Source organism: Saccharopolyspora sp. NPDC050389 (genome assembly GCF_040655595.1).
GTDB lineage: Bacteria > Actinomycetota > Actinomycetes > Mycobacteriales > Pseudonocardiaceae > Saccharopolyspora.
Genome location: NZ_JBFAKG010000048.1, coordinates 1 through 57,671, shown reverse-complemented (window position 1 = coordinate 57,671; position 57,671 = coordinate 1). Strand labels below are relative to the sequence as shown.

The following is a 57,671-nucleotide window of genomic DNA, read 5'->3' as shown; positions in this document are numbered from 1 at the left end:
GCAACTGAGCTTGGGACCGACGGGCGCGGGCGAACCGATGTTGGATGCCGATGACGGGTTGGTAGCGGCACTGACCGGCCGGAGTGCCGAAGCCTTTGACGCCTTTCTCGCCGCGCGGCATGCGTACTTCTCTGTGCTCCGTGGCGTTCACGATCAGCCAACGGATGAGAACTTTCTGGTCACCGAGGCAGTCGACTTCTCGGCGGTCCGAACCGAACTCGCTGCGTATGCGGAGGCGTACACCGAACTCATCGCAGCGCAGCTGCATCACCTGGAACGGTCCACGGACACGGAGCGAGGCCAGGTTCTCATCCGCCTCGCCCAGCTGCTGCAGATCGATTGCGTGGCAGTGACACTCAAGGATGGTCTCGGGCAGCGCCGCCACGTTCTGCTTGTCTCTCCGACGCACCCACTGCGCGCTCTGTGGCTCGCGACGTGGTCGGCTTTGGGAACCGACTGGATTACCCGGCTGGCAGGGGCTGAGCAGCGCCAAATCATCGCAGCTCGCAGCTCACTGCTAGATGAGCTGTCCTCGCTGGGTTTTCCCTTCGCGGTGCCGCGGCGGGACGGGCGCCTTCTGATGGCTGCCGAGAACCTCACTCCCTACTGGGGCGCTTATCTCCCCAGCGAGGTGGAAGACCCGCGCGGTCTGCTTGGCCAGCTGGCCACGGCACTGCGGTTGCCGGCCACGACCTCTAACACCGGAGCCGGGGCGACGGGCCTATCCGGTGGACACCTCGCGGACCGCGTGGAGCGCTATGTGCGCTTGCACCCATACGTGCACACCCTCGTCATGAACGTGGTGAACGCAGGTCGCGCCGAACTGCTCGCCGACATGCTGCTAGAACTCCAGCGACGGGATGCGACGCGGTCTCTCCGCTTCGACCTGCGGCTGTGCGTTGACGATCCGGAGTCCCCGGAAGCCGGAGAGGCGCTCGCTGAGCTGCTGCGCGCTGAGGCACAGGTTTCGGCTGCCGAGGCAGAAGCGTTCCTCAATCCCTCAGGAGGTACGCTTAATGCCAAGTTGGCATTTTCTGTCCGAGCGGTGGACGAATTCATCGCCAAGCCAAGTGAATTCGAAGCACACCTCACCGTCCTCATCGACGCCTTCGGTGGCGAGCAGCTCAGCTCCACTCAACACCAGAACATCGCGTACGCGCCGGTCCACGGCCTAGTACAGGCGATGGCGTCGCAATATGTCGAGAACGAGCAGCAGGTTGCGTGGCGCAAGTTCCCCAGGCATGGCGAAGCACCGACTCTGGATGACGCCGAAGACCTCACCATGCTGCTCGGCCAACTCCCCGCGCTCATAGCCTCGGCTGCTGCGGCTGTAGCCACCGCCGGCCAAGCCCTCCGGCATGTCCCTTGCAGCGTGCTTGCACTGGAGACCGCGGACCGCGCCTTGCTGTACCACGCCCACCAGGTCAGCGACTGGGTCGTCACCGTCGACCGTACCTTGGGGCTTGAGTACTTCGATCACTCTGCCAGTGACGGACGCCCCGAGTACGTCATCGACTACGCGCCACAGACGGGCGGCACTCTAGGGCACCAGATTATGGTCAGCTCCAAGTCCGTGGACGAGCTGCGTGCCCTGCTCGGCCCGGTTGCCCAGGACCACGACCTGGACGTCGACCAACATCATCTCCACACGTTCTTCGACCAGTTGCGGCTGCTATCGGGGAACCTGGCCTTCAAACTGGCGTCTGCCAGTCCAACCCAGCGTATGGAGGTCCTCGGCCTCTCACTCGCCCGGCTTTACCTTGACTACCAAGGAGTACTCACCAACCAGATCGTCGTCCCCTTGGACGCACACCCCGAGCTATATCGAGAAGTTCGCCACCAGGCACGAGAACTGGGGGAATCCCTCTCCTTCCACCGCAGTGACCTCGCTCTGTTCCACCTCGACGAACGACACAAGACGATCACTTGCCGGTTGGTTGAGGTCAAGTGCTATACAGCCTTGAACGGCATTGGCGCCTACCAACAGCTAAAGACGAAGATCGCTCAACAGTTGGAGCGCAGCCAGGATGTCCTCACAGCTGCCTTTGACCCGCATCTCAGCACTCCGGATCGTGTCGACCGCAGCGTGAAAAACCTCGCGCTCAACTCCATGCTCCGCTTCTACCTGACACGGGCCTTCCGCCACGGCACGATGAGTGAGGTCCCCTACGCGGCGGCGCATCGCCTTCTGGACAGCCTAGATGACGGCTACACACTGCAGTTCACCCGCAGCGGACTGATCTTCGATCTCGCCCGGTCAGGTACCGACCGCGAGCTTGACCACGCCGTCGAGTTTCACCGCATCGGCCGAGACCTGATCAAGGAACTCATCGACGCGATCCCGACCGTCCAAAACAGGGTCCAGCCACAGAGTCAGGACCTTGAACCGTCCGGTGACGTGCCCGACAGCAGCGGCGGTGATCCCGCTGCCACCCTGTCGCAGCTCGATCTGACCGTGCCCAGGATCGCCGATGCCGCGTTCCGCGCGCCAGAGACCGAAGACACACCTACCCCGCCAGTATCGGACCAAGAGGTACCTGCCGCATCAGAAACTGCGGAGTCAGTACCTGAAGCGGTCACTGCGTGTGCCGATCCTGGTTCCCAGCCGCCGATCCCGTCAGCCGAGCCGAGCGAGTCTCTACAGCAAGAGGCAAGGCCGGATCCCGAGTCATCGTCTGCGGAGTTTCGCGACACTCCGATGGCCGATCCGCCCCGAGCAGTTACCGAGGTCACTCCCGACGCGTTCCTCGGTGTCATGCGTCCGTCCCCGCAGTATGGCGTGCTTGGCGACATCGCTGGCCGCACCATCGCCCTTGACCTCAACGAGACTCACACCATCAGCCTGTTCGGCGTCCAAGGCGGCGGCAAGAGCTACACCCTGGGCAGTATCATGGAAATGGCCTCACTCGCAGCACCCCCGGTGAACGAGCTACCGCATCCACTCGCGACCGTGGTATTCCATTACAGCCAGACACAGGACTACGCGCCAGAATTCACGTCTATGGCGCACCCGAACGACGATGAGACGCAGCTCCGAATGCTCAAGGAGCGCTACGGCGCGCAGCCCAAAGCTCTTCGGGACGTCCTGCTCCTCGTACCGGCAGCACAGCTTTCGGAGCGGCGCGCCCAGTACCCAGGCATCGAGGTGCAACCCCTCACCTTTGCGTCGAACGAACTGCAGGCCGCACACTGGCGTTTCCTTATGGGGGCTGTCGGCAACCAATCCGTCTACATCCGCCAGCTCACTCGCATCATGCGAGCTCACCGTGACAACTTGAACTTGGCAGCTATTCGCCAGGGTGTAGAGGATTCCGAACTATCCGACCATCTGAAGCGGCTGGCGCAAGAACGGCTCAACCTCGCCTCTGAGTACATCGACGACACCACACGGCTGAGCAGCTTGGTCCGGCCCGGCAGACTGATCATCGTCGATCTGCGCGACGAGTTCATCGAGAAGGACGAAGCGCTTGGTCTGTTCGTCGTCCTGATGCAGCTGTTCGCAGAAGCCAACGATGGCGGCGAGCACTTCAACAAACTTGCCGTCTTCGACGAGGCCCACAAGTACATCGACAGCCCAGATCTGGTTGCCGGACTAGTGGAAACGGTCCGAGAGATGCGCCATAAGGGCATGAGCATCCTGGTCGCCAGCCAGGACCCACCCTCCGTTCCGATCTCTCTCATCGAACTTTCCGACCATGTCATCCTTCACAAGTTCACTTCTCCCGCGTGGCTCAAGCACCTGCAGAAGGCCAACGCCGCGCTCTCTTCCCTTAGATCCGACCAGATGGCGCGGCTGAAGCCAGGCGAGGCATTCGTGTGGGCAAGCAAGGCCACCGACCCAGCGTTCACTCACGAGGCCGTACGCATTCGTTGCCGCCCGCGGGTCACGAAGCACGGCGGAGCCACAAAGACAGCGGACGGCGCGTAGTCGGCTTATCTGTCCTAGCTGGCTACGCGGATTGGTCAGGCTGATCGAGAAGACCAAACGCAGCCCCGTCCTCGCCGACTTCGAGGATGAGCTGGGCGACTTTGTGGGGTCGCCGACAACGACGCCGCAACCTGGGCGATCGATCTCAACAGCGGAGGCGCAGCGCTGCTGCTGGCGCTGCTGGTCAACCACGAGCAGCGGTTGCTCTACATTCCCGGCCGCACCGTCTATCACGCCGCGGCCAGCTACCGCGGCGACGGCAAGACCGACTGCGGGCATGATGGGCGCGGCGTTCTTCCGGTGGCTGGACCCGAAGACCGATCGGCTGCGTGCCTTCATTGGACAGTGTGTGGCGGACGAACACGACACGGGCGTCGATGCGGACATCTGTCCAGTGCAGGGTGGGGGCTTCTCCTTTTGGCATGCCGGTGCTGACGAGGACCTCGAACAACTCGGTGAGCGGGTCGTTGATGTCCGCGCGGTAGGCCGTCGGAGCTGCCGGGGGGCAACAGGTCCATGCGGGGTGGAATGGCATCGAGAACTTCTCCGACAATCCTCCCGGAGTTCGGAGAACTCTGCTGCCGCGGTCTCTTGGAGCGGGAGTAAGCGTAGGAAACCGGCACGAATCCGGCTCGTTCGCATGTGGAGTGGAGTGTTGCGAACTGGTCGGGACCGAATGAGGCGAGCACGACGCGCGGCGATTTCGGCATAACCAAGATTATCCCGCTGATCACTGAGCGCCGAAGGGCAGTGCGGATGACCTTTTCGGTTGATCCTGGGCGTTTCGCCGACTTTGGGCAGGGTGTACTGACGCCGCTTAATGATCTTGGCCAGAGTTGCTCGCTGAAATTCCCCACTCGGGGGTGGTGGTTAGCGTAGCGGTTGCCGGGTGCCGGTGGTGGCTTGGCGGAGGGTGTCGGTGCGGGCTTGGTGGTCGCGTAGCCGGTAGGAGTCTCCTTCGAGGGTGAGCACGACGGAGCGGTGCAGGAGTCGGTCGAGTAGGGCGGCGGCGACGGTGGTGTCGCCGAGGATCTCGCCCCAGGAGGCGACGCCGCGGTTGCTGGTCAGCACGATGGAGGTCTTCAAATATCGTTGGGAGACAACCTGAAACAGTGCGGAGGCGGCCTCAGCGGGCAGCGGCAGGTAGCCCAGTTCATCGATCACCAACAGGGATGGGCCGTTGAAGAAGCGCATGGTGGTGGCCCAGCGGCCCTCGATCGCGGCGCGGTGGCAGCGGGCGGCGAGGTCGGCGGCGGTGGTGAAGTAGGTGCGGTAGCCGGCCTCGGCGGCTTTGCGTGCCAACCCGACGGCGAGGTGGGTTTTGCCGACGCCGGGTTGACCGATGAGCAGGACATTGGTGGCGGATTCGATGTAGCGGCAGGTCGCCAGCTCGTTGATGAGCTTGGGGTCGACGGCGGGGGCGGTGTCGTAGTCGAAGTCCTCCAGGGTGGCCGGGGTGGGTAGCGAGGCGAAGCGGAGCCGGCCCGCCAGGCGGCGGGCCTCGGTCGCGGACACCTCGATGCCGAAGAGGCGTTCGAGTGTGGCGGTGGGGGTGAGGTCTTCGGCGGTGGCTTGCTCGAGGACCCCGGGCAGCGCCTCGGCGGCGGCGTGCAGCTTCAACGTGGCCAGATGGCCGCGTAGCTGCTGGTAGAGGCTGGCCTGGCTGGCGGTTGTCGGGGTCGTCTCGTCGGTGGCGGTGGTGATTTTTGTTGCTGTCACTGGGTTTTCCTGTCTCTCTGTGTTACTTGTCGCCGGCCGGGGCGGCCGGGGGCAGGGTGGTGCGGGCGGCGGCTGCCGCGGCGTAGCGGGCGAGATCGATGACAACCTCCGCGCCGACGGCGCCGGGCGTGGTCGGGCTGCCGCTGGTGCGGGTGCGCAAGGTGTCGGCGGCGGCGCGGGCGGCCGGTCCGGGTGGGATGCGCTGCTTGCTGCGGTGCGGCCGAGCGGAGGTGGCGGCGGTGATGGCGGCGTGTTCGAGGGCGAGCACGTGTCCGTGGTCGCGGACCATGGCGCCTGCTCCCTCGGGTGCCAGGGTGTGGCGGGCGATGACCGTCCCGGTCTCGGTGGCGATGTCGAGGTGGCTGGCGCCGAGCCGGAGGATGACGGCGACGGCGGCTCCGGCCAGTTCCGGGGCGACGCTGTAGCGGTTGCCGCGGAAGGACACCAGTGCCTGGGCCGACACCACTCGGGTCACCGACAGGGTGGCCGGGAACGGCGCGGCCGGCGCTGGACGCAGCGGCTCGGCCGCCGCGACGGTGACCACCGAAGCCTTCCCGTCGGAGGTGGGACGCAGCCGGGTGTCGCCGCGCTTGGCGCACCAGGTATCGAGCATCTGCTGGGCCTGCTCGGGCGTGACGTCGTCGGGCAGGGTGCGCCAGAAACGTTGCGCAGCAACGTGATTGGCCTTCTCCACCACACCTTTGCGGTTGCCTCGTCGCGGTGGACACGCCCGCACCTGCACACCGTAGTGCTTGGCGACGGCGGCAAAGGAGGCCTGCACCCGCCCGGTGTCGGGGTTGATCACGGTGGCCATCCGGTCGAACCGCCACGCATCCGTGCACCCGCCCAGCGCGCGGGTGACCCGGTCCAGGGCGTCGATCAGGTGCGGCTGATCCATCGACGGACACAGCCTGCCGCGCCACCGGCTCGAGTGCGACAGCGCCCCCCACCAGCAGGTGGGCGCATCTGCCCCACCCCCAGTGCGCGGGCGGGTCGGGCAGATCGACCCAGTCCCACTGGGTCTCCTCACCGGGCGGGTGCTCGATCACCGCGACCGCCCGCCCCGTCGCCGGTCGGCACGGCTCACACGCCGGGCGCAGGCTACGGATGCGCAGCTGGCGGGTCAGCGTCGGATACGAGAACCCGTAGCCCAGCTCGAGCAGCTCGTCGTAGAGCGTGGTGGCCCACAAGTGCGGGTCCTCGGCCAGCCGCGCCGCGCAGTAGATCGCGAACGGCTCGAACGGATCCGGCGTCGTGCAGGCACGAACCCCGGGTTGACGGTCGCCGTTGAGGTAGGCGCGGATGGTCTTGCGGTCCCGGCCCAGATGGCGGGCGATCGCGGAGATCGTCCAGCCCCGGGCGGACAGGGCGTGCGCGTCGATGTCTTCCTCCCGTGTGAGCATGGAGACGTGGGGCTCCTTCGAGCTGGTGAGTGGTCAGAGACCACCAGCCTTGAGGGAGCCCCGCCCGTCTCGGCGGAGCCACGCGGGTGGGGAATTTCAGTGAGCAGGTCTGGGGAGATTCACCTGAGCGCCGTCAGTACCGCCTTCCGGACGCCTTGTTGGTTCGACGCCGCCGAGGCCGTGTAGGTGCTCTGCGGCGTGGCCCGCTCCCGTGCCGAGAACAACGTGCCGGGTTGTGCAATACGGCCAAGGGGTTGGCCGGCCGGCTCAGTGGCAAGATCACGAACGAGGGTGCATTTATGGTGCAGAATCGTCGCCGATTGGGGGCGAATGTGGGCGAATCAAGACGTGAGCAATCGCAAATATCCCAGCTAGATCGACCGAGGGCGACTGGGGGACTAACCAGTCAGTTAACCGAAGGGTTACTGGTTCGAGTCCAGTCGGAGGAGCAAAAGCCCAGGTCACAGACCTGGGCTTCTTCTTTTTGGTGCCGGTTTCAAGATCAATGGTCCTAAAATGGTCCGTTTTCAGCGCGCGCTGTCGGTGCCACGGAACGCCTGCCTAATGGTCGGTGTTCGTTGTAGTCGTCGTTGTAAACTGCGTGGCGATGGACGGCGACCGCACCTCGGTCTGTTGATGCGTTTCGAGCGGACGGTCGACTGCGAGTAACTCGTAGTGCTGGATATTCGCTCATCGCCGATCACTTGGATCGGCTCTGGCGAACGGTGCCGCGCGGAAACCTGAGTCGTCTCCCATGTGGATGAACAGGTGCCCTTCGAGCGTGTCGTCGGCGGCCAGGGTGGCCCAGCCGCGCCCGCTGACCTGATCGCCTTCGTCGTCGCCTTCCCAGCTGAACTCGACGTAGGGCTGGCCGTCGCGCTTGGTCGAGCGGCAGTCCATCCAGCCGTGGACTGCGATGAACCCGAACTGCCCGGTCCCGTCCTCGGCGAACTCGATGAAGCCAGGTTCGATGAGGTCGATGTCATCACGGTCCCACGCGTCCATCTCCACGATCCGCCATCGGCCCGCCAGACTCATCGCTGGTCCTCCACGTGTTCGCCGTCGCGACGTCAGGGTAGTCACCGTGCGAGACCTTCGGTGTGTCGGTGTTGAATGGCGACGTGGTCAGTGCAGAAGTGGAGCGGGTTCGTCGGTTGATCGACGGCCTGCGGCGCAATCGCCGGACGCACCCACAGCATGGGCGACGGGAGTACTCGCAGCGGGTTCGGGAGGTCGCCGCCGAGTGTGAGGCGTTGATCGAAACCGAGCCGGCATCCGTACCTTCCCTCGCCCGTCGTGCGGTCGACCTGGTCACAACGGCGTTGATGTACCTGCACGACTCGTCTGGCATCGTCGGCGACGATCTCCACGCGCTGATGACCGTGTACGCGCGCGCCTGCGCGGCGGCGTCGCCCGAGCCCAAGCGGCTGGCGGCTTGGCTGGCCAAGCTTCGTCTGGATGGGCCGGGCTGGCCGGACTTCGAGCTGCGCGATTACGCCGCTGCACTCGGCCAGAAGGGCCGCGCCGAACTGGCGAGGATCGTCGACGAACGTGCCAAGGTAGCGGAGCCTGAATTCGGCAGGACGCCGTTCGGAATCCGCATCTTGCGCGAGCAACTGGCCGAGCTGACCGGAGACGTCGACCATTACGTCGCTGTGCTGGCCGAAGATCTCTACGCCGCCTCCCAGTACCTCAAGATCGTTGACGTGCTCCGATATGCCGGGCGCGCCTCGGACGCCGAGCAGTGGGCGCAGCGTGGGCTCGGGATCGGTAACCCGATCGACCAGGGCAAGCTTCGCGATCTCTACGTGGACTTGCTGCTTGAGCGCGGCGCGGCCGATGAAGCACTCGCCCTGCGGTGGCAGCTTTTCGACCAGCGCCCGACCGCATCCCACTACCGAGACCTACGCCGCACCGCAGAACGCACCGGAGACTGGAGCAGCCTGCGAGACGAAGCGCTCAAGCGCCTGCACCACGCCGCGACGAAGCAGCCCGCGTTCGCCGACCACCTCGTTGGAGTGCTGCTCGACGAAGGCGAACTGGACCAGGCGTGGCTGGAGGCGATCGACCACACCGACGACCTCCCCGAATCGCGCTGGCATCAACTCATCGAACTGCGCCAACCCACGCACCCGGAGGACGTGATCGAGCCGTGGCAGCGGTTGATTCAGCGGCCAGGATCCGGGTGACCGGGGTCTTCTCGGCCAGACGGCGGCGGACCAGGTCGCGGTGGGCGTCGACCAGGCAGGCGCCATATTGTGGTGGGCGCAGCAGTTCCTCCACACGATCGGCGCGGGCGTAGCGCTTGACCGTGTTCAGTGACCAGCCCAGGCGTCGAGAACACTCCAATAACCCGACGCCCTGGGCGAGCAGGCTGTGGACGGCGGCGTGCCGCTCGCGGGTGCGCGCGGCCAGCGCCGAGCCCGCGGGGCGGGGCGTGGTGTTCCAGCAGGCCGCGTGGGCGACCACGCACTTCTCCACCGCCGCGGCCAGGCCGTGCCACAAATGCCACCGGTCGCTGGCCTGGACCGCCGTCGGAGCCCCTTGTCGGATGGCCTCAGCGTAGGCAGCAGAGCCGTCGCGGCACACGACCTGGACACCTGGATGCTCGCGCAGCCATTCCGCCAAGGTCTCCGCCTTGCGGTCGGGCAGCACGTCGACGCGGCGGTGGCTGACCGCGTCGATCAGCAAAGTCGCGTACTTCCGACCACGCTTGATCGAGAAGTCGTCGACACCGAGCACCTCCACCGTCCCGACCTCCGGATCGGGCAGCGCGCGCACCAAGCGCAACAAGGTATTCCAACCAACCGCAAACCCCAGCCGGGCCGCAAGCCGCGACCCGGCCCGTCCGGCCAAAGCAAGCCCGACCTGCTCCAACGCCTTGCGGCACAACGAGGTCCGGCGCGCGTGCTTGACGGTCAGACCGTCGACCTGCTCAGCGAATGTCCCAACTCGACAGTCCTGGCCATCGCAGAAGAACCGGCGCACCCGTAACCGCAGCACCACCTGCTCGCCCGCCACAGGGCAATCGGCCAGCGCGCGGTCATACCGGCTGTGAGTCCGGCGCGACCGGCGGCCACAGGACGGGCAGACCCCCTCCTCCGCTCTGACATGAGCCCAGACCAGCACGCCAGACCCGGTCCGCTCGACTCGCTCGACCACCACGCCGGCCAAATGCGGCAGCAGCGCATCCAACCACCCATGCTCACACCCTGGACATGATCACAGAGCCGCCCCGGGCGTCGGCGGCGACCCCACCAAGTTGATCACGCAATCAGCCACAGAGCCAAGTTTTGGGTGTAACTGGGTTTGATCATCAGGTCAATTGCGTGCGGCGGACAGGCGTCCGTCGAAGGCGAGGTCGAAGGCGTTGAGGGCGGCTTTCCAGCGCATGGTCCAGCGTCCTCGGCCTCGGCCGGTGGGGTCCAGGCCCATCAGGGCGAGGTAGAGGCATTTGAGGGCGGCGCGGGTTCAATGGGTTAGCGCAACGCCTTGTCTGCTGCGAGGTGTTCGTGATGGGGCGTCCTGCGTTGCCGTTGCAGGTCCAGCGCCAGTTTTGGTCGATGATGCGGACCGGAGTTGTGCTCGACGACGTCCAACGCCGTCGTCGCCGAAAGCCTGCTGGATCGGTTGATCAACACCAGCCACCAGGTGTTCATGAACGGCCCCAGCGACCGACCGAACAAGCGGCCCCGGGGTGTCGCTCATGACAAGAAGAAGACCACAGAGTAGAACATCATCAGGACCCACCACCTGCGGAATTACGTGAGCGCAGGCCCCGGGAATAACGTGAGCGTTCACACCGGGTGTGTCGTTCGTGCGGGCGGCCGGGGTAGCCGGTTCGATGGGGATGTCGTCGAGCTGGTGGAGGTGTGGTGGCAGAACCGGTGAAGGTCCGCAGATTGACCGATCAGGAAGGGCAGAAGCTGCAGCGGATCGTGCGTCGCGGCGCACCAGCACGGTGCGGTACCGGCGGGCGATGATCATCCTGGCCTCCGCGGGCGGCAATCGGGTCCCGGTGATCGCGCAGCTGGTGGCGGCCGATCAGGACACCGTCCGCGACGTGATCCACTCGTTTCAACGAGATCGGCCTGGCCCAGGCAGAACGGCGGCCACCCCGCCGACAAGCAACCATCCCATGACATCCCTCAGCAACCCCCAGTTTTCCGTGAACGGCGATCTCGCCAAGCCGACCACCAATGGTGGGACCACGAGGATTGCGAACCACTGCCGCAGCGATCCGATTGAGCTGACAGCCTCGTCGGCCGCCTGCTGCCGCCCTAGCTCGCAACACCCCGGCGTTCGTTGGTACAAGGGGCATCGTGCGAAATGAATTTCGTGCCGCACTGTCCCGAAACACCTCGGTATTCACCGTAGGACAACCGAAGAAACCAGGTCAGACGGTTATCCAGGCGGATTCGTATGGCACCTGGACCGGGCCGGCCGTGGCCGTCACCTCTCTTGGCTGGTGGTAGCCGTTGCGTACCACCAGTCGGTGGCCGTGCTCGTCGAGTTCCTCACGGAATCGGGCGAGGTAGGCGTCCACCTCGGCCCGCACCGCCTCGGCCAGCATCCGCTGCGCCCCTGCACGCACCAACTCGTCGATCAACGACAACGAACCAGACGAACCACCCGGATGATCATCACCCGCTGCTGGGTCGGGCACTACGCTGAGCATGGGTCGTACCCTCCCGACTGACGCGCCAACGTCGGCCTGCTTGAGAACCTCTACTCGATCAGCGGGAAGGTACGCCCCTTCCCAGCCGATCCACAGGTTCCAAGCATTGCTCCAGGTATGCGTCGGTAGATGCCTCTGGAGAGTTACTTCCGCTGCCCGCTGGTCGGAGTAACTTTGGTCCCGGGCAACTGCAGAACGTGGTCCGCGGCCGGGTATCTGCGCCGCGGATGAACCCGGTGGCATGGTTGCTGTTCGTCCGTCGGTTTCGCATTGCTCGTCAGCCCTCGTCCAGCCGGTCCAGCAGGAGGGCGATCCCGACCACCGCGGAGAACGCCAGGCATCCTCCTGCCACGACATCGGTGGTGTAGTGCAGGTGCATCCGGATCATCACCACGACCATGATGGTGGCCACGAAACCGATCCCGGCGAACGCAAGTCCACTGAGAACTGAGATGTAAATATTGGTGCGATGTAGAAGGAACACGCCTACCACGGCCAGGAGCGCGACCAGTCCGGTCGTGTGTCCGCTGGGCAGTGCCCAGTAGTCGTTGATCGTGCGGCCGATCAGCGGCTTCAGCAGTTGGCTGAGCACGATGGCCGTGGCGGGCGCGAGTGCCGCGAGCAGCACGTGCGTCCAGCGCCCGCTGAGATATCCGATGCTGGTGACAAGGGCGGTCGCGGTCATCGTGGGCTTGCGGTCGCCGAGCTCGGCGATCTCGTGCAGGACTCGGAGCTGCTGGTCTGCGATGTGGGTGCGCAGCCAGTGCTCGACCGCGAGATCGAGGCCACCCGGCCCGGCCTGCCCACCGTGGCGGGCACCAAGCACCAGGACGACGAGGGCGCACGCGATCGCAGCAAGTCCCGCCGGGCGCCGGACCCGACGTGTGATCAACGGTGCTCGTGGTCCTCCCGAGGTGACGGTGTCCACTCGCCGTTCTGCGGGAGAACCAGTTGCAAACGTGCTTTCCTGCCACCTGGCGGACCGTCTGCTCGGATCCCTCACAGCTTTTCCACTCCCGCGGCGCGCACCCGGTTCCGCGTGTCGAGCACCCGCTCGGCGTGGCGTTCCAACAGTTCCCAGTCGAAGGCGTCGTGGTCGGTCAGCACGATCACAAGGTCGGCGCGCGCTATCTGCTCCGGGGCGCACGGCACCATCTGCACGTCCACCGGCACCTGCGCCGGGTCGATCAGCGGATCCACGGCGCACAGTTCGGCGCCGAGCGCGTTGAGCCGCTTGGCCACGCTCATCGCCGGGGAGTGCCGGGCGTCGCCGGAGTTCAGCTTGTACGCCAGTCCCGCCAACAGGATCCTGCTGCCGTTGACCGCTTTGTGCCGCCGGTTGAGGTGCTCGACGGCCCGGACGACGACGTAGTCGGGCATGTGCTCGTTGACGTCGTTGGCGAGGTCGACGAACCGGAACGCCTGCCCCAGCGCGCGCCGGGACTGCCAGGACAGGTACGTCGGATCGATCGGCAGGCAGTGGCCGCCCACGCCCGGACCGGGCGTGAACCGCATGAACCCGAAGGGTTTGCTGGCCGCCGCGTCGATCACCGACCACACGTCCACGCCGAGCCCGTGGCAGTGCACCGCCAGCTCGTTGACCAACGCGATGTTGACGTGGCGGAAGGTGTTCTCCAGCAGCTTGGTCAGCTCAGCCTCGCGGGTGCCCGGAACCGGCACGGTGCACTCCACCAGCGAGTCGTAGAACTCCCGGACCACTGCGGTGGACTTGGCGTCCACACCGGACACGATCTTGGGCGTGTTGTGGAAGCGCCAGGTCCGGTTGCTCGGGTCGATGCGCTCCGGACTGTAGCCGACCGAGAATTCCACGCCCGCGCGCAGACCCGATCCGGCTTCCAGGATCGGAACGAAGATCTCCTCGGTGGTGCCCGGATACGTGGTGGACTCCAGGATCACGCAGCAGCCCGGCATGAGATGCCCGGCCAGTATCCGCGCCGCCTCCTCGATGTAGTCCAGGTCCGGGGCGCCGTCGCGCAGTGGTGTGGGCACGCAGACCACAGCGGTCTCGAACCCGGCCAGCGCGCTGCGGTCGCTGGTGGGCCGGTACCTTCCCGAGGCCAGGGCCGTGGTGAGCTCGGCGTCGTCGACGTCGTCGATGAACGTGCTCGCTCGCTTGAGCAGGTCGATGCGGTCCTTGTCGGTGTCGAAGCCGACCACGTCGTAGCCGACCTCGACGGCGCGCATCGCGAGCGGCAGGCCCACATAACCCTGCCCGATGACGACCACGCGCCCACCTGCGCTGGAGATCATGCCGCCCCCTTACCCGCGCCGGCCCCTCGCCCGGCGCGTTCTGATTTGGCGAAAGTTGTTGCCGGAACTAGTAGAAGCACCGGTTAAGCAGCGCGCCGCCGAGCACTGGGTTGGCACCGGTCTGCCACAGCGCGTCGACCGGGTGGCCGTCGCGCGGTGCAGGACCCAGTCGGGGGCGAGGAGCGCGGCGATCATCCGCGGGAACGGGATCGCCGAGATGCCGACGGTGACGACCACCCGGATGCGGTCGCCGAGGCCGGGTTGCGCGGAGACCGATTCGTAGCGGTCGAACTGGCGACCGCCGTAGCGCCACGGGCCGCCCGACCAGTGCGGGTGCTGGGTGCAGGCGTGCACTTGCGGTGCCCAGCGCAGCAGGCGCCCGGTCAGCGTTGTATTCGAACGTGTGCCCGACCACGAGCTGGACCTGCTGTTCAGCCACGATCTCGACGAGGCGGGAGGCGTCCGACACCGACGTTGTCAGCTTCTCCACCAGAGCGCGCTTCCCGCGGCACAGCGCCTCGGCGTCGACGACGGCGACGCGCACGTCCAGCAACGTGCTGAGCACGCGAACATGCTTCGAACCCCAGTTCCCGCATCCGATCACTGCCAATCGTGTTTTTCGCGCTCAACCCGATCAGACCCCCCAGTTGGCCGGCTCTCCGATGGAAATTTTCCACCATCAGCGTCCGGCACATCGGTTGATTTCCACCGCACTGTTACGGACAGCGTTGCTTGGTAGCGCTTCGTGCTTGCCCTCGAATTGGGCTGCCACGCGTTCCGCGAGATACGACTACGGGCTGTGCCGGCAGGCGGGTGGTCAACTTTTTCTCGAATACCCACTTCGGTCCGAAGATCACCACGAGAGACGACTCGGCTCCCGGATCAAGGGCGAAAAGCACTGTAGCAGAAGGGCTTTCCTGTCAGCAGCCAGCGCTCGACCAGAGTTGTCGGCGGATCGTGCGGTTGGAGTACGCCTGTCTGCCGGCAACCGCCCCGGCCGGGTGCGTGGCCTGCCCGTCCCGGGGCGGCGAGTTGCCGGCGGATCGTGCGGTTGGAGTACGCCTTCTGCCCAACGCCTCCCGATCGAGACGCTTGGGTGCCGCAGAGCGCGATTTCTCGTCCTTCGACTGCGCCCCCTGCGTGGGGCTCGCTCGCCGCGGCAGCCGAGCCTGCAAGCGCCGGCCACAGCCGGTGTTCGGGAATGCCGTCGTGCCGGCCCCGCCGCGTGCTGATGGCGCACGTGATCGTGGCGTCCGTACTGACCGTCCACTCCGGACCCTCCGGTGCATCGCAGCCGGTGCTCGCGTCCAGAATCGATGATCGGCCCAAACGGCCCCCGCCGCGTCGACCGATCCGGCAACGACGGCTCCAGCCGGGCCCACTCCGCATCAGTCAGATCATGTACCGGTGAGCGGTGCCGAATGGTGATGATCTGAAGCCGCACCCAACGACCAAGATCTATCAGCCACGCCCTATCCCCCACACCGCTGACGACACGCGCCATCCCTTGACAAGCCTCGGTGGACGTTGTGAGGCTTTGACATCGAGGTTGGTTAATAACCACCTGGATTGGCCGGTCGCCGCCAGAACTGGGGCACGTTGCTGGGGCACCGGCAGTCACCGTTCGTCATGGGGGAGGCGACGATGATGCTCGCGCATGTTCAGGACCGCGCAGTTTGCCCGGTGCCGTCGTGACCGCGCAAACCGTTCAGTCCGTCCTGCCACGCCTGGCGATCGACGGCGGTACTCCGGTGCGGACGACGCCGCTTCCGGCCTGGCCGCAGTTCGATGATGCCGACGCTCGGGCTACCGCCGACGTGTTGCGGTCCGGAAACGTCAACTACTGGACCGGCAACCACGGGCGGGCATTCGAATCTGAGTTCGCCCGGTGGGCCGGCGTTCCTTGTGCCGTGGCGGTGGCCAATGGCACCGTTGCTCTTGAGCTGGCACTCCGTGCCCTGGGGATCGGACCCGGGCATGAGGTGATCGTGCCGGCGGTGACCTTCATCGGCACGGCGAGTGCCGTCGCTGCCTGCGGAGCACGTCCGGTCGTCGTCGACGTCGACCCGGATTCGCAGGCGATGACCGTCGAAACCGTCGCTCGCGCGATCACCAACCGGACGGCCGCGTTGATCGTCGTCCACGTCGGCGGGTATCCGGCGGATGCGGGGGAGCTGGCCGAATTCGCGGTCGCCAAGGGCCTCCCGCTCGTCGAGGACTGCGCCCAAGCGCACGGGGCGTGTCGCGACCTCCGGCCGGTGGGGCGATTCGGTTGTATCGCCGCCTGGTCGTTCTGCCAGGACAAGATCATGACGACAGCCGGTGAGGGCGGCGCGATCACGACGGGCGACACCGACCTGTACCGACGCTGCTGGGAGCTCAAGGATCACGGCAAGAGCTGGGTGGGAGTCCACGAGACCCAACACCCGCCCGGTTTCCGTTGGCTCCACGACACGTTCGGCACGAACGCTCGGATGACCGAGATCCAGGCGGCCGTCGGACGGCTGCAGCTGGCCAAACTCGACGGCTGGGTTGCGCAGCGGCGCGCGCGGGCCGATGTCCTCCGCCGCGCGCTCGGGGAGGTTGCGGCGCTGCGACTACCCGCGCTCGCCCCCGGCGTCGAGCACTCTTACTACCGCTTCTACGCGCACCTGCGGGAAGACCGGATGAAGCCGGGCTGGACTCGCAACCGGGTGGTCGCGGCCATCAACGCGGAAGGCGTGTCAGCGGCGTTCGGCGGATGCACGGAGATCTACCGGGAGAAAGCGTTCGACGCGGTCGGACGTCCAGCGAGTCCGCTGCCCGTCGCGCACTGGCTCGGACGTCATTCGATGGTGCTTCCGGTCCATCCGGCATTGTCGGCAGCGGACGTGCAGGACGTGGCCGAGGCAGCACGGAAGGTACTCGAGGAGGCCTCGGCATGAGACGCGCGGTTGACATCCTCGTCGCGGTCGTCGCTGGGATCGCGCTTCTTCCGCTGTTCTTCGTACTCGCCTTGACAATCCTGACCGTCATGGGGAACCCGGTGCTGTTCCGGCAGACCAGGCCGGGGCTGCACAACGTTCCGTTCGTCATCCTCAAGTTCTCCACCATGCGGGCACCTCGGTACGTCGGTGAACCCGATCACGAGCGCACGACTCGACTCGGCGCCGTCCTGCGCGCCACCAGTCTGGACGAGCTCCCTCAGTTGTGGAACATCCTGCGGGGCCACATGAGCTTCATCGGCCCGCGGCCCCTGCCCATCCGGCCCAAGGAGTCGTACACATCCGCCGAGCGGGCGCGCCTCGTAATCCGTCCAGGCTTGACCGGGTGGGCTCAGGTCAACGGGCGCAATGCGCTCAGGCCGCAGGAACGCACCGAGCTGGATATCTGGTACATCTGCAACCGCTCTCTGTCCCTGGACCTCAAGATCCTCTTCCTGACAGTCGTGAGGGGGCTGAGGGCGCAGGGAGTCCACGGGCCACTGGAGCCTCACAAGACCGGGACCGCATCTCACAAGTCTGACGACACCGAGATTGCCGGAGTCGCTGAACGCTGCGACGGCGCAGCCGGTTCAAGGGCGCTGGAACGTGGCCAGGCCTGAGCAAGTCGCGAGTCCCACGACGACTGTCGAGCCCGGTCACACCGTGGTCGCGGTCCTCGCCCGGGAAATCTCGGGCTCGCCACCGCGCTGACGCTCGCGGACTAGACGAGATCGTTTCACGCTGCGGGCTCTGAGCCGTTCAGGGTCGGGGCCGTTCGGAATTTGGGGGGAACATGAAGGCATTGGTCACCGGCGCTGCTGGGTTCATCGGAAGTCATCTTGTCGAGCGGCTGATCGACGAAGGTGCGGACGTGGTTGTGCTGGACAACATGTCCACGGGCGTGGGCTATGACCTCGACCGCCTCGCGGCGCTGGGCAAGCTCGACTTCGTCCGCGGTTCGGTGCTCGATGAACCCCTGATGGGCTCCCTCGTCGCGACGGCGGACGTCGTCTTCCACATGGCGGCCACGGTGGGGGTGAAGGCCATTGTGGACGATCCGATCGGTGCGCTGCGAACCAACCTCCGCGGCAGCGAGGTGGTGCTGGAGGCCGCGCGCCTCAGTGGCACGAAGGTGCTTGTCATGTCGAGCAGTGAAGTCTACGGCCACAACACCGCGGACTTGCTGCACGAGGATTCGCCCCGCATCCTCGGTTCTCCGCTCGCCGCCCGATCGTCATATGCGGAGGCAAAGGCGGTCGTCGAGACCCTCGCCCATTCGTACTGGAAGTTCCACGGCGTGCCGACCGTGATCGTCCGGCCATTCAGCGTCGTGGGCCCGCGGCAGACGGGGCGATTCGGGATGGTCATCCCCCGCTTCGTCGACGCGGCGCTCGCGGGTGAGCCGATCACGGTTTTCGGCGACGGGAACCAGACCCGCTGCTTCTGCCATGTCGACGATGCGGTGACCGCCATCTTGGGGCTGAGTCGTCACCCGGGCGCCGTCGGCGAGGTGTTCAACGTCGGCCGACCGGTGGAGGTGTCGATCAAAACGCTCGCGCAGCGCTGCATCGAGCTGACGAACTCGTCGAGTGTGATCCGGCACAAACCCTACGTGGAGGCCTACCAGGACGGTTCCGTCGACATGGAACGGCGCATCCCGGACATCTCCCGGGTGCGGGACCTCATCGGATTCGAACCCCGGCTGGGACTCGACGACATCCTGCGCAGCATCATCGCCTCCCGAGGCGGCGATTCGGGCGGGCGGTCACCCGCCCGCAGCGTGCCCGTCGCTCTGTCGGCCGCCGGGACAGGACGGGACGCTTCTCGATGAAGATCGGCATCGTCAGCCAGCTGTTTCCTCCCGAGGAAGCAGCAGTTCCGAGCACGCTCGCCGATGTCCTCGCCGAGCGGGGGCACGACGTCAAGGTGCTGACCGGGTTTCCCCATCACCCGTACGGCAAGGTGTACGACGGATACCGGCAGCGCTGGGCCCATGTCGAGAACCGCGGGCCGGTCCGGGTCCGACGGGTGCCGCTGTATCCCAGCCACGACGTCAACCCCCTGCGACGCGCCGCCACCTTCCTCAGTTTTGCGATGACATCTGCGGCGGCATCCCGCTTCCTGGCGGACCGCGATGCCATCTACGTCTACTCGACCCCGATGACCGCCGCAGCGGCCGCCGAGGCCGTGCGCCTGACCCGTGGCCGACCGTACGTGCTGCACATCCAGGATCTTTGGCCGGAGTCGGTGTTCGACTCGGGAATGGCCGGCGGACCAGCTCGACTTGTGGTGGGCCCTCCGATCGGTCTCGGGCTCCGCTACCTGTATCGGAACGCCGCACACCTGTTGACGATCTCACCGACGATGCGAGAGCTGCTGCTCGACCGAGGCGTGCCGGCGAACAAGGTCTCCGTCGTGTACAACTGGTCCGCCGAGGAGAACGGCACCTGGGTTCGGCCGGACTCGGCCATGCGCCACCGCCTGGGTCGGCCGGATCGAACAATCGCCGTGTTCGCCGGCAACGTTGGTCAGCTCAACGATGTCGACACCATCGTCGACGCGGCAGCCCTGTGCCGTGCGGACACCCCGATCGACGTTGCCGTCATCGGAGCGGGAACTGCGGCCGCCTCGGCCATACGCCGCGCAGGGGACCTCGGAGCCGACAACGTTCGGTTCCTCGATCGGCTGCCCGCCTCGGAGATGCCCTCGCTGTTCGGGACAGCGGACTACCTGCTCGTCACGCTGAAGGACACTCCACTGTCCCGGGCGACGATCCCGTCCAAGCTCGGTACGGCGCTTGCTCACGCCTGCCCGATCATCACAACCGTCCCCGGTGATGTGGCCGCGCTGTGCGCCGAGGGCGGCTTCGGCCTCGCTTGCCCTCCGCAGGATCCGCAGGCGCTCGCCGAGACGTTTCGCCGAGCCTGCAGCCAAGACGAATCCGCCCGCCGGCAGATGGGCCGGGCCTCGCTCGACTTCTATCACCGGACCATGTCCCAAGCACACTCGATCGCCAAGATCGAATCGGTGCTCTCGCGTGTGGCCGCGCGAACGTAGGCGTACGGATGGGAAGCCATGTTTGACGCTGAGTCGGCACCCGCGGTCGCCCGACGAGCGACCAGGCTCCGGGCACGCTGGTCGATCGCCGACCAGGGGTTGTCGAGCCTCGGCAACTTCCTGCTCGTCATCATCGTCGTCACGACGTCGTCGATCGAGGACGTCGGTCGATTCGGCTTGATCTACGCGACATATTTCCTGCTGCTGTTCGTCGCTCGGGGGTTGGCGACGGATCCGCTGGTGATCCGTTACGCGGGCGTTGCTCCGGACCGCTGGCGACACGTGGCGGCCCCGGCAGTCGGGGCCAGCGGAGTTCTGGCCGTCGGCATGGCGTCGGTCATCTGCGTCGCGGTCGTGTTCCTCGACTGGTCGCTGGGCGAGGGCTTCTTGATGCTGGCAGTGCTGCTCCCGGGATTGCTCACCCAGGACGCCTGGCGCATGGCGTTCTACTGCCTCGGGCGTCCGCTGCAGGCGTTCTGGAACGATCTCGTCTTCCTCGGGCTCCAGGTGATCGGCTTCCTCTGCCTCGCCATCGGCTCGGAGGTGGACGTGCTCCATCTCGTCGCGGTGTGGGGCGTCACCGCGTACCTGTGCGCCGGACTCGCCAGCCTGCAGGCAAGACTGCTGCCGAGTTGGCGATCGGCTTGGACATGGCTTTCCGACAATCGCGGCTGCGGCCCCGCATACGCCGGTGACTACGTTGCGAACCGCGGCGCGGAGCACGTCGCACTCGCCATCGTCAGTGCACTGGGCGGTCTCGGTGCTGCCGGAGCAGTCACTTCCTGCCGCAGCCTGTTCTCCCCGGTAGCGGCCATGCAGACGGGGGTGACCGCCTTTGCTCTCCCCGAAGCGGCCCGCCTGCGGGTCGAGGGGTCGATGCACCGACTCCGCGTACTCGTGTGGCTGACCACCGGCGCCATCACGATGCTGGTCCTGCTCGCGGGTGTCGCGCTGTACGGCGTCCCGGACGGAATCGGGAAAGCGGTCTTCGGCGACAGCTGGCGCCCCGCTCACGAACTGATCATTCCGATGACCGCCTTCAGCATCGCGAACGCATTGAGCTTCGGGGTGTGGATCGGGCTGCGCGGGTTGCAGCTGGCGAGAGAGACCTTTGTTGCGCGGATCCTGTCCAGCGTTCTGCTGCTCGGCGCGACCTCGGTGGGTGTGTTCATGTGGGGCCCAGCCGGAGCGGTCTGGGGGATGACGGCTGGCATGGTCGTGCAAGCGGTGTGGTTCGTGTACATCTTCGAGAGGCAGCATCGACCGGCCCGCGAACGCCCCCACAAGAATCGGCTCCGAAGGGGCGAGGTTCGAACGGCGTGTTGGGCCATGGCCGTCGCAGTGGTGACGGCCTTCCTCGCCGTCCTGCTGATCTGGCAGCCGCTGTTCGCAGGGCTCGGCCTCGTCGGCGTGTTCGGATTGGTCTATTTCGCAACGGACTTGACGCGTGCCCTGGCGGTCACACTTACCGTGGCCGCACTGCCGATCTTCGTAGATCCGGAAAAGCGGAGCTTCACGGTGCTCAACATCTTCCGTCCGGGTGCCGAGGATGCGGCGGATCCGGACACCCAGGTACATGTTGCCTTCGTGCTGGTGGCGATGGCCGCGGCCCTGATCGTGCTGCGAGGACGACCGTGGCGGGTTCGCACCCCACGTCCCGGGCAACGAATCGTCGTCATCCTGTTCGCGCTGTTCACCGTTTCGATCATCGCCGGCATCCAGGCCGGCGCGGGCGCGGTCGGCTTCATCTTCTACGCACAGACCATCGTTCCCCTGACGGCCTGGTTCGCGGCCGCGCACAGCGGTTTGTCGTACCGGACCACCGCGCGGATAGTCATGGCGGCAGTCGTCGCCACCCTGCTGTTGGTCTTCTGCTACATCTTCACCCACGGTGGGATCGAGCGGGCCTACGAGCTGTCCGCCACAGTGGACTCCGCGATTCCGCAATACCGCGCGTTCTTCCCGGGGCTCATGGCTTGCGCACTCGCCTTCGCGGTCGCGCGGTGGTCGATCGACCGCCGGCTGAGCATGGCCGTGGTGGTCGCGTGTGCGATCGCGGTCCCGTTCACCTGGTCCCGGGGTGGCATCGCAATGATGATCATTGCAGCGGCGGTGGCCTTCATCGCCCGACCGGGCAGGATGTCCTCGACGTCTCGGCTGCTCGCTCTGGGCGTTGGCGTAATAGCCGGTCTGGTCGCATTGCCGGCGGCCCTCGATCGCGGTGTGATCGGGAAGCGGGAGGACCTGACGGAATCAGACGACACCCGCCTGTCGCTCGCCGTGGAGGCCGCCAAGAGGATCCTGGACCGCCCGCTCTTGGGCGACAGGTTCCTGCCTCATGAGTCCGTCCTCATCGGTGGCGTCCAAGCGAAGTTCGAACGTCTCTTCCCGGCGCACAATCAATATCTCGACTACGGACTGCGGGGCGGCGTGCTGGCCGTGATCCTGCTCATCGCGCTGTTGGTGTTGTTCGGGATGCGCGCGTGGAAGTTGGCACGGACTGCGACGGACCCCGACGAAGCTGGTTACCATGCCGCGCTTCTCGCCGTCATCGTCGCCGTGGGCTTCGGCAACTTCTTCTGGTTGTACGTCATCCAGACGTGGACCGGCTGTGTGCTCATGATTCTTCTCGGGGTCTCGGCGGGGTTCCGGGCGCATCGGCCGCGCTCGCCCGCCGCGCTGGAGCCAGGCGGCCCAGGACACCGACCGACATCAATTCGAAGGAAGGTGGGTGCGTCATGAACGTGCTTGTCTCGTCGGCTGGCCGGCGCGGTGCGCTGGTGCAGATCTTCCGGGAGGTGCTGCACTCTCTGTTCGGTGCGGGAACCGTAGTGGCGGTGGACCGATCACCGCTTTCCGCAGCGGGGATGCTCGCCGACCACTTCGAAGTCGTACCGCCATGTGACAGCGATGCGTTCGTCCCGCACATGCTCGATCTGTGCCGCAGGTACGACATCGGCCTCCTCGTACCCACGATCGACCCGGAGCTGGCTGTCTATTCGGCGCACCGAGACCGCTTCGCCGCGATCGGAACTACCGTGATGGTGTCCGCACCGCAGGCCATCGAGATCTCCGCGGACAAGCTCCGGACGTTCCGGTGGTTCACCGAGAACTCGGTGCCGACCGTCCGCACCGCCTCGCTGAACGAGGTTCTCGGATCACCTCAGCACTGGCGACCACCGTGGATCGTGAAGCCCGTGGCGGGATCGGCCTCCAGCAGGGTGCGCCGGATCGACTCGTGGAGCGAGCTCGAGACGCTCCACCACGAGCCGGACCTCATCGTCCAGGAGGTGGCGCAGGGCCACGAACACACCGTCGACGCCTGGGTGGACCGCAGTGGTCGTTGTCGGTGCGTGTTGGCGCGCCGCCGGCTCGAAGTCCGCGGCGGGGAGGTGCAGAAAGCTGTCACGATCGAGAACCCGGAGCTCCAGGACCTGGTACGCCGGGTGGTCGAGCAGCTTCCTGGCGCATATGGTGCGTTGAACGTGCAGGTGGCCGTCGACGGCCCCACCATGTCCGCGATCGAGATCAATCCGCGCTTCGGCGGTGGGTATCCGCTGAGCTGGCAGGCGGGTGCGAACTTTCCGAAGTGGACAGTGGAGGAGGTCGCGGGACTGCCACCGACCTGGGCCGACGCCCAGCTGAGCGCCGGGCTGGCCATGCTCCGTTACGACGAGGCGGTTTTCGTCAAGGCATCGGAGGTCGGGCTGTGACCGATCACGGCGATTTGTGCGTCGTATTCGACATCGACGACACCCTCTACCTCGAACGGGACTACGTGAGAAGTGGTTTCGCCGCGATCGAACGGCTTCACGGTCTGGGCGGATTCGAGGAGGCTGCGTGGCAGCTGTTCCTCGACGGAGTGCGGGGCGACACGATCGATCGTGCCCTGCGCGTTATCGGCCGGAACCGGGATCCCGCGCTGGTCCGACAACTGGTCAGCACCTATCGGGAACACCGACCCGACATCCGATTGCTCCCAGATGCCCTGGGCTGGCTGGAACACCAGCATGTCGGTGTCCGCCTCGCCTGCGTGACCGACGGACCGCTCAGCAGCCAGCGTGCCAAAGTCAGCGCCCTCGGTCTCGCCACCTGGTGCCCGACGATCGTCATGACCGCAGCGCTGGGCGCCGAGTACGGCAAGCCGCACGTCCGAGCATTCCAGGAGGTCGCTCGCGCGACAAGCCTTCCACCGCAGCGATACGTCTACGTCGCGGACAATCCGCGGAAGGACTTCGACGGCCCTCACCAGCTCGGGTGGGCAACCATTCGGATCCGCAGGCGGGGTGGACTCCACGCGGAATTGGCGACGCCTGCCTTCGTGGACCACGAGCTCACGGATCTGCACGACCTCGACTCATTCCTCGGCCAGAAACGGTGAGGCTCACGATGGCCGCCTCCGTTGACGACTCGACCAGGACGACAGGGATACCGGGATGAACTTTCGCCAATACTTTCGGGTGCTGCGGGAGGGGTGGGCCCTCGTGGTTACCGCACTCATTGTCGGACTCAGCGCGGCTGCGGGGGTAACACTCCTCAGCGACAAGCAGTACACGGCGGACGTGACGTTGTTCGTTTCGGCGCAGAGCACAGGCTCAGGCCTGGACGACGCATACCACGGGATTCTGCTGTCGCAGCAAAAGGTTCAGTCCTACGTCGAGCTGATGAACAGCGAGCGCGTCCGCCAGGACGCCGTCAGAGCGTCCAGGCTCAACCTGACGCCGGACTACCTCGAGGGCAAGATCACCACCGAGGCGAAGACGGACACCGTTGTGCTCACGGTGAAGGTGCAGGACGAGTCTCCCGAACGGGCCCGGATTCTTACCGACGCCGTGGTGAATTCGTTCATCCGGTTGGTCGGTGACCTGGAGCGCACTGAAGTCTCCCCGGCCAACCCGCGAGGAACACCGAGTGTCGTCGCCCGCGTCGTCGCCCCGGCGGAACGCCCGACCGATCCGGTCTCGCCCCGGCCGTTGCTCAACCTCGTCCTCGGAGCAAGTCTGGGTCTCGCTGTCGGATACGGGGCTGCCCTGCTGCGACACATCCTCGACACGACGATCAAGTCCGTCGATTCCCTGCAGGAGGTGACCGGTACCCCGGTCCTCGGCAGCGTCGCCTTCGACGAGGGTGTCCCCAACCGACCGCTGATCCTGCACGAGGATCCGAAGTCTTCCCGTTCGGAGGCCTTCCGCCGGATTCGGACGAACCTTCAGTTCGCGGATCTCGACCAGCCGTGCAAGACCGTTCTGCTGACCAGCTCGGTACCGGGTGAGGGGAAGAGCACCACCCTGTGCAACCTCGCGATCACGTTGGCGCAGAGCGGAAAGCGGGTTGCCGTGGTCGAAGCGGACCTGCGCCAGCCACGGATGGACGACTATTTCGGGATCGAGGGCGGTATCGGACTCACCAACGTGCTGCTGGGTGAGCTGGAGCCGGACACGGTGCTCCAGCCCTGGGGCGGTCACCTGTTCGACGTGATAGGGAGCGGGCCGCTCCCGCCCAACCCCAGCGAGCTGCTCGGGGGTCAACACATGGCGGCGGTACTGTCGGAGCTCGCGCGCCGCTACGACATCGTGTTGATCGATTCTCCGCCGCTGCTGCCCGTCACGGACGCGGCCGCTCTTGCATCGCAGACCGACGGTGTTCTCCTGATCGTCAAATACGGCAAGACGAGCCGCCGACAGGTCACCGATGCCATGGCCGCACTGACGGCGGTGCCCGCCCGCGTCCTGGGAACAGTGCTCACGATGGTTCCCGAGGTCGGCAAACGTTCGGATTACTACCCCTACTACGAGGACTCGCCCCGCTTGGAAAACGTCGTGCGCAACATCCCGCCGGCCGACGTGAAGCAGGTGGCGCCGGTTCCTTCCAGGCCTGCCGACCAGGCGGACGGGGGGCCGAATCGATGACCCCGACATCGGCCACCGACGGACGGTTTCGGATCCACTTCGTGTGCACCGGCAACCTCTGCCGTTCTCCGACCGCAGAGATCGCCTTCCGCAAGTTGCTGCCGGTAGCGCTTGGTGCGGCCGCCTACAGGTTCGACGTGTCGAGTGCTGGGACCCACGCCCGGCTCGGGGAGATGATGGATCCCGAGAGCCTGCGGGCGCTGAGCGATCACGGCCTGGTCGACGGCGATGTACACGAATTCCACTCTCGTCCGATCACTGCGGAAACGATCCGCCGCGCTGACCTGGTTCTCACCGCGACCCGGAGCCATCGCAGAGGCGTCGTCCAGGCCCGGCCCGAGGCGCTTGCCAGGACGTTCACCGTGCTCGAGTTCGCCCGGCTGTTGGGCTCGGTGGATCGCACCTCGTTGCCGATCGATCCGCTCGACCGGTTCCGTGCTGGTGTCGTGGCCGCCCGAGATCGTCGGGGCACGATCCCCGCGGTTCCCAAGGCATCCGACGACATTCACGATCGCCGCGGCCGGACGCCCGCTGCACACGATGAAGCGCTCGTGACGATCCACAATGCACTCCTTCAGATCCTCGGAGTCCTGGCACTGCGGGAACAGCCCGGGGTGCCGCCCCTCGTAGCCGCGGCCGGTGGTGGAGGGGACGGCTCTCGGCCTCAACCGGTCGCCGACACCAGTGCCTCGGAATCACGTCGGCACCGATTTCGGCTCTGCGCCCACAGGTTGAATCGACCGGTTCTCCAACGATCTGCTCAGCCGTCCCTAATCCGTTCGCAAAAGGGGGTTTAGTTATGTCTGGCGGTAAAATGGACGCCGATGTCTCGGTGATCGGCCTTGGGCGGGTGGGCCTGCCCCTAGCATTGGCATTCGCGGGGCACGGGCTCCGGGTGATCGGCATCGAGCGCGACCCGGCGCGGCTGGACGCTCTGCGCGCCGGCACCATGCCCTTCGACGAACCCGGGGCACAGGAGGCTCTGGACGCCGCGCTGGGAGCAGGGCTGTTGGAGTTCTCCTGCGCAGTGCCGGACGCCGCGCGTGCGGCGAGTGTGGTCATCACCATCGGCACGCCCACCTTCACCCACCTCGAGATCGACATTCGCGACATCCGTGCGGTGATCGACGAACTGCTGCCGGTCATCAGGGGGTGCAGCCTGATTCTCCGCTCTACCGTCGCGCCGGGTACCACCGAGTTCGTGGCCGGTTACCTGCAGCAGAAGCGGGGGCTCGTACCGGGTCGCGATGTTTTTGTTGCACACGTTCCGGAGCGGATCGCGACCGGCAGGTTCTTCGAGGAGATCGAGACGCTCCCGATCATCGTAGGTGGCCTGGAATCCGCATCGACTCAGCGCGCTGTCGACCTGTTCAGCTGCTTCGGCGGCCGCATTGTTCCGACCAGTCCGGTACAGGCGGAGCTGGCCAAGATCTGGGCGAACATTGTCCGCTACGCCGACTTCGCGCTGCCGAACCTGCTGATGATGGACTGCGAGCGCTACGGCGCGAATGTGTTCGACGTCATCGAGCTGATCAACCGGGACTACCCGCGCGGCGGGATCGCACGTCCCGGTTTCACTGCGGGCACCTGCCTGCGCAAGGACTTCGCGTTCTCCGAGGAGCGCTCCAATGCCCCCGGGATGCTGCTGGCAGTGTCCCGGGTCAACGAGTCCGTCCCGCACTTCCTCGTGGAGGGCATCAAGCGGCGGATGGGACCCCTCGCCGGACAAAAGGTCGGGGTGCTCGGGCTCGCATTCAAGCGCGACACCGACGACGAACGCGATTCTCTAGCGCACAAGCTGATCAGGTTGCTGGAGCGCGAGCTCGCCGACGTGGCTGTTCACGACCCATTCGTCGCCACACCCACCCTGGGTTTCGAGGAGGCCGTCAGAGACGCCGACGCGGTTGTGGTGGCCGCGAACCACTCGGCGTTCGACGGCCTGGAGCCACTCAAGTTGATCTTCAAGCTGGCCAAGCCGGACTGCGTGGTCGTCGACCCGTGGAACACCTTCGGAATCGCCCAGGTCTTCGCCGGCCCGGACCAGGCCGCTTCGAGAAAGGAGATGCTGTGACCAGGATCCTGGTGACCGGCGGTGCGGGCACGATCGGCACCGCGGTGGTGCGACGGCTGCTGCGGGATGGAGACCACACGGTCAGGGTGAGTGACCAGCGAACAGCCCCGCGATGGATGCGTGACACCTGCGAGGTCCACACCGGCGATCTGCGCGACCTCGCGGAAGCCCGCTCCGCGCTGGCATCCTGTTCGTCGGTGATCCACCTCGCAGCGATCGTGGGTGGCATCGCCAACTTCCACAAGCTTCCGCACACCCTGACCGAGGTGAACAACGGGCTCTACAACAGCATCATGCGGGCGGCTCTGGACGTCTCGGTGGACCGGTTCGTCTACGTGTCCTCTTCCATGGTCTTCGAACGGGCCAAAGTGTTTCCCACTCCCGAGGACTACCTGCCGGACTGCCCCGTCCCGCGGTCGGCCTACGGCTACTCAAAGCTGACCGGCGAGGTCTACTGTCGGGCCGCGCACGCCGAGCACGGTCTGCCCTACACGATCTGCCGCCCGTTCAACGCCTACGGCCCAGGCGAGATGCCGGAGAACGAACCGGGCATCGCGCACGCGGTCCCGGATCTGCTGCGCAAGGCGATGTCGGGCGACGCACCGATGGAGATCTTCGGGTCCGGTCGGCAGACTCGTACCCTGACGCACGTGGACGACATCGCCGACGGGATCGTGACGGCGCTCGAATCGCCGGCAGGACTCAACGAGGACTTCAACATCTCCGCCTCGGAAGAACTGACCGTATCCGAGATCGCCCGCATCTGCTGGATTGCGGCGGGCAATGATCCGGAGCGCTTTGCCCTCGAGCGCGTGCCGTCGTTCGAGGTGGACGTCCAGCGGCGCTGGCCCTCGGTCGAGAAGGCGCGCCGGCTCCTAGGTTGGGAAGCGCAGATCAGCGTGCACGACGGAGTGGCGCAAACTGCGGCGTGGCTCCGCACGCGGAGACCGGATGAAAAAGCAGTCGCCGCTGCACCGACCGTTCGGGCTGTACCGGACAGCCGGTCTTCCGTTGCAGAATCCGGGGTTCAGGACATCGTGAACAGTTGATGTAGACCAGCCGTCCCTGGTCGTCTCGTAGCTCGGCCACACCGGGTGCGGTGAGCAGAGAGAATCGGGTATGGGCACAGGTGGTAGGTCACTGGTGTCGCGTTTTGCATTGGTGTGGCTTCCTTTGTGCAGTCGTATGCGACGTAGTGACTGCATGGTTACATCTAATCACCTCGTTGGAATCCGAGGAGTTCTTGCAGTCGTTTGGTGGACCAGGGTGGTTCGGTGGCGAGTTGGGCAGGGGTGCCGGCCTTCACCAAATTGGGCGCACTTCCGGGTCCGATCGGCGCAAAGTGACAACGCGAACGACGCCGTTCAAGATCATCTTGCTACATTGGTCGAATAGAGTCATCCCTGGTATATGACACTTCGAGATTTGTGAACAATTGAATCAGTGGTCGGGCGGTCCCACGGCGGACAAGCGTGCCGTGGACGGATATGAGGTGCGAAATGCCCCGAAAAAGGTGGGAAGCGGACCCGTCGTCCTCGCTTGCACGGCGATGGGGGAAGTCTGCGCACGAGCTCAGTTTGACCTCTGAGGACGACAGTTGCCCCGACATCTGGGAGCTCGATAACGGCGATGTCGCAGTCATCGGACGGGATCTCACGGACTCCTACCGGTCGCGGCTCCCCGCGGGTGTGACTGTTGACGCGGATGAGCGGCTCGTGATCATCCCACGGGCCACGATCGTGGCTGCGAAGTTGGACATACCCGATGAGTGAGCTGCTTGACGGCGCGCGAGGCGATCGGATGCCGCTCGAGGAGTACCGCGCTGACTTTCAGCGGCACTTCTGGCGCATTGCGGAGCCGGGGTTCTGGAAGCTGGAGCGCCAACAACATTTCAAGGAACCGGAAAACGACAGCTGGGTGGCCTTCGCTAGCGGAGATTGGGCTGAAGCGATGCGCCTGATCGAATCGCGGCGTAGCAGCCTGGCGGACTACTATAGGCGGATTGCCGAACGGGGGTTCGGTACCTGGCGGGTCAGGGTCGTCGAAGAGCCAATCACTCCCTATCTTCAGTGGGAACTGCATCTGCTGCGAATTCGGCACGAGTACGGCGGCAAAGTCCACGTCGTGGACGTCGAACAGGTGGAGCACTTCGAAAAGGGCGGTCCGCTGCCCGAGATCTACACTCTCGGGAATGACGTCATGTACCAAGCTGAGTACGACGAAGAAGGGGTTCTTCAAGCCGGTATCAGATATCAGGGCCGGAGCCTGATCATGCGGTGTCAGCAGTTCATCCAGGACCTTTATGAGATGGGAGAAAGCCTGTCCAGCTACTTCGAACGCAGGGTGGTCCCGTTAGCGGCTCCCCGTGGGGAATGACGAATGCGCAGTGGAGACCCGGACGAACTATCGCGGCATGACAACCGCACGGAAGTGTCCGGGTCGGCAGCTGATGTCGTGCAAGCCCGGCATGTCTATGGAGGTGTCCACTTCCACGGAGCCGACCGGTCGTCCGTCCCCACGCCGCAGCAGCTTCCCGGGGATGTGCGAAGTTTCGTCAACCGGAACGCGGAGCTGGAACACCTCGATGGCGTCCTGACCGATGACCGTGATGAACCCTTGGCGGTGGCGCTGTCGGTGATCACGGGTACCGCTGGGGTCGGTAAGACCTCGTTGGCCCTGCACTGGGCGCACTTGATGCGGCAGCGCTTCCCGGATGGGCAGTTGTACGCCAACCTCCGGGGCTACGACCCGGGTCTTCCGGTAACAGCCGAAGAAGCTCTCGACCGGTTTCTGCGGGCACTCGGCGAACCCGCGGCCGCGATCCCTGCCGAACTGGAGGGAAAGGCCGCCCTGTACCGCTCGCGGCTGGCCGGCCAGCGGGTCCTGATCATCCTCGACAATGCCGCGTCGGTCGGGCAGGTGCGGCCCTTGCTGACCGGAACGGCCGGGTGCCTGGTTGTGGTGACCAGCCGAAGCCGGCTTTCGGGACTGGTCGCCAGAGATGGCGCGCGGCGGCTGAGCTTGGACATGCTCCCCGAGACGGAGGCCATCGCGCTGTTGCGCGCGGTCACTGCGGGCTACCGATCAGATGACGACGAAGCTGAATTGCGGGAGTTGGCCCGGTTGTGCGCACGGCTACCACTGGCGTTGCGGATCGCCGCGGAGCGTGCTGCCAGTCGGCCGCTGATGCGGCTTGGCGATCTGATCTCGGATCTCCGCGACGAGTCGGCGTTGTGGGATGCCCTCACAGCCGAAGACGACGAGGAGGCCGACGCGGTTCGAACCGTGTTCGCCTGGTCGTACCGGGCGCTGTCGGCGGAGGTGGCGCGGCTGTTTCGACTGCTGGGTCTGCTTCCAGGCTCGGAATTCGGCGCTGAGGTAGCCGCTGTGTTGATCAACGATGACGGCAGTCGGGTACGTCGCCAACTGGATGTCTTGGTAGGGGCGCATTTGCTTGAGCAGAGCGCGCCCAGGCGGTATCAACTCCACGATCTGCTGCGTGCTTACGCGGCCGACCAGGTGTTTCACGAGGAGGCACCGGAAAGCCGCCGAGCTGCATTGCGGCGCGTGCTCAGCTGGTATCTGCACACGGTTGATTCCGCGCTGCACGTCATCTTCCCTGGCACTCGGCGATTTTCCCTCGAACCACCCGAGGTGGATGTCGTTCCCATGACCTTCGCCGGACGCACTGAGGCGCTGGACTGGTTCGAGGTGGAGAGATCCAATCTGGTCGCTGCTGCTCATGCTGCCTCGGACGTCTCGCCGCATCGGGTCGCATGGCAGCTTTCGGCCATGCTGCGGAGCATTTACGCGAGCAGGAACATATTCGACGATTGGCTGGCAACCAGTCTCATCGGACTGGAGTCCGCTCGCCAGGCTGGCGATCTCCACGGGGAAGCCGAGATGCTCGAAAGCCTGGGGAAATCGTCCTTCCAAGCGCGTCGGCTGGCCGAGAGCGAGAGTTACCACCGCGCTGCCTTGACGATTCGCGAGGAAATCGGCGATCAACCGGGAAGGGCGATTTCCATCAATGCGCTCGGCTTGCTCGGACTCCGGCGGCGAAGGCTGGCAGATGCGAAGTCCTACTTCGAACAGAGCATGGTGCTCTCGCGAGAGATCGGGGACCGGCGCCGGGAGGGCCTCGCGCTGTGCAACCTCGGGGAGGCCTACTACGAGCTCGGGGAATTCGGGGAAGCGATCGAAAACCTGCATGCGGCACTGCGGGTCTACCGAGAGCTGTCCGATCGCGCCCGCGAAGGAAACGCCCTGTTCATCCTCAGCATGACCCTGCGGGAAACGGGCGATGTCGAAAACGCGCTTTCGTCGATTCGCGATGCTCTCGCCATTGCCGGCCAGTTCAACAACCGGATGTGGGAAGCGCATTGGTTGGTTGAACTGGCGCGGATTCAGCGGGCCGTGGGCGAACCGGGCGAGGCGCTGGTCTCCTGTCAGGAAGCTGCGACCATTCAGCAGCGGTTGGGCGATCGCAGCCGCGAGGCCATGGCTTTGCACGGCACCGGCCAGGCGTATCAGGAACTCGGCCGCCTCCAAGAGGCAGCCGACTTCCACCGGCGAGCGGCAGCGATCCACCGCGAACTCGGAGATCACTGGCAGCTGGCTCACACGCTCGACGACCTCGCCGTAACTCTCGCTGCTACCGACGCGGCTGCGGAAGCATCGCACTGTCGGCAGGAAGCCCTGCGAAGCCTCGCCGACTTCGAAGATCCGAAAGCCGCCGCGAAAGGTGAACGCCTTACCGAGGCGCTGGGCCGTCCGTAGCGGGTGGCTCGGCGGGCACGAATTCGGTCACCCAAAGTGGCCCGTCCGCGCAGTCAACCCGGATGCCTTCCGCCTGGGTGGTACTGGTGCGGAGGATCTTCACCCACCGGCCGTCGATCTGCGCGAGTGGACCGCGTCCGGATCCCATGAATCGGAACGTGCGAACCTGGTTGTGAATGTCCCGGGCAGTGTGCGACCAGTCTACGTGCGAGAATCCTGGTTCCATGAACCCTGCGTAGGATGCCTCGGAGTCGTCCTGCGGGGTTCCGGGAAACCCTGTCGCGACGCGTTCGAGCGCGATGCCGAGAAGATCGCTGATCACCGGATTGATTCGCGCCGACAGGCTTTTCTGGGTGATGTCGTCGTCCAGCGGAATGCCGCCTCGCTGAACGATGATGTTCCCCGTGTCGAATTCGCCGTCCATGCGGTGGATCGTCACACCCATGTCGGCATCGCCGTTGCGGATCGCCCACAGGACCGGCGCGGGCCCTCGGTACCGCGGCAGCAAAGAAGTGTGCACGTTGATGACGCCGTACCGGGGCAAGCGCAGTACGGTTTCGGGCAGCTTCCACGAAAACCCGTACACCACTATGAGATCGGGGTGATACCCCGACAGGGCGGTGGCCAGACCGTCGGCGCTGCCGGGGAGCAACAGGTCCATGCCGGGTGGAATGGCATCGAGAACTTCGCCGACAACCCTCCCGGAGTTCGGAGAACTCCGCTGCCGCGGTCTCTTGGAACGGGAGTAAGCGTAGGAAACCGGCACGAATCCGGCCTGTTCGCATGTGGAGTGGAGTGTTGCGAACTGGTCAGCACCGAATGAGACGAGCACGACGCGCGGCGATTTCGGCATAACCAAGATCATCCCACTGATCACCGAGCGCGGAAGGGCAGTGCGGATGGCCTTTTCGGTTGATCCTGGGCGTTTCGCCGACTTTGCCCCAAAGGCGGCTGGCGACGCTGTTGTGAGATCCGCGAAACCCTCGCCGCCTACTGCAGTCGAATTAACGACTCAGCACACTAGTCGCTGGGCCAGGGTTGCGGCGGCTGGTTGAGGTACCGGCCGCCGCAACGCTCCCATCCCATGCGCGGGCACTGCCCGTAGGGGTGCAGCCACCCCGCGAGACGCATCACGACCTGCACGACCGGCCGCCACCGGCTGGCGCGGCGTCGAACCAGCCACGCGGGTGCAGCATGGCACCAATACGCCCCCTGGCGACGTGTCTCGGGGGAGCGGTCGGCGTTCGTTTGTTCGACCCGGGTCTCCGGACTCGCTGGGCCGAACGAGGTTCCGCCCATCACAGTGCCTTCCGGGAACGGTGGGTACGGCTGCTGCTGGCTCATGCCGCGACCCTAAACCCCACGGCTGCCGCGGAATGCTCTGTTGGGCAGCCTCACCCGCGAGGAGTACCTCGTGATCCGACTCCGATGCCGCGCCTGGTCCCTGCCGGGCGGATTCCTGTCCGGGTTCGGTTGCTTGGTGAGAGCACCTGCTGCCGGGCCACCGTCGGCGGCTTTGATGTTTACGTCGGTCACGCCACCAGGCGGGGCGATCGTGGGAGTTCTGAGGCATGACGGCGTGTAGGCTCGCGAGGAAGATCACGCCGAGCACGCACACCACCACACGCCAGGCCGGCAGCTGGGGAAGGGTGAAGCTGGCGTCGACCGTGGTTTGAGTCGGTGCAGATCGTGGCCGCTCGGAGGGACTCACGCCGGGAGCTGTGGGCGCCGGAGGATGAGACTTTCCCCGGCTACTCGATTATTTGGTCGGGTTGTCCATGAACGTCATACCCGACCACCCTCTGCTGATCCATCTCGCTCAGAAGACCGTGCCGAGGCGTAGCCAGACCTCGAAGATTTCCACGTCCTCGATGTTCTGGCCGCTTTCCATAGCGATCTGTGTGCGGATCTTGTCGCCTTCTTCGCCGCTGGCCTGCGCATTCTCCGAGGTATCCCAGAAAGTGAGCGTCACCAGATTGCCGGAACTGCGGCCCACTAGGACATAAGCACCCTGAAAGCCCTTCAGCTGCTGTACCTCGGCCGCAATCCGGTGAAGGCCGTGGAGAAGCTCGTCGAACCGCTTCGTTGGGCCCCGGTAGGTGCTCATCCGCGCTTCCATGACTGTCTCCCGCGCTCGCCTGTTGGCCCCGTGCCGTCCCTGCGTCTCCGCCGAAGACCACCACGGGACGTGCATCCCATCTGCTAAGGACTACCCGCCGATCCACGGCGAGACCTGGTGGATATGCCGCCGGGGTTCCGCGCCGGGGAGACCGTCGTGGCTCTGGCCGGACACCTTCACGAACTTCCTCAGCCCTGAGGTCGGGCACGCTCCGGTACCAAGGACAGCGCGTGCAGCTGTCAATATGCCCAAGCGGGCGGCGAGTTATCTGGGTCCCAAGATCACGAACGAGGGTGCATTTATGGTGCAGAATGGCGGCCGATTGAGGGCGATTGTAGGTTGCTGAGAGCGTGAGCGATTGCAAATATCCCAGCTAGATCGACTGACGGCGACTGAGGGACTAACCAGTCAGTTAACCGAGGGATTACTGGTTCGAGTCCAGTCGGAGGAGCGCAAACCCCAGGTCAACGGCCTGGGGTTCTTCTTTTGGTGCTGACTTCGCCCGATGGTGCAGATTCGCGGCTCCAAGTCTTGCGTGAGCACAAGCCGGGCGGCGATTCGTTGGGCGAGGTGTTGCCGTGCTGATGTCCACGGGCGCGGAGGATCAGAGCTCATGGTCCACCTTCTATTTCGAACTTTGGCCTTTGTCGGTCAACACGTGCGTAGCCTCCTCGGCGCGTGCAGTTGGCGTTCACGGGTGGGCGGCGATCAGGCGACTCGAGTGGAATCCCGCGCTGATGAGGTGTCCGCGGTGCGCGTTGGTCGGAATCAGGATCAGTTCGCCGGTTACGAGGGTGCTGCCGGGGAGTTGAAGATGCGCCAGATACGTCGTCGTATTGGGAACGACGCGGACGAATACATTGCGCTCCACGGCGAGTGCTCGTGCGATGGGAATCAGGCTCCGCAGGGTTTGCCTATGAAGTTCTTCGGTATCGCTGGACGGTGCAGGCTGTGTCTCACCCTGAGCGTGCGCGGGCTTCTCGTTGGTTTCGGGGGCTGACTGGTCCGGCGATTGTGGCTGAAGACGCACTGCTGCGAGTTGATCCTCGCTAGCCGGTTGGGAAGAGCTGCTGCTCTGGGTGCAGTAGGCGATCGCTGGCGGCAGTGGGCGGTCGCGGCGTGCGAGGGTTCGCCACTGTGTGAGTTCTTGGCTGTAGCGCTCTGCGTGATCTCTGCCTTCGGGCGTGGACACGACCGGAAAGGTGCCCCCGCGTTCGTCGCGTTGGGTATGCACGATCACGAGTTCGCCGCTGGTTATGCGAGCCGCGAAGGTGTCGATGCCGAGCATCTTCGCGGTGTCCTCGTAACGGGAAGTCGTTGTGTTGATGACCTTCTCGTCGTGGAGGGTGGTGCGCCACCGCAGGTGTCCCGGGCAGGTCTCGGTTCTGTGGAGGCGGCGTCGCCAGCATTGGCGGCCGCGGCCGCAGTCTTCCCAGTACGGGTAGACGATGCCGGTGACGAACAGCTCGATCTCGGCGATGTCCTGGCGGCGATCGCCGCGGACCGGCCTTAGCAGCCGAACGCAGGGCACCACTTCTTGCCATTCTTCCGACGCGCGCGAGGTCATCCACAACGGTTCGATGCCGTCGCGGCGAGTCATGGCGGTGCGGCGGCGGGCAACCGGCACATCGATGCCGCTGACTTGGATTTCGAGCGCGAAGCAGGTGCCGTCGGGGCGCTCGAACTGCACGTCGGAGCGGTATGTGCGCCCTGGGCTGGTGACTTCTTGGCGCACGGGGTCGTTGCCTGCCTTGCGGAACGCCACGACGGTGCGGGCTTTGAGGATCTTGTGCTCTTGGCTCTCCGACGGCGAGGCCGGGGCGTGGCCGGAGCAGGTGCGTTGACCGGGGAAGTGCACCCAGTGGAAACCACGTTCCTCGGGAACTCGCCCGGCGTAGTAGGGGTTGCGCTTGAGGTAGACGCGATGGCGCTCGATGCAGTGCGCGAAGCGCCGCCGGTGGTGGAAGCCTGGATGGGCGAGGTCTCGGTCTTCGTGGAAACGCTCGCGTTCGAAGAGTCCGGGGTGCCCGAAGTCCGGTCGGCGCGCGTCGAGCTCGTGTTCATGGTCATCGTTGGAGAACGCGATCACAGTCACGGCAGCTCCCAGCATCCGAATTACCGCTTGCGGTTCATCGTCCCGGCGACCACGACATGCCGTTCCGGACTGCGAATGCGATGAGTGAGCACGGCTGCGGCACTTGGGCCACCACGGACGACCAGACGAGGCCGAGGCATGATTCCGCAGGGGTGGATCGTCGCCGGGCATGCATGGTCGAGCTCGCCGAGCCGGGCTATTCCTGCGCCGTACGGGCGAAATTTATGAAGCGGGCCCGAGGAGAAACTGTTTGAGACCGTTCGGAGCTACAGGAGAGTCCGATCGGCCTATCTTGGCGGGGTCTGGTGCGCGCCGCGATCGATCGCGGCGCCCTTGCCCGCAGAGGCGCCGAGGATGTCTGGGCGATCCTAGGAGTGGTGCGCAAACGTCTCGTACACGAGGCCGAGAAACAACCTGATGGGCGTCGACTCGCTGCATTGACTCGGCTCGCGCACACGGTCGCGGTGGGAATTGCCCTTCAGCAGCTCGGAGTTCCGGACACTGTGATGCGATCCGTCAGGGTGTGGTCGGTGGTCTGATGCACTTGTCGTCCACGGCCTGTGATCGTTTCTAGGACGTTCGCTCCGCAACCCGTTCCGGCCGGTCGTCCGGTCTGGGGCTCGTCTTCGGCTACGCGGTGCTGCGTAGCCGCGTGTCGCGATCAGGCTCGGGTTGCGTACACGATCCTGTTGTCTATTCCCTTCGGGGCTTCCTCGGGGGACTGCGCTCGCGCCTTGAAGCCTCGGCTTTGGAGGGTTTCCAGGATTCTGTCTAGTGTGGACCTTGTTTCGTGTACTTCGATCGCTAGTTGCTTGATTCGTTTCCAGTCTTGGTCCGTGATCCCTGCTAGGGCCGCTTCTTCGCTTCCCTCGATGTCCATCTTGATCAGGTCTATCTCGACATCTGGTGGTAGCAGGTCCGACAGCGGCGTCGTGGGGACTCGGACCGCTTCGTTTCGGTACAGCTGTTCCGCTATCGTCGGGTTTGCGTAGGTCGCCACCGTTTTCTTGTCCTTGAGCTTTTCCGCCAGGTGGGCCGTTGAGTTTCCCGGCATCGATGGGAAGAAGTAGAACTCCGCCGTTCCCGGCCGGTCCGACAGGCCCGTTGCGTGGACCGTGACATCGGAGGCGTTGTGATGGCGGATGTTCGCGCGCAGGGCTTCGACGTTGTGCGGGATCGGTTCCACCGCTAGTACCGATGCATCCGGGTAGTGGTGCTTGACGAACAGCGTGAACAGGCCGATGTTCGCACCCGCGTCGACTACCAGGCCCTTCGGGTTGATCGGGGCCAGGCCGCTCAGGTACGTGTTGCGGCCGAAGATCTCCTCGTAGATCAGCTTCGCTTCGGTGAGCACCGGGTTCCCCGTCGCCGGGGTGTAGCACTCGAATCCCTCGGCCACCTCGACGAGGTCCAGGTCAGACATTCACTCCACCCTTCGCCACCGAGCCGGGTTCGCCGGCCAGGAATTCCGTCAACGCGTCGGCTCCCCGCGCCGCCGCATCGGTGCCGCGCAGTTCGTCGCGCCAGCTCGTCAGGTTGTCTCGCACGGTCTGATCGGCGACGAGTTCTTCGACCGCTGCGTGCAGCTCCGCCGCGGTCACCGCCTCCGGGTCTACCGCGCGTCCCAGGCCCAGTTCGGCGGCGCGCCTGCCGTTGAAGGCCTGCTCGGGCGTCTGAGGGAGCGACACCAGCGGTACGCCGTGGAGCAGGGATTCCATTGTGGACCCCATGCCGGTGTGCGAGACGAACGCCGACGCGTGCCGCAACACCGCCAGCTGCGGCACCTGCGGGTGCACCTCGAAGTTCGTCGGGATGGGATCCGGTGGATCGGCGCGCCCGGTTGCCATGACCACGTGCCAGGGCGTGTCAGCGAACGCTTCGACGCACATCCGTAGCAAGTCCGGCCGATCGTTGAACACCGTTCCCAGGGAGATGAGCAGGATCGGCGCGTTCGCGGCCGGTGGCGACCAGTCGCCCGGGCGGGCTCGTCCGGGCAGGGCCGGGCCGAGGAAGCGGAACTCCGGGCCGAACGTCTCGCCCGCGATCTGGAACTTCCGCGGCAGGAAGACCAGGTTCAGCCCGGCGCGGGCCGCGGTGGGCAGCAGCGCCTGCAGCGGCAGGCCCCGCCGGTGCGCGAATCCGGCTAGCTTCTGGCCGCTCGCGATCAGCCTCGGATCGGTGTGTTCGAGGTCGGCCGGCCACATCTGCCGCTGCAGTGAGAAGTGCTCGTTGCCGACCATGTTCGGGGCCAGTCCCACGCCGGGCACCCCGAGCTCGGCGGCCAGGGCGCGGCCGGGCAATCCCATGACGTCGAAGCACACGCAGTCCGGGTGGTCGGCCCGGAACGGGCCCGCCAGCTCGTCGAACGTCGCCACCAGTTCTTCGATGCCCGCGTCCATCATCTTGATCAGGTTTTCCGCGGTGTAGCCGCGGCCCGCCAGCCCGGCCAGCTCCACGCGCCACGGCATCTCCACCGGCGTCGCGCCCGCCCGCCGGACCGCCGCGGCCTGATCGCTCCCGGTCGCGTAGGTGATCCGGTGGCCGCGGGCCACCAGTTCCTCCACCAGCGGCAGCGTCGGGTTCACATGACCGTGCGCGGCAAGCGAGACGAACGCGAAGTGCTTGCTCATGATCCTCCCCATCGCTTGCGCCGGTGACGCGCGTCGAACTCCCCGCAGTGGCCGCAAAGTCGGCGGACCGCACCGGATTCGAGGCGGTCGACGCCGCGGAGCCTACCCGAACTTCCGCGCGGCTGCGGCGATTCTTGGACAGCGCCGGAAGATTCTTGGTTGAATGCGGGCCGAGCCGCGACTCAGGGGAGTGGGATGAACGAGAACCAGTCTGCGCCACCGGATTCCGGAACCTGGCACGGCATCCAGATCTACTACGCGGCGGATAAGGACGGCCTCATCCTGGATTGCCTGCGGCCGCTGTTCGCCCAGCTGCCGGCGGATACCGAGCGGATGTCGTTCGTCCGCCACTGGCTTCGCGGCCCGCACCTTCGGCTGAGCTTCCGCGCGCCGGAGCCGGTGTTCCGCGAGGTGATCCGGCCCGAAGTGGAGCGCGCGGCGAACCGGTATCTCGCCGAACATCCCTCCACCGTGCGGATCGACGAACGAGAGCTGCTGGCCACCCACCGCGAAGTCGCCCGCCAGGAGCGGGAATCCGGCCCGCTGGCGCCGTTCCACCCGGACAACTCGATCCAGCACGCACCGCACGACCGGCGCATCCACGTGCTGGGCAGCGAGGCGGCCGCCGTGCTGCTCGAAGACTTCTACCACGAGACCAACGATCTGGTCTTCGAGATGCTCGACCAGGTGCGCGCCGGGCGCAGCCGGGTCGGCCTCGCCGCCGATCTAATGATGGCCACCGCGCACGCGATGTGGCCGGGCATCGACCGCGGCTTCATCTCCTACCGGTCGCACGCCGAGGGCTTCATCGTGCGCGCCCCCGATCCCGCCGCGCGGCGCGAGTTCTGCGTGCAGCAGTACCGGTCGCAGGCCGCTGTGCTGCGGGAACGGCTGGTCGGCGTGCTCGACTGCCTGGAGCGCGGCGGTACCGATGTGCCGTTCGTCGCTGAGTGGGTGCGGCTGCTGGGCCGGTTCCGTTCGGCCGCCGAACCGGTGATCGGTTCCGGTGAGCTGTCGTTCGCGGGCGCGGTGTCGCCGGACGCGGCGCAGAGCTGGGATCCGGGGATGCTGGAGCACAGCACGTTCCACCGGTTGCTGCAGGGCGATGGCGGCCGGATGGCCGATCTGCAGCGGGACCCGGGCTTCCTCGGGTTCCGGTTCGCGCTCAACTACCTCTACCTGCACCTCAACCGGATCGGCGTGCTGCCGGTGGAGCGCTTCCTGCTGTGCCACCTCATCGCCGACACCGTGGAGGACCACTACGGCATCTCGGCCAACGACTTCGTCGCCTTCTGAATAGTCCACTTTAGACAACTTTGCTCGGGTCGGGTGGCTAGGCTGGCGCCGTGGAAAACGCTAGCGTGGTGTCGGTTCAGGTTTCGCAACCCGACCTGGTCGGGGTGCTGTGCAGTCCGAAATCGCCGGGGCCGCACCCGGCCGTGCTCGTGGTCGGCGGCTCGTCCGGAGCCGTGCCCGAGCTCGCGGCCCGCCTGCTCGCCGAGCAGGGCTTCGCGGCGCTGGCCGTGGCGTACTTCGGCGTCGAGCGGCTGCCTCGCGATCTGGTCGAGATCCCGGTCGAGTACTTCACCGGTGCGCTGCGGTGGCTCGCTGGACGCCCCGAGGCCGATGCCGACCGGCTCGCCGTGCTTGGCCGCTCGCGCGGCGGCGAGCTGGCGTTGTTGCTGGCAGCGGCCCATCCGGAGCTGGTGCGGGCGGTGGTCGCCCACGTGCCTAGCAGCGTGGCGTGGCAGGCCGTGCCGTCGGATCCCCGAGCCATGATGGCCGGCCCTCGGTCGTCGTGGAGCCGTGGTGGTGAGCCGGTCCCGTTCGTGCCCATGTTGCCGCCGAGCACCGCCGAAATGGCCGAGTTCCAGGGTTTCCTGAGCGGTCGTCCGGTGTCGTTCCGGGCGTCGTTCGAGCGCGCCATGGGGCAAGACGAGGCCGTCGCGGCCGCGAGCATCGAGGTGGAGCGGATCAACGGGCCGGTGCTGGTGCTCAGTGGCGGGCGGGACGGGCTCTGGCCGTCCGAGCTGTTCTGCGAGCGGATCATCGCGCGGCTCGACGAGCGCGGACACACGTTCCCGCACCGGCACGTGTGCTACCCGGACGCCGGTCACCTGCTCGGTGCTCCCGGGACGGCGGCGCGGCCGCGGGGCGTCGGCTTCGACCGGCTGCTAATGGGTGGCGACCCGGTGGCGGATGAGGCGGCGAGTCGCGACAGCTGGCCGCACGTGCTCGAGTTCCTGTCCATCTCCTAGGTACGCCTGCGCCTCGAAAACCGTTGCCTGTTCTCAGAATTCTCTCAGGAAGACTCCGCGTCGGCGTTCGGCGCGGAAGTTTAGCCGAACGCCGGTTCTCGTTCCCTGCTCTTTTCGGCGTAACCTTCCGTTAACGTCTGCCGAGCGAAGGTTCTAGCGGTTCTCTAGTTATTCGTTTCCTACCTGGGATTGTTGGTCCAGGGCGGACTCGGATGCCCGTTGCGCTGGACTTTTTCGTGGCATGCCAACAGATCTCGTGCTAGAACTGGGCACGTCGGCGCCGGGATCCCGGGAATTGCGTTGACAAATCATCTATTCAGTCGACCCGAATGTGGGGTATGGCATGGAAGATCTGAAGTTGGAGCTGGAAAGCCTGCAGGTGGAGAGCCTCGCCTTCGGTGCTGACGCGGACCGCGACCTCCAGTCCCTGGGCATGGGCCACGGGATGACCGAGGTCGGCGCCTCCGCCGGCTGCTGCTGCTGCACCTGCAGCTGCTGCTGCTGCCCGTGTGGCTGATGTGGCGCCACCTGCGGAGAGCCGGGAGCTAGCGCCCTGCGCTGATCCCGACAGGCGAGTTCGCTCGTCTTCCGCATAGGCGGGCGCGGGGCTTCGTCGAGCGGCATGCCCGGCGGGCCCCGTGCTCGTCGTGCGTCCGCCGTGATCCCGTTTTCTGCTGCCCTGGATGGACCAAGTGAAGCCGAAGCTCAAGAACGACACGCTGTACCTCCCCTCCGCGGAGGGGATCTACTTCGTGAGCAACCACGGAACGTTGACGCTGGACGGCAAGCACATCTACCAGTGGGTGGACAAGCTCGCCCCGTTCCTCACCGGCGCGCACACGCTCGACGAGATCACCGCGAGCCTGTCCGAGGACCGCAAGCGCATGGTGGCCGAACTGATCAACGGGCTGGTCCAGAAGGGGTTCATCAAGGACGTCGGCGACGACCGTCCACACGGGCTCGACGACGGCGTGCTCGCCGCGTACGAGTCCGAGATCGCGTTCATCGACTACTACCAGGACTCGGCCGCGCACCGCTTCCAGCGGTTCCGGGAGAGCAGGGTGCTGCTGGTCGGAGCCGGGCAGACCGCGCTCGCGCTCGCGCAGGCGTGCCTGCACGCCGGCCTGCGCGAGGTGCACGTCACGATCACCGACGAGGCCGCCACCGACCGGTCGCGCCTCGACACCTACCTCGAACACGCCCGCGAGCGCGACTCGACGCAGTCGATCGTCGAACACCGCGCCGCCGTCGACGACTCGGTCGAGGAGTGCAAGGCCGCGCTGGGATCGTTCGACGCCGTCATCCACGTTTCGGACAAGCCGATGCTCGACCGCGCCCGGCGGCTGAACCAGGCCTGCGTCGAGCTCGGCACGCTGTTCGTGCAGGCCATTGTGGACGGTGATGCGGCATGGGTCGGGCCGCTGGTGGCGCCGGGCGACGGCGCGTGCTGGGAATGCGCGCGGCTGCGGGTGCTGGGCCGGCGCGAATCCGGCGACGCCGAGTTCGCCGACCGCCCCGACACGACGCCCAGCGAGTTCCTGGCCGGGCCGACCGCCGCGATCGTGGCCAACCAGCTGGCGTTCGAGGTGTTCAAGCACCGCACCGAGGCCGGGCCGGTGGAGACGGCCGACGCGCTGGTGCGGCTGGACCTGGAGACCCTGCAGAGCTCGAACCACCAGGTCACCCGGCATCCGCTGTGCACCTCGCACGAGGCTCCGGCACCGCGCGGCGAATCGGATTTCGTGGCCGCCGTGCGCGAACTCGCCGCCGGGCCGGAGATCACCGGAGAAACGTTCTCGGCCGCCGCGGCCGCCTGCTTCGAGCCGTCGACCGGCCTGCTGGCCAGCCTGGATGAAGGCGACTTCGGGCAGCTGCCGCTGAAGGTGTCGCGCGCCGAATACGCGAACGTGCTGCTGCTTCCGGACTTCGAGCGGCACCGCGCGGCGGCGGTCGAGGTGGCCACCGACTTCACCGAAGCCCGCGAGCGCGCGACGCGCCGGGCCTGCGAGCTCTACGCGGCCAGTGCGGTCGACCGGCGCCGGTTGAGCGGTTCGGACGAGCCGCGCACCTGGGGCCTGGACCTGACCACCGGCGCGGCCCGTTCGCTGCCCGCCGCCGATGTTTTTCCCGCGCTGCGCGGGATTCTGCCGAGCGAGGCGGACCTGCCCGGTCTCGCCTCCGGCTTCACCTGGGCCGAGGCGGTCGGCCGCGGCCTGCTGGCGCTGGCCAACCGGATCACCGTCGCGGAGGTCGCCGAGGCCGCGCGCCCGGCTGTCGATCCCGCTGCCGCGCCTCGCACCGACCGCGCGGAGCGCTACTGGAGGATGCTCGACATCGTCGGCGTCGAGGTCGCGATCCACGACATCACCGGCTCGCTCGGGGTGCCGACCTTCGCGGCCTGCGTTGGTTCGGAAACCGTCGGCTGCGTTTCGGGATTCGACATCGGGCAGGCGCTCGAAGAGGTGCTGGAGCAGGCGCTGCGGCACCACCAGGCGCAGGCCGGCAAGTGGCCCCGCTACGCGGCCGGGCCGACCGGTCACCTGCCCGAACTGCCGGCGGAGCTGCGCGGCCCGCAGGCGGCTGTCGCCGCGGCTGCGCGGCCGGACGGCTGGCCCGAGGTTCAGGAACTCCTGCTGAGCCGTCTGGGCGCCGCCGGGCACCGGCCCGTCGCGGTGCCGCTGGACCACGACCCGGTGCTGAACCGGGTGCTGCCCTACATCGTCAACGTCGTGCTCGGAGAAGAGAACTAGTGGCCGAAGACGTGCACAAGGCAACCGGCGCGACCATCCGGGTCGGCATCGCGGGCGAGGGCGCGCTCCACGCGGCGACGCGGCGTGAGGTGTCCCGGCGGTACGCGGTGGTGGACGCCGCGAACGAATCCGAAGTGGACATCGTGCTGCTCGTCGAGGACGGCTGGGACCGGCAGCGGCACCGGCGGTGGAGCGACTGGTCGCGATCCAACGGCATTCCGCTGCTGCCCGCGTACGTCACGCCCGGCGCGGCGCTCATCGGCCCGTTCCTGTCCACTCTGGACGAAGGCTGCCTGGAGTGCGTGGAGCAGCGCCGCCTGCGCGCCCGCAACGACGGCACCGACTACGCCAAGGTTCTGGAGGCGCAGCCCGAGCGGATGGCGTCGATCGGCGGGCAATGGCTGACCGGGTTCGCCGTGGACCTGCTCAGCGCGCTGATCGCGCGCGAGGTCGACCGCTTCGCCGCCGACCCGGCGACGCCGAGCACCCGCGGCAGGCTCATCCGCCTCTCCCTGGACGACCTGCGCACCAGCACGCACTCCTGGCTGCCCGATCCGCTGTGCGACCGGTGCGGCCAGCTGCCGCCGGACACCCGGGAAGGCGCCGAGATCGAGCTGCAGCACCGGCCGAAGGCCTCCGTCGACGGCTACCGGGTCCGCTCCCTGGCGGGAGAGCAGGACCGGCTGCGAGAGGTTTACGTCGACTCCGAAGCCGGGTTGCTGCGCGCCGTCTACAAGGAAGGGCGCAGCGTCTTCCCGAGTTCGAGCGCGCCGATGGGATTGCGGGCCACCACCCGCACCGAGGTCGGCTACGGGCACCAGCTGGACTTCTCCGCCAGCCAGCTGACCGCCATCGCCGAAGGCATCGAGCGCTACGGCGGCATCGAGCCGGGCGGCAAGCGGACGGCGGTGCGCGCGAGCTACCGCGAGCTGGGGCCGGACGCGCTGGATCCCACCACGCTGGGCCTGCACACCGACGAGCTCTACAGCCGGCCGGGCTTCCCCTATCCGCGCTACCACCACGACCTGACCTTCAACTGGGTGTGGGGCTACTCCTTCGCCCGGCAGCGGCCGATCCTGGTGCCGGAGAACTACGCCTACTACGGCACCGTCTACCGCAACACCCGGGACCACCCGTTCGTCTACGAGATCTCCAACGGGTGCGCCCTCGGCGGCTGCCTGGAGGAGGCGATCCTGCACGGCATCATGGAGGTCGCCGAGCGGGACGCGTTCCTGATGACCTGGTACGCGCAGCTGCCGGTGCCGAGGATCGATCCGCGATCCGCGCCGAACCCCGAGGTGCCGCTGATCATCGAGCACATCGAGAACTTCTCCGGCTACTCGATCGAGGTCTTCAACATCACCATGGAGCAGGGCGTGCCGTGCTTCTGGGTGCTGGCGGTGGACCGCCGGGGCATGCCCGACATGCCCAAGGTGCTGTGCGCCTCCGGGTCGAACCTGAACCCGGAGAAGGCGCTGATCAGCGCGCTGATGGAGCTGGGCCCGCTGGTGAGCAGGCCGCCGGAGTTCCACCGGCAGAACCGGCCGCGGGTGGAGGAGATGCTGGCCGATCCCTACGCGGTGATGTCGATGGAGGACCACGCCGCGCTCAACGGCGCGCCGGAGGTCTTCGACCGGTTCGACTTCCTGCTGAACGGTTCGCCGGTCCGGCAGACCTTCGCCGAGGCGTTCAAGGACTACTACCAGAAGCCGAAGAACGCCGACCTGAGCGCCGACCTGTCGGAGACGCTGCAGCAGTACGTGCGCACCGGGCTGGACGTCGTGGTGGTCGACCAGACCACGCCGGAGCACCGGGCCGGCGACTTCGCTTGCGTCAAGGTGATCATCCCCGGCTGCCTGCCGATGACCTTCGGGCACATGCGGCGCCGCGACCGGGGTTTCGAGCGCCTGCACCGGATTCCGCACGAGCTCGGCTACCGGGACCGGCCGCTGACCGACGCCGACATCAACCCGCATCCGCATCCCTTCCCGTGACGCGGGCGCTGGAGGTTCAATGGGCAACTGGGACCTGGACATCGGCGAGCACTACCTGCGCCGCACGGTGCACGAGGCCGAGGAACTCTTCGCGCAGGTGCTCGCCGAGGAGCCGATCGGCGCCGATCCGCTGCCGTTCAAGATCTACCGCGACGTGCCGCGGCATCGGCTGCCAGGCGGGCTGCCGCTGGAGATCGGCGACGCGCGCAGTGCCTTCGCCGACTTCTCCGCGCCCGAGTCGGTCCGGCGCGAGCCGGAGCAGCTGTTGTCGGCGTTGCTGTACTACGGCTACGGATTCTCCCGCTGGGACGAAGGCCCGGGAGCGGTCTGGCCGTACCACCGGATGGTGCCGTCGGCCCGGTGCTACTTCCCGACCGAGCTGTACCTGTGGATACCCCGCACCGGCGACGTTCCGGCGGGGATCTACCACTACGACAACCTGCACCACTGCCTGGCGCTGATCCGGGAAGGCGACTTCCGCGCCGAGCTCGGCCAGTTGCTGGGCACGGACGTCGACGACGTGCACAGCGTGCTGCTGCTGTCATCGCTGTTCTGGAAGAACGCATTCAAGTACCGCGGCTACTCCTACCGGCTGTGCGCCCAGGAAGCGGGCATGGTGGCCGGGAACCTGCTGATGGTCGCCGGCGCGTTGGGCCTGCGCGGCGAGGTCGGCTTCCAGTTCGCCGACCGCCGCGCCGGGCGGCTGCTCGGCCTGGTGGAATCCGAGGAGCACCTGTTCGCCGCGGTGCCGCTGCGCCAGGACGGTTCGGCCGCCGATCCGGCGCCGGAAGTCCCGGTCCCGCCGGTTTCGCACCGCTACGTCCGGCCGGAAGGGGAGGCGCACCCGCACGACGCGCTGTTCACCTCGATCGCCGAGAACTCGCTGCTGGACGACGCGCGGGAAGGCGCCCGCCAGCTTCCGGTGTCGGCCCCCGGCTGCCGCTACGACAGCAACGAGACACCGACGCTGCCGATGCCTTCGGCGCGGCGCGAACCGATCGGCCTCGGCGCGACGTTGCGGGCGCGCAACTCCGGCAACGTGCTGTTCAACCCGATCGCCAAGACGCTGCCGCTGGCCGATCTCTGGGAGATCGTGCGGTACGCGACCGATCCCTATCGCAGCGATCTGCGGGACGGGGTGGCCGAGCCGGGTGTGAGCCTGCACGTCGTCGCGCTGGACGTGGCCGGGCTGGCGAAGGGCGTCTACCGGTTCTGCCGGGAGCACGCGGGCCTGCACCTGGTCGCCGAAGGCGACTTCTCCCGGCCGTTGCAGGGCACCCTGCCGGTGCCGAACCTGAACCTGTGCGCGTCCAACGCCGTCCTTTACCTGGCCGCGGACCACGCCGAGGCCGGCCGCACCTTCGGCAACCGCGCCTACCGGTTGATCAACCTCGAAGCCGGGATCGTCGCCCAGCGGCTCTGCGTGCTCAGCGCCGCCCACGGGCTGGCCGCGCGCGTCCACAATGGATACGACGCTGCTGGTGTCGAGTCGATCCTGCGGCTGGATGAGGCGAAGCTGACGCCGTTCTTCCAGATCGCGATCGCGCACAACCGGCCGGGAGTCCAGCATGGGCTTCCGGTCGTCTTCTGAGGTGGGACGGGAGCCGATGACATACCGCGTCGAACCGACCTTCGCGGTGCGCGTCGCCGGAATGCCGCTGGCCTTCCTCCGGCGCCTGCGCACCGAACGCACCGCCGGACTAGTCGAGCAGATCCTCGATGCGGAGCAATGGCTTTCAGAGCACGGCGACGCGCTTTCCGATGCGCTGCACGACGTTGTCGGCCGCACCACCGACACCGGCCTGCGGCGTCGTCTCATCAACCTGCGCCGCGACGTGTACCAGGGCAGGCGGCCTCGCTCCGGCGTCGACGACGAACTGCTCGCCCAGCTGCCAGCGGAGCTGGCCGACGCGCTCGACGACTGGCAACGCCGCGTCCACGAGCGCGGCGCACTGGTCGCCGCCGCCGAAGCGGAGCTGCCCGTGGAAGTGGAGCGGCAGCGGCACGCCCTGCACGAGCTGGCCGCCGACCCGGCCTTCCAGCGGGGCCTGGTGCTGGCCAGCCGGGATCTTTACCTCAGCCTCGGCAAGGCGTCGCCGGACCAGCCGGATCGCAAACTGGAGCGCAAGCTCGCCAAGTACCTCTCGCGCACCGCGGCCAAGACCAGCCCGTACAGCACGTTCACCGGCTTCGCGGAGGGCCGGTGGGTCGACGACGGCCCGCAGCTGCACTACGCGGGCGGATCGCGCCGCAGCGTCGTCGAGCTCAACGCCTTCACCCAGCAGCAGATCCCGCGGGCCCTGGCGGGCTGGCCGGAGATCCGGCCGCGCCTGCCGGTGGCGGTGAACACAAGCGTGATCGAGGACGGCGAGGTGCTCCGGTTCCTTGGGCGCAAGAACGGCGAAGCCGTGCTGGAACTCGCGAACACGCCGACGCTGCAACGCTTCCTGCGGGAGATCCGGCACGGTGCCGACCGGACCTACGGCGGCGTGGTGCGCGCGGTGGCCGGGCTGGACCGGGAGGACCGCAGCGCGCAGATCGCGCGGTTTCTGGACCAGCTCATCGACATCGGCCTGGTCGAGATCGGTTTCGGGATACCGGACAACGAGGTCGACCACCTCGGCCGGCTCGCCGCCGAGCTGGCGGGCTTCCCCGGCGACCGGGTCGCCGACGTCCGGGCCACGCTGCTGGCGCTGCGGAACGATCTGGAGACCTACGGGCGGTTCGACGCTCCCGCGAACCGGTTCGAGCAGTCCACCGTGGTCACCGACCGGCTCCGGCAGGTCTACGCCCGGCTCGGCTGGGACGACTCGGGCGCGGAGTTCCCGAAGCAGGCGTTCTACGAGGACGTGCTGATCACCGGCGGCGCGGTGACCGGCCGGCTGGAGTCCTGGCGCGGCCTGTTCGACCAGCTCGAACTCGTGCGCCGGATGGCCGGGCTCTACGACCGGTTCCTGCCCGGCCGCATCGCCGCCGAGGCGTTCTTCGCCGACCACTACGGCGCCGGCGCGCAGGTCGTGTTCCTGGACTTCTACCGAGACTTCGGCAAGGAGACGGCCAACCCGGCGAGCACCGGCCGCCGGGTCAGCGGAGCCGACCTGACGACCTGCTACGAGCGGGCGTTCCCGGTCCCGCAGATCGGGCTGGAGCGGCTGGATCGGCTGGCCGCCCTGCAGCAGCGGTTGGTCGCCGCGGTTGCCGAAGCACCCGTCGACGATGCCGGAGTCCGGAACCTCTCGGCGCGGGCCATCGGCGAATTCCTCGGCGGCGTACCGGAATTCGTCCAGCCGATCGAATCGGTGGCCTGCTACCTGCAGCCGATCGCCGGAGACCGGCCGCGCGCGGTGCTGAACGAGCTGATGACCGGATTCGGCCGCAGCCAGGCGCGCCTGCTGCGGCTCGGGCAGCGCACCGGCGGCGGCACCTTCACGCCACCCGAGGCGGCCACCACGCCCCGGCGGTACGCCGAGATCACCGGAACCGTCGGATCGAACCTCAACCTCAAGCACCCGCTGACCCACTACGAGATCAGCTACCCGGCGAGCACCAGCGACCGGCCACCGGACCGGCGGCTGGTGCTCAGCGACCTCCTGGTCGCGCACGACCCCGGCACCGGGACGCTGCGGCTGGTCTCGAAGGGCCACGGCGTGGAGATCATGCCCGTGCACCTGGGCGTGATGGTCGAGTTCCTGCTGCCGCCGGCCTACCGGTTCCTCATCCAGATGTTCGGCCAGGCCGTGCCGCGCTTCGAGTTCATCAAGCAGCTGTCCACCGCCGCCTCCACGGGCGAGCTCGACGGTGTTCGCCGGTATCCGCGCCTGGCGCTGGGCGATCTGGTGCTCAACCGCGCGGCGTGGGTGGTGCCCAGCGGGCTGCTGCCCAGGCGCGCCGCCGGTGGCTCGGCGCTGGAGCACCTGATCGCGATGAACAGCTGGCGGCGTCGCCACCAGATCCCGCAGCAGTGCTTCGTCCGCGCCGTCGCCGGGCACGGCAACGCCTCGCAGCGGTCCCGTGTGGACGGTCTGTTCGACAAGACGCGCAAGCCGGTGTACCTGGACTTCGGCAGCGAACTGTTCGGCCACGTCTTCGAGGAGGTCGCCGCGAGCACGGACCAGCTGCTGGTCTTCGAGGAGATGCTGCCGGGACCGCAGGAGCTGATCCCGGGCGAGGAGGACGGCGCTCGCGCCACCGAGCTGGTGGTCGAGCTGACGCAGGCAGGACGCGATGGCTGAACCGCAGTGGACCAGCGTGCACATCCACTACCACGATCCGCTCGACGCGATCGTCACCGGCGCGGTGCGACCGCTGGTGGCGGAACTGGGCGGCGGACTCGACGGGCACTTCTTCGTGCGGCACTGGCAGGCGGGCCCGCACCTGCGGCTGCGGCTGAAACCGCGGTCGCCCGGCGACGCGGACAAGGTCCTCGAAATGCTCGACCGGCGGGTGGGGGAGTTCCTCCGCGCCCACCCGTCCCGCGCCGTCGTCACCGAGCAGGACTACCGCGGGGTGGCCGATCCGCTGGTGGGGATCGAGCGGGGCCAGCACGAGGCCGAACCGCTGCAACCGAACAACACCTTGCGCCACGTGCCCTACGAACCGGAATACGCGCGCTACGGCGGCACTCCCGAGGCCATGGGCGTCGTCGAACGGCACTTCGCCGAGTCCAGCGAGCTGGTGGCCGACCTGCTGGCGCAGGGCCCGACCGGCGACCAGCGCACCGGGCAGGCACTGGCGATGATGCTGGTCTGCGCGATGACGGCGGCCGGTGGCGCCGACGGGCTGGCCGGCTACCTCGGCACCGGTCACCGCGACTGGGGACGGCGGCTGGTGTTCGGCGATCCCGACGCTGCCGAAACCCACTTCGAGGCGAAGTACCAGCGGCAGCGGTCCCGGTTGGTCGGCGTCGTCGAAGGGCTGATCCGGTCGGTCGAATCCGGCGCCACCGAGCGGGCCGGAACCGCGGTGGCGCGGTGGGCGAACGCGACCACGGCGCTGCGCGACGAGCTGCGGCGCCTCCGGGAGAGCGGCCGGTTCGTCGTGCAGGAGGTGCTGATGCCTCCGGAACGGCACCGGGACGCCGAACTCGCCAGCGTGCTGCTGTTCTGCTCGCACATGCACAACAACCGTTTGGGCATCTCGCTTCCGGAGGAGTCCTACCTGATGTACCTGCTGTGGCGGGCGGTTTCCGAGATCACCGGGAGTGCGAGTTGAACACCGAGGAGTCGGCCGCGAGCGCCCGCAAGTACCTGGCACTGGCCGAGGGCATGCCGATTCCCGAGGAGATCGACTGGGGCGACTCGCCGACCCAGTTCAAGGTGTACCGGGACAAGCCGCGGATTCCGCTGGGCTACCGGCCGACGCAGGCCGCCGGGGCATCGCCCACCGACCGGCTCGGACAACTGCTGCTGGACTGCTACGGGGTGACCCGCTACCGGTGGACGACGGCCGACGCCCTGCGGCGGCTGATCGGCACCCGCGGCGCGGAGCCCGGCGGCGGCGCGAAGCTGGCCAGGAACGCGTTGCGGCCGGTGCCATCCGGCGGTTCGCGGTTCCCCGCCGAGCTGTACGTGGTTTCCGGCCCGGGCAGCGGCATTCCGCCGGGCGTCTACCACTACGACGCCGCGCACCACGCGCTGGTGACGTTGCGGGACGGCGACTGGACGCCCGAACTGGCCGCCGGCCTGGGCGGCGAGCGGTCGGAGTTGACGCTGTTGACGACCGCTTTCTTCTGGAAGAACGCGTTCAAGTACGGCGACGTGACGTACCGGCTGTGCGGCCTGGACATCGGTGTCCTCATCGGACAGATCCTCGCCGTGGCGGCGCGCGACCAGCCCGAGGCGCAGGTGCGCTACCAGTTCGCCGACGACACCCTGGACGGCCTGCTGCGGCTCGATCCGATGCGGGAAAGCGTCTACGCCGCAATCGCTCTCGGCCGCGTCGAGCGGATCTCGGGCGGTTCGCGACCCACCGGAGGCGCGGAGCTCCCGCGGACCGGCTCGGGTTCGGTGGCGGAGCGGGACTGGTCGATCGCGACCTTGCCGCTGCAGGCCCAGGTGCACCAGGCGTCCAGGCGTGCCGCGGAGCGGCCGAAGGCGGGCGCCAAACCGGAGTTGAGCACCTCGGGCGTGCCCGGCGGTGCAACGGTGGAACTGCCCGGCCGACGGGTCGACCCGCTCGACGGGCTGCGGGTCCGGCGTTCCTCGATGGGCTACTTCACCCCGGCCGACCTGGGCCAGGACGCATTGGCGGCGCTGCTTTCAGCGGCGACCGAGGGCTACCGGAACGATCTCGACGGGCCTTCGCCCGCGGTGCGCCACACCGCGCTCTTCTGCGCGGTGAACAGGGTTTCCGGACTGGAGCCCGGCGTCTACCGCTACCGGCCGGAACGGGCCGGACTCGAACTCGTACGCGCCGCACCCGGAATCGGCGGCGAACTCCAGGACGCGTTGCTGATCAAGCTGTTCAACCTGGCCCACGCGAACCTGTGCATCTACCCGGTGGGCGAATACGAAACCGGCTTCCGCGCACACGGCGACCGGTGGTACCGGATGCAGAACATGGAAGCCGGAATCCTGACGCAGCGGCTCTACCTGGCCGCGGCGGCGCTCGGGCTGCGCTGCCACGCCAGCCTCGGCTACCACGTGCCGAAGACCAATCGCCTGCTAGGGATCGACGGAACGGGCCTCACCAGTCTGCTCCAGGTGATGATCGGCTCCGGCCGAGCACCAGGAGATTTCTACGAGGCAGGCTGGCACTAGCACCTCGCCCGCTACTCGTCGGGAGCGGCCAGGGTTCCGGCAAAGTCAGTGAGCGCAATTTCTCGCGAAATTGACCGTCACCCGGGTGAACGTCAATTTCGCGAGAAATTGGCACTACCTGTGCAAACGGAGCGAACTGATCACGGAGTGCAACGAGCGCCGTCACCCGGCGTGGGTGCAATTTCTCGCGAAATTGCACCCATGCCGGGTGACAGTGGACTTTGCCGGGGCCTTGCGGGAGCGGCGGGTGTACCGCCGCTCCCGGGAGGGAGGTCACCTCGCGGTGCCCGACCGGGCGGGTTCCCGTCCCGGCTGCCGCTTCCGCTGCATCATGCCGTTCATGGCGCGGAAGAAGACCCTCGACAGCGACACCGCGACCTTGTTGCTCTGCAAGCCCTGCTTCTGGTACTGCAGCGCCTTCCGCACCGCAGCGAAGCCGTATTCGAGCATCCCGGCCTCGAAGGCCCGGATCGCCTCGGTGGTCGCCGCCTTGCCGTCGCGCACCGAAACGAGTTGGCGGCACAGCAGATCCGCGTCGCGCAACGCGGTGTTGCCGCCCATGCCGCCGACCGGGGACATGCTGTGCACCGCGTCGCCGAGCAGTGTGACGTTGGTGGTCTCCCACGGCTTGACCGGCACCGATGTCTTGTAGGGCACCAGCAACGCGCTCTCCGGGTCGGATTCCGCGATCAGCCTGCGCAGTTGCGGATGCCAGTCGCCGACGAGCCGTTCGATCAGGCCTTTCAGCTCGGGGCCGTCGAGGGCCTCGATGTTGGCCGGGCAAGCGCTGCGGCGGATCACGAAGGCGCTGCCGACGTACGCGTCGTCGCCGCGCGTCTCGGGAAGGCCGTCCATCGCGGCGGTGCGGTCGAAGACCGAGATGGACAGGAAGAACGGCGCCGGCGCCATGATCATGCTTCGCCCGGTGGACAGCGGCGGCTGCAGCCAGGCGCGAACCTCCTCGGTGAGCGGCAGTTTCAGCCCGATGCCGTAGGCATCGGTGTCCACCCGCTCCACGTGCGGCAGGTATTGCTTGCGCACCGGGGAGTTCACCCCGTCCGCGCCGACCAGGACGTCGCTGGTCGCGGTCGTGCCGTCGGCGAAGTGCGCGGTGATCTCGCCGTCCGGGCTGCGTTCGTAGCGCTCGAACTTCTTGTCGTAGTGCAGGACGTTGTCGAGGTCGGTGAGCAGCACCTCGCGCAGGGTCACCCGGTCGATCGCGTGGGAGCGTTCGGTCGGCCCGGAACCGGCGGCGCCGCGGGTGTCCTGGTCCATCATCATCAGTTCCTGCAGATCCTCGGTGAGGAACCGGAAACTGCCCAGGTCCACCGTGCTGCGCACGAACGTCTCCCAGGTTTCCGGCGGCAGGCAGGCGTGCAGCGCCTTCGCCCCGTGCGGGTCGATGTGGATCCGGTAGCCCTCCAGGCGATCCGTCCGGGTGCGATCCCGTTCGTAGACCGCGACATCCACCCCGGCCTTGCGCAATCCCTGTGCCAGGCAGAGGCCGCCGATGCCGCCGCCGATGACGAGAACCCTTAACGATGTTTCCGGCATTTCCTGCTGGCCTCCTGGTTTCCCGGATTTCCCCGGATTGCGTCGAGCGGACGCGGGCGGAGTCGCCGCCGCCACCCGTTTGGTTGCCGACCGGATGCCCCGGCCGGTAAGCTGCGATTGCGCGTGACCGGCTCGGTTCGCGCAATCGGCCGACAGCGATCGCGGTGCAACGTTTTCGACCGGGTATCACGGGTTTTCGGCGGTCCGGTGCGCTTCGCTCCCCAGCTCGATCACGTTCCCCCGCTGACTGTTTCACATTACCTTCGGGCGGTCCAGAATGCAGATGCAAGAGATAACTACCAAAGCCGGATACGACCGATGGGCGAACACGTACGAACGAACGCCGAATCCGGTGGTGTCGCTGGACGCCCGGCACAGCATCGGGCTGCTGGCGCCGAAGCCGGGGGAGCGGATTCTCGACGCGGGCTGCGGAACCGGGCGCAACCTGGGCGCCATGCTGACCGCCGGCGCATCACCGCAGGGCCTCGACTTCTCGGCCGGGATGCTGGCGGTTGCCCGGCGCGCCCATCCGGAAGTCCCGCTGTTCGAGGCCGATCTGCAGGAGGCGCTGCCGTTCGCGGCCGCCGAGTTCGACGCGGTGTTGTGCGCCCTGCTGGGCGAGCACCTGGAGGAACCGGCGCGGGCGGTCGCCGAATTCCACCGGGTGCTCCGGCCGGGTGGGCGGCTGGTGTTCTCCGTCTTCCACCCCGAGATGGCGGCGACCGGGATGTCGGCGCAGTTCGAGGACGCCGGCGAGGTGTACAAAATGGTTGCCCACCCGTACACAGTGGACGACTACGAGGGATGGATCGCGGGCGCCGGTTTCGCCGAGGTGCAGCGGCACGAGTTCGCCGTCGACGAGCGGCTGGCCGAAGAGGTTCCTTGGGCATCTTGGCTGGTGGGGCGGCCGATGCTGCTGGTGCTGACGGCCACCAAGCCGGCCTGAGCGCGCGGCGGCGAGATTTTCCGGCGACGCCAGGGTGAATTGCCGGGTATGGTGATCGGTAACGCAAGTTTTCCTGGGGATGAGCGGGAGGGCTTTGGGCATGGGAGTTTTGACCTGCTGGGGGATTTCACCGGGTGCGCCCGGTGGCGGTGATGTCCGCCGCCTTGAGCCGAAGGTTTTCAGAAGCCCCTGACGCGAACGGCATCGGCGAATCGGCGTGGCCGCGAGATGGCGGCCGCGGTGCCCGGCGATTTCCGTCCAGGTGACGCATTTCGTCGCGGCTTCGCCCGGTCTTCTTCGGCACCACGGCTGGATTCTGCCCGGACGGAGGACTGGGGACCTCGGGACGGCCGCACACCGCGGGCGTGAGCGGTGCTGCGATCACCCGTCCCGGCTTCGAGAACTTCGTCCAACTCTTAGGCGGATGGTTGCTGGGCATGCCGTTACTGGAGATCAACGTGCTCGGGCCGGTTTCGGTCCGGCTGCAGAACTGTTCGATCGTGCCGACTGCCGGAAAGCCGCGGCAGGTGCTCGCCCTGCTGGCCCTGCGGTGCGGGCGTGCGGTTTCCGCGTCGACCCTGATGTCGGAGATCTGGGGCGATGCGGTGCCCCGCAGCGGCTCGACCACGCTGCAGACGTACGTGTTGCAGTTGCGGCGGCGGATCGAGGGCTCGCTGCCGACCGGCTGCAAGCGAACGGCGAAGGACCTGCTCGCCCGCAGCTACAACGGCTACCAGCTCGCGGCGACACCGCGTTCGTTCGACCTCGCCGAGTTCGACCGGCTGGCCGCGAGCGGCAGCGCCGCACTGGAGAATTGCGATGCGGAGAGCGCTTCGAAATACCTGGGCCAGGCGCTGGACCTGTGGCGTGGGCCGGTGCTGGTGGACGTGCCGATGGGCCGGGTCCTAGCGGCGGCCGCGGCCGCCATCGAAGATGCCCGCGCCCGCGTGCTGGAACAGCGGATCGTCGCCGACCTCCACCTGGGCAGGCATGCGGCGCTGATCCCGGAGCTGCGCAAGCTGGTGGCGGCGCACCCGGCCGACGAGAACACCAGCGCACTGCTGATGATCGCCCTTCAGCGGTCGGGCTCGGTGCCCCGGGCGTTGCAGGCGTTCGAGGACCTGCGCCGGGTACTGGCCGACGAACCGTCGGCCTGCCTGCAGCAGCTCCGGCAGGAATTGCTTGAGAATCCAGCGCAAATCAAGGTGTCGACATACTTCCCCGTCGAACGCGGACTCCCACAGACGGTCTGAAGTGATCTGAGTGCTCGTGAGTGATTCTTCCGGTTCTTACCGGAACAACCACTCACGAGCGCTGGAGGCGCCTTTCAGGCTGCTTCCGGGTTCATGACGAGGTGGCCGCTGTCGACTGCCGCACGCAGGCCTTGGGCCTGGCCCATCAGCGCCTCGCGCCTGCGGCGAAGCCTTCCATCCCCGTGGTCAACGCAGCTCCCCTCCACGTTCGTGATCACTACTGGTCACATTGTGGTGTGATCACGAACGCAGAGAGTACAAGAGCCAGGTTCCGGTCCGGACGACATTAGTGAAACGCCTTCCATGAACCGCCCGGACGGCCCAATTCACCAGCGGCGATCCCGTAACCCTGAGACGAATGCCGCCCACTGCCGCCGGGGGAACACCAGCATGGCGCCATCCCGGTCCTTGGTGTCCCGAACTGCGACGATGCCGGGGCCGCCGCCTACCTCAACGCACATCCCACCCTGCCCGTTGCTGCGACTGGAGGTACGCCAGCGTGCGATGGCATCCATTGGTCACCTCACCGAATCGAC

At 66.9% G+C, this 57,671-nt stretch carries 43 protein-coding genes and 3 pseudogenes (1 of these 46 running past the window's edge); 28 read left to right on the top strand and 18 right to left on the bottom strand.

The features are described from left to right. Together AB0I53_RS28420 and AB0I53_RS28415 are read left to right on the top strand one after the other, a co-directional pair. A protein-coding gene (locus AB0I53_RS28420) for a hypothetical protein (RefSeq protein ID WP_358609309.1) crosses the window boundary here: on the top strand, positions 1-3,928 show its 3' portion. It extends 1,607 nt beyond the left edge of the window; only the last 3,928 of its 5,535 coding nucleotides appear in the window; the start codon falls outside the window, past its left edge; the stop codon is at positions 3,926-3,928. Between the two features lie 126 nt (positions 3,929-4,054). Further along, positions 4,055-4,198 (top strand): annotated as a pseudogene (locus tag AB0I53_RS28415) (transposase); the annotation flags it as partial. A gap of 600 nt (positions 4,199-4,798) precedes the next feature. On the opposite strand, the gene istB reads toward AB0I53_RS28415, so the two are convergent. From istB to AB0I53_RS28400, 3 genes are all read right to left on the bottom strand, one after another. Further along, the gene (istB, locus tag AB0I53_RS28410) at positions 4,799-5,647 is read right to left on the bottom strand and encodes an IS21-like element helper ATPase IstB (RefSeq protein ID WP_358609306.1); all 849 of its coding nucleotides are present in this window, start codon (positions 5,645-5,647) and stop codon (positions 4,799-4,801) included. Between the two features lie 22 nt (positions 5,648-5,669). Continuing rightward, positions 5,670-6,545: a transposase gene (locus tag AB0I53_RS28405; protein WP_358609303.1), complete on the bottom strand. Its 876-nt coding sequence runs from the start codon at positions 6,543-6,545 to the stop codon at positions 5,670-5,672. A gap of 1,195 nt (positions 6,546-7,740) precedes the next feature. Next, positions 7,741-8,088, bottom strand: coding sequence for a hypothetical protein (locus tag AB0I53_RS28400; RefSeq protein WP_358609300.1), 348 nt, complete (start codon positions 8,086-8,088; stop codon positions 7,741-7,743). An 83-nt stretch (positions 8,089-8,171) separates the two neighbouring features. On the opposite strand from AB0I53_RS28400, the gene AB0I53_RS28395 reads away from it, so the two are divergent. Continuing rightward, entirely contained in the window at positions 8,172-9,239 is a 1,068-nt protein-coding gene (locus tag AB0I53_RS28395; RefSeq protein WP_358609297.1) for a DUF6880 family protein, read from the top strand. Here the strand turns inward: AB0I53_RS28395 and AB0I53_RS28390 are convergent. The 3 genes and pseudogenes from AB0I53_RS28390 to AB0I53_RS28380 all read right to left on the bottom strand — a co-directional run bounded on the left by AB0I53_RS28390 (position 9,157) and on the right by AB0I53_RS28380 (position 10,709). Beyond that, positions 9,157-10,245: an ISL3 family transposase gene (locus AB0I53_RS28390; protein WP_358609294.1), complete on the bottom strand. Its 1,089-nt coding sequence runs from the start codon at positions 10,243-10,245 to the stop codon at positions 9,157-9,159. The two genes, AB0I53_RS28395 and AB0I53_RS28390, sit on opposite strands and share 83 nt — an antisense overlap. 126 nt (positions 10,246-10,371) lie before the next feature. Further along, positions 10,372-10,518: pseudogene (locus tag AB0I53_RS28385) on the bottom strand (IS256 family transposase); the annotation flags it as partial. Between the two features lie 11 nt (positions 10,519-10,529). Next, a complete protein-coding gene (locus AB0I53_RS28380; protein WP_358609291.1) occupies positions 10,530-10,709 on the bottom strand; it encodes a hypothetical protein in 180 nt (59 codons plus the stop codon). 320 nt (positions 10,710-11,029) lie between these two features. Here AB0I53_RS28380 and AB0I53_RS28375 point away from each other — a divergent pair, with 320 nt between their 5' ends. Beyond that, positions 11,030-11,383 (top strand): helix-turn-helix domain-containing protein, encoded by a 354-nt coding sequence (locus tag AB0I53_RS28375; protein ID WP_358609288.1) that lies wholly within the window; start codon positions 11,030-11,032, stop codon positions 11,381-11,383. A gap of 120 nt (positions 11,384-11,503) precedes the next feature. Here the strand turns inward: AB0I53_RS28375 and AB0I53_RS28370 are convergent. The 4 genes and pseudogenes from AB0I53_RS28370 to AB0I53_RS28355 all read right to left on the bottom strand — a co-directional run. Further along, positions 11,504-11,728, bottom strand: a pseudogene (locus AB0I53_RS28370) (IS256 family transposase); the annotation flags it as partial. Positions 11,729-12,005: 277 nt separating this feature from the next. After that, a complete protein-coding gene (locus AB0I53_RS28365; protein ID WP_358609286.1) occupies positions 12,006-12,620 on the bottom strand; it encodes a hypothetical protein in 615 nt (204 codons plus the stop codon). A gap of 107 nt (positions 12,621-12,727) precedes the next feature. Continuing rightward, entirely contained in the window at positions 12,728-13,999 is a 1,272-nt protein-coding gene (locus tag AB0I53_RS28360; protein ID WP_358609284.1) for a nucleotide sugar dehydrogenase, read from the bottom strand. Positions 14,000-14,066: 67 nt separating this feature from the next. Continuing rightward, a complete protein-coding gene (locus AB0I53_RS28355) occupies positions 14,067-14,564 on the bottom strand; it encodes a hypothetical protein (protein WP_358609282.1) in 498 nt (165 codons plus the stop codon). Between the two features lie 1,126 nt (positions 14,565-15,690). On the opposite strand from AB0I53_RS28355, the gene AB0I53_RS28350 reads away from it, so the two are divergent. The 13 genes from AB0I53_RS28350 (at position 15,691) to AB0I53_RS28290 (ending at position 32,778) form a co-directional block, all read left to right on the top strand. Further along, positions 15,691-16,923, top strand: a complete 1,233-nt coding sequence (locus AB0I53_RS28350; protein WP_358609279.1) for a DegT/DnrJ/EryC1/StrS aminotransferase family protein — start codon at positions 15,691-15,693, stop codon at positions 16,921-16,923. Continuing rightward, positions 16,920-17,582 carry a sugar transferase gene (locus AB0I53_RS28345; RefSeq protein ID WP_358609276.1) on the top strand — a complete coding sequence of 221 codons (663 nt, stop codon included), beginning with the start codon at positions 16,920-16,922 and terminating at the stop codon, positions 17,580-17,582. The genes AB0I53_RS28350 and AB0I53_RS28345 overlap by 4 nt, the downstream gene beginning before the upstream one ends. A gap of 173 nt (positions 17,583-17,755) precedes the next feature. Further along, complete coding sequence (locus tag AB0I53_RS28340) at positions 17,756-18,793, top strand: NAD-dependent epimerase/dehydratase family protein (RefSeq protein WP_358609273.1); 1,038 nt, start codon at positions 17,756-17,758, stop codon at positions 18,791-18,793. After that, positions 18,790-20,019 carry a glycosyltransferase family 4 protein gene (locus AB0I53_RS28335; protein WP_358609270.1) on the top strand — a complete coding sequence of 410 codons (1,230 nt, stop codon included), beginning with the start codon at positions 18,790-18,792 and terminating at the stop codon, positions 20,017-20,019. The genes AB0I53_RS28340 and AB0I53_RS28335 overlap by 4 nt, the downstream gene beginning before the upstream one ends. 99 nt (positions 20,020-20,118) lie before the next feature. Continuing rightward, positions 20,119-22,761 carry an O-antigen ligase family protein gene (locus AB0I53_RS28330; protein WP_358609267.1) on the top strand — a complete coding sequence of 881 codons (2,643 nt, stop codon included), beginning with the start codon at positions 20,119-20,121 and terminating at the stop codon, positions 22,759-22,761. Further along, positions 22,758-23,732, top strand: a complete 975-nt coding sequence (locus AB0I53_RS28325) for an ATP-grasp domain-containing protein (RefSeq protein ID WP_358609264.1) — start codon at positions 22,758-22,760, stop codon at positions 23,730-23,732. Before AB0I53_RS28330 ends, AB0I53_RS28325 begins: the two co-directional genes overlap by 4 nt. Next, entirely contained in the window at positions 23,729-24,400 is a 672-nt protein-coding gene (locus AB0I53_RS28320) for an HAD family hydrolase (protein ID WP_358609261.1), read from the top strand. The genes AB0I53_RS28325 and AB0I53_RS28320 overlap by 4 nt, the downstream gene beginning before the upstream one ends. A gap of 55 nt (positions 24,401-24,455) precedes the next feature. Next, a complete protein-coding gene (locus AB0I53_RS28315) occupies positions 24,456-25,928 on the top strand; it encodes a polysaccharide biosynthesis tyrosine autokinase (protein WP_358609258.1) in 1,473 nt (490 codons plus the stop codon). Continuing rightward, positions 25,925-26,725 (top strand): hypothetical protein, encoded by an 801-nt coding sequence (locus AB0I53_RS28310; RefSeq protein WP_358609255.1) that lies wholly within the window; start codon positions 25,925-25,927, stop codon positions 26,723-26,725. Before AB0I53_RS28315 ends, AB0I53_RS28310 begins: the two co-directional genes overlap by 4 nt. A gap of 2 nt (positions 26,726-26,727) precedes the next feature. Beyond that, complete coding sequence (locus AB0I53_RS28305; RefSeq protein ID WP_358609252.1) at positions 26,728-27,999, top strand: nucleotide sugar dehydrogenase; 1,272 nt, start codon at positions 26,728-26,730, stop codon at positions 27,997-27,999. After that, positions 27,927-29,048, top strand: a complete 1,122-nt coding sequence (locus AB0I53_RS28300) for an NAD(P)-dependent oxidoreductase (protein WP_358609249.1) — start codon at positions 27,927-27,929, stop codon at positions 29,046-29,048. Before AB0I53_RS28305 ends, AB0I53_RS28300 begins: the two co-directional genes overlap by 73 nt. A gap of 715 nt (positions 29,049-29,763) precedes the next feature. Next, entirely contained in the window at positions 29,764-30,375 is a 612-nt protein-coding gene (locus AB0I53_RS28295; protein ID WP_358609246.1) for a DUF6879 family protein, read from the top strand. Positions 30,376-30,378: 3 nt separating this feature from the next. Further along, entirely contained in the window at positions 30,379-32,778 is a 2,400-nt protein-coding gene (locus AB0I53_RS28290) for a tetratricopeptide repeat protein (protein ID WP_358609243.1), read from the top strand. Here the strand turns inward: AB0I53_RS28290 and AB0I53_RS28285 are convergent. The 5 genes from AB0I53_RS28285 to AB0I53_RS28265 all read right to left on the bottom strand — a co-directional run bounded on the left by AB0I53_RS28285 (position 32,753) and on the right by AB0I53_RS28265 (position 39,622). Continuing rightward, on the bottom strand, positions 32,753-33,631 hold the full coding sequence (locus AB0I53_RS28285) for a formyltransferase family protein (RefSeq protein WP_358609240.1): 879 nt from the start codon (positions 33,629-33,631) through the stop codon (positions 32,753-32,755). The two genes, AB0I53_RS28290 and AB0I53_RS28285, sit on opposite strands and share 26 nt — an antisense overlap. A 966-nt stretch (positions 33,632-34,597) precedes the next feature. After that, a complete protein-coding gene (locus AB0I53_RS28280; protein WP_358609238.1) occupies positions 34,598-34,885 on the bottom strand; it encodes a hypothetical protein in 288 nt (95 codons plus the stop codon). A gap of 703 nt (positions 34,886-35,588) precedes the next feature. Then, positions 35,589-36,992, bottom strand: coding sequence for a hypothetical protein (locus tag AB0I53_RS28275; RefSeq protein WP_358609235.1), 1,404 nt, complete (start codon positions 36,990-36,992; stop codon positions 35,589-35,591). 661 nt (positions 36,993-37,653) lie between these two features. Continuing rightward, a complete protein-coding gene (locus tag AB0I53_RS28270) occupies positions 37,654-38,391 on the bottom strand; it encodes an FkbM family methyltransferase (protein ID WP_358609232.1) in 738 nt (245 codons plus the stop codon). A 16-nt stretch (positions 38,392-38,407) separates the two neighbouring features. Continuing rightward, entirely contained in the window at positions 38,408-39,622 is a 1,215-nt protein-coding gene (locus AB0I53_RS28265; RefSeq protein WP_358609229.1) for a macrolide family glycosyltransferase, read from the bottom strand. A 195-nt stretch (positions 39,623-39,817) separates the two neighbouring features. On the opposite strand from AB0I53_RS28265, the gene AB0I53_RS28260 reads away from it, so the two are divergent. From AB0I53_RS28260 to AB0I53_RS28220, 9 genes are all read left to right on the top strand, one after another. Continuing rightward, positions 39,818-40,918 (top strand): thiopeptide maturation pyridine synthase, encoded by a 1,101-nt coding sequence (locus AB0I53_RS28260; protein WP_358609226.1) that lies wholly within the window; start codon positions 39,818-39,820, stop codon positions 40,916-40,918. A 50-nt stretch (positions 40,919-40,968) separates the two neighbouring features. Next, on the top strand, positions 40,969-41,880 hold the full coding sequence (locus AB0I53_RS28255) for an acyl-CoA thioester hydrolase/BAAT C-terminal domain-containing protein (RefSeq protein ID WP_358609223.1): 912 nt from the start codon (positions 40,969-40,971) through the stop codon (positions 41,878-41,880). A 343-nt stretch (positions 41,881-42,223) separates the two neighbouring features. After that, on the top strand, positions 42,224-42,397 hold the full coding sequence (locus AB0I53_RS28250; protein WP_177226737.1) for a thiomuracin/GE37468 family thiazolyl RiPP peptide: 174 nt from the start codon (positions 42,224-42,226) through the stop codon (positions 42,395-42,397). 166 nt (positions 42,398-42,563) lie between these two features. Further along, entirely contained in the window at positions 42,564-44,630 is a 2,067-nt protein-coding gene (locus AB0I53_RS28245; RefSeq protein WP_358609220.1) for a TOMM precursor leader peptide-binding protein, read from the top strand. Further along, the gene (locus AB0I53_RS28240; RefSeq protein ID WP_358609217.1) at positions 44,630-46,624 is read left to right on the top strand and encodes a TOMM precursor leader peptide-binding protein; all 1,995 of its coding nucleotides are present in this window, start codon (positions 44,630-44,632) and stop codon (positions 46,622-46,624) included. The genes AB0I53_RS28245 and AB0I53_RS28240 overlap by 1 nt, the downstream gene beginning before the upstream one ends. Before the next feature lie 19 nt (positions 46,625-46,643). Beyond that, positions 46,644-48,215 carry a SagB family peptide dehydrogenase gene (locus AB0I53_RS28235; protein ID WP_358609214.1) on the top strand — a complete coding sequence of 524 codons (1,572 nt, stop codon included), beginning with the start codon at positions 46,644-46,646 and terminating at the stop codon, positions 48,213-48,215. A 16-nt stretch (positions 48,216-48,231) separates the two neighbouring features. Further along, positions 48,232-50,856: a lantibiotic dehydratase gene (locus AB0I53_RS28230; protein ID WP_358609212.1), complete on the top strand. Its 2,625-nt coding sequence runs from the start codon at positions 48,232-48,234 to the stop codon at positions 50,854-50,856. Then, positions 50,849-51,835 carry a thiopeptide-type bacteriocin biosynthesis protein gene (locus tag AB0I53_RS28225; RefSeq protein ID WP_358609209.1) on the top strand — a complete coding sequence of 329 codons (987 nt, stop codon included), beginning with the start codon at positions 50,849-50,851 and terminating at the stop codon, positions 51,833-51,835. The genes AB0I53_RS28230 and AB0I53_RS28225 overlap by 8 nt, the downstream gene beginning before the upstream one ends. Next, on the top strand, positions 51,832-53,382 hold the full coding sequence (locus AB0I53_RS28220; protein WP_358609206.1) for a SagB family peptide dehydrogenase: 1,551 nt from the start codon (positions 51,832-51,834) through the stop codon (positions 53,380-53,382). The genes AB0I53_RS28225 and AB0I53_RS28220 overlap by 4 nt, the downstream gene beginning before the upstream one ends. A 273-nt stretch (positions 53,383-53,655) precedes the next feature. Here AB0I53_RS28220 and AB0I53_RS28215 read toward each other — a convergent pair whose 3' ends face one another. Further along, on the bottom strand, positions 53,656-54,936 hold the full coding sequence (locus AB0I53_RS28215; protein ID WP_358609203.1) for an FAD-dependent monooxygenase: 1,281 nt from the start codon (positions 54,934-54,936) through the stop codon (positions 53,656-53,658). A 283-nt stretch (positions 54,937-55,219) separates the two neighbouring features. On the opposite strand from AB0I53_RS28215, the gene AB0I53_RS28210 reads away from it, so the two are divergent. After that, the gene (locus AB0I53_RS28210) at positions 55,220-55,882 is read left to right on the top strand and encodes a class I SAM-dependent methyltransferase (RefSeq protein ID WP_358609200.1); all 663 of its coding nucleotides are present in this window, start codon (positions 55,220-55,222) and stop codon (positions 55,880-55,882) included. A gap of 127 nt (positions 55,883-56,009) precedes the next feature. Here the strand turns inward: AB0I53_RS28210 and AB0I53_RS28205 are convergent, their stop codons facing one another. Continuing rightward, positions 56,010-56,189 carry a hypothetical protein gene (locus AB0I53_RS28205; RefSeq protein WP_358609197.1) on the bottom strand — a complete coding sequence of 60 codons (180 nt, stop codon included), beginning with the start codon at positions 56,187-56,189 and terminating at the stop codon, positions 56,010-56,012. Positions 56,190-56,247: 58 nt separating this feature from the next. Between AB0I53_RS28205 and AB0I53_RS28200 the strand changes: the two genes are divergently transcribed. Next, complete coding sequence (locus AB0I53_RS28200) at positions 56,248-57,135, top strand: AfsR/SARP family transcriptional regulator (protein ID WP_358609194.1); 888 nt, start codon at positions 56,248-56,250, stop codon at positions 57,133-57,135. 326 nt (positions 57,136-57,461) lie between these two features. Here the strand turns inward: AB0I53_RS28200 and AB0I53_RS28195 are convergent, their stop codons facing one another. After that, positions 57,462-57,650, bottom strand: a complete 189-nt coding sequence (locus tag AB0I53_RS28195) for a DUF397 domain-containing protein (protein WP_358609191.1) — start codon at positions 57,648-57,650, stop codon at positions 57,462-57,464. Positions 57,651-57,671: the final 21 nt, after the last annotated feature.

Coding starts and splice junctions, on each gene's coding strand:
- AB0I53_RS28215 (WP_358609203.1), bottom strand. CDS start 54,936: ATGCCGGAAACATCGTTAAGGGTTCTCGTCATCGGCGGCGGCATCGGC.
- AB0I53_RS28335 (WP_358609270.1), top strand. CDS start 18,790: ATGAAGATCGGCATCGTCAGCCAGCTGTTTCCTCCCGAGGAAGCAGCA.
- AB0I53_RS28360 (WP_358609284.1), bottom strand. CDS start 13,999: ATGATCTCCAGCGCAGGTGGGCGCGTGGTCGTCATCGGGCAGGGTTAT.
- AB0I53_RS28340 (WP_358609273.1), top strand. CDS start 17,756: ATGAAGGCATTGGTCACCGGCGCTGCTGGGTTCATCGGAAGTCATCTT.
- AB0I53_RS28225 (WP_358609209.1), top strand. CDS start 50,849: ATGGCTGAACCGCAGTGGACCAGCGTGCACATCCACTACCACGATCCG.
- AB0I53_RS28210 (WP_358609200.1), top strand. CDS start 55,220: ATGCAAGAGATAACTACCAAAGCCGGATACGACCGATGGGCGAACACG.
- AB0I53_RS28195 (WP_358609191.1), bottom strand. CDS start 57,650: ATGGATGCCATCGCACGCTGGCGTACCTCCAGTCGCAGCAACGGGCAG.
- AB0I53_RS28400 (WP_358609300.1), bottom strand. CDS start 8,088: ATGAGTCTGGCGGGCCGATGGCGGATCGTGGAGATGGACGCGTGGGAC.
- AB0I53_RS28235 (WP_358609214.1), top strand. CDS start 46,644: ATGGGCAACTGGGACCTGGACATCGGCGAGCACTACCTGCGCCGCACG.
- AB0I53_RS28315 (WP_358609258.1), top strand. CDS start 24,456: ATGAACTTTCGCCAATACTTTCGGGTGCTGCGGGAGGGGTGGGCCCTC.
- AB0I53_RS28290 (WP_358609243.1), top strand. CDS start 30,379: ATGCGCAGTGGAGACCCGGACGAACTATCGCGGCATGACAACCGCACG.
- AB0I53_RS28380 (WP_358609291.1), bottom strand. CDS start 10,709: ATGAACACCTGGTGGCTGGTGTTGATCAACCGATCCAGCAGGCTTTCG.
- AB0I53_RS28405 (WP_358609303.1), bottom strand. CDS start 6,545: ATGGATCAGCCGCACCTGATCGACGCCCTGGACCGGGTCACCCGCGCG.
- AB0I53_RS28295 (WP_358609246.1), top strand. CDS start 29,764: ATGAGTGAGCTGCTTGACGGCGCGCGAGGCGATCGGATGCCGCTCGAG.
- AB0I53_RS28265 (WP_358609229.1), bottom strand. CDS start 39,622: ATGAGCAAGCACTTCGCGTTCGTCTCGCTTGCCGCGCACGGTCATGTG.
- AB0I53_RS28305 (WP_358609252.1), top strand. CDS start 26,728: ATGTCTGGCGGTAAAATGGACGCCGATGTCTCGGTGATCGGCCTTGGG.
- AB0I53_RS28245 (WP_358609220.1), top strand. CDS start 42,564: ATGGACCAAGTGAAGCCGAAGCTCAAGAACGACACGCTGTACCTCCCC.
- AB0I53_RS28285 (WP_358609240.1), bottom strand. CDS start 33,631: ATGCCGAAATCGCCGCGCGTCGTGCTCGTCTCATTCGGTGCTGACCAG.
- AB0I53_RS28310 (WP_358609255.1), top strand. CDS start 25,925: ATGACCCCGACATCGGCCACCGACGGACGGTTTCGGATCCACTTCGTG.
- AB0I53_RS28345 (WP_358609276.1), top strand. CDS start 16,920: ATGAGACGCGCGGTTGACATCCTCGTCGCGGTCGTCGCTGGGATCGCG.
- AB0I53_RS28375 (WP_358609288.1), top strand. CDS start 11,030: ATGATCATCCTGGCCTCCGCGGGCGGCAATCGGGTCCCGGTGATCGCG.
- AB0I53_RS28230 (WP_358609212.1), top strand. CDS start 48,232: ATGACATACCGCGTCGAACCGACCTTCGCGGTGCGCGTCGCCGGAATG.
- AB0I53_RS28250 (WP_177226737.1), top strand. CDS start 42,224: ATGGAAGATCTGAAGTTGGAGCTGGAAAGCCTGCAGGTGGAGAGCCTC.
- AB0I53_RS28325 (WP_358609264.1), top strand. CDS start 22,758: ATGAACGTGCTTGTCTCGTCGGCTGGCCGGCGCGGTGCGCTGGTGCAG.
- AB0I53_RS28260 (WP_358609226.1), top strand. CDS start 39,818: ATGAACGAGAACCAGTCTGCGCCACCGGATTCCGGAACCTGGCACGGC.
- AB0I53_RS28280 (WP_358609238.1), bottom strand. CDS start 34,885: ATGAGCACCTACCGGGGCCCAACGAAGCGGTTCGACGAGCTTCTCCAC.